This is a genomic window from Kitasatospora sp. SUK 42 (genome assembly GCF_015776785.2).
GTDB lineage: Bacteria > Actinomycetota > Actinomycetes > Streptomycetales > Streptomycetaceae > Kitasatospora.
In genome coordinates this window covers 920,516-978,186 of the sequence record NZ_LFMD02000003.1, presented here as the reverse complement: position 1 = coordinate 978,186, position 57,671 = coordinate 920,516, and the positions used below count along the sequence as shown (strand labels likewise).

Genomic DNA, 57,671 nt, shown 5'->3' with positions numbered 1-57,671 from the left:
GGCCGGGTGCCGGACCGGCAGTGGAAGCAGTCCTTCTACGACAACAACAAGGACGCCTGGTGCGCGCAGGCGCAGAAGGGCGGCAACAGCTTCTCCGACCAGATCGCCCGGGAGAACTGCGTCGACGGCTACCAGATGCGCGCCGGTGACGCCGTCAACTTCGCGATCGGGCAGGGCGACACCCTGGTCACCCCGGTCCAGATGGCCCGGATCTACTCGGCGCTGGCCAACGGCGGCACCTTCTACCGGCCGACCATCGCCAAGGCGGTGATAAGCCCGAGCGGGGACCTCGTCCGCGAGATCGCCCCGCACGAGGACGCCAAGTTCCCCGGCGACCAGAAGCTGCTCAGCTACATCGACCAGGCCACCGCGGGCGTCATCACCAGCGGTACCGCCGCCTGGAAGTTCGCCGGGGCCGGCTGGCCGCAGAACAAGATCGAGCTGCACGCCAAGACCGGCACCGCCGAGGTCGAGGGCAAGCAGACCACCTCCTGGCTGACGACGTACAGCAAGGACTACGCGGTCGTCATGACGATAAGCCAGGGTGGCACCGGCTCCGGCGGTTCCGGTGACGCCGTCCGCCGGATCTACCAGTCGCTGTACGGCGTGGACGACAAGGGCAACATCGACAACGGCAAGGCGCTGCTGCCGGCGCCGCAGGCCGAGCTGCCGAAGTTCAACCCGGACGGCACCGCGATCATCAAGCCGGCCTCCTACACCGTCGACCAGGCCACCGGCGCGGTGCTCCAGGCCCCGGTGCCGTTCGACGCCGCCTCGGCGCAGTCCGGTCCGGCCCTGGCCGCGACCTTCCTCGACCCGATGCCGCCGGCCGACGGCCAGGCCCCGTACACCGCGGCCGACGCCGCGCTCGAACCGAACCGAGGCCCGGGAAGGGGGCGGTCATGACCTCCTACGGCTCCTACCGGCAGCTGCGGCTGAGCCCGCAGCGCACCGGGGTCTCCAAGGCCCTGGCCAAGGACTCGCCGCTGTGGCGGCTGGACTGGATACTGCTGCTGGCCGCGCTGGCCCTGTCGCTCGGCAGCTCGCTGCTGGTCTGGTCGGCCACCCGGGGGCGCGACAACCTGACCCACGGGGACCCGCAGTACTTCCTGTACCGGCACCTGACCAACGTCGTGGTCGGGCTGGTGCTGTGCGCCGTGGTGATAGCGATAGGGAGTCGGCGCTTCCGCACCATCGTGCCGTTCTTCTACGCCGGCGTGATGCTGCTGCTGATGGCCACGCTCAGCCCGCTGGGCTCGACCATCAACGGCGCGCACTCGTGGATCCAGCTCGGCGGCGGCTTCTCGGTCCAGCCGGCCGAGTTCGCGAAGCTGGCGATCCTGCTGTCGATGGCGGTCGTGCTGGCGGACCAGGTGGACGCGGGGGAACGGGAGTTCCCCTCGCACCGGGCGGTGTTCCGTGGGCTGATCTGGGCCTGCGTGCCGATGGGCCTGGTGCTGCTGATGCCGGACGCCGGGTCGGTCATGGTGATGTCCGCGATAGTGCTGGGCATCCTGCTCGGCTCGGGCGCGGCCAACCGCTGGGTGGTCGGCCTGCTGGTGGTCGGCGTCGGCGGGAGCGTCGCGGTCTGGAAGCTCGGGCTGCTGAGCCAGTACCAGATCGACCGCTTCGCCGCCTTCGCCAACCCGCAGCTGGACCCGAACGGCGTCGGCTACAACACCGCGCAGGCCCGGATCGCGATCGGCTCGGGCGGGCTGACCGGCAAGGGGCTGTTCCACGGGACGCAGACCGTCGGGCAGTTCGTGCCGGAGCAGCAGACCGACTTCGTGTTCACCGTCGCCGGTGAGGAGCTGGGCTTCGTCGGCGCGCTGGCGATCATCGCGCTGGTCGGCGTGATCCTGTGGCGGGCCTGCCGGATCGCCCGCCAGGCGACCGACCTGTACGGGACGATCGTGTCGGCCGGGATCATCGCCTGGCTCTCCTTCCAGGCCTTCGAGAACATAGGGATGTGCCTGGGCATCATGCCGGTCGCGGGCATCCCGCTGCCCTTCGTCTCCTACGGGGGATCCTCGATGTTCGCGGTCTGGATCGGCATCGGGCTGCTCCAGGCGGTGCGCAGCCAGCGGCCGATAGCGGCCTGATCGCCCGTCCTCCGAAGGGGCCGGTCCGGGACTCCCGGGCCGGCCCCTTCGCGTGGGCCGTGCGTGCGGTGGGCTACCAGGTGTCCCAGTGGGCGATGTCGGCGGTGGCGACCCGGGGGCCGGGGCGGAAGTCGGTGCCCAGGGTGTGCGCGAGCGGGATCAGGGCGGCCTGCGCGACGGTCTCGTACGGGAGGCCGAGCACGGCGGCGGCCTCGCGCTCGTAGTGCAGGTGCGCGGTGGTCCAGGCGGTGCCGAGGCCGCGGGAGCGGGCGGCGAGCATGAACTGCCAGGTGGCCGGGAGGATCGAACCCCAGGTGTTGGCCTGGCCGACGTGGGTGTCCAGCTCGCGCCGGTCCTTGATCCGGATGCACGGCACCACCAGGACGGGCACCTCGTGCAGGTGGTCGAACAGGTGCTGGGCGCTCTCGGCGAGCCGGACGCGGCGGTGGTGGTCGCCGGTGGTGCGGTCCACGCCGGTGGCGGCGGTCCGCTGTCGGGGGCGGACCAGGCCGAGCCGGTAGAACTCGGCCAGGGCGGCGCGGCGCTGAGGGTCGGTGACGACCACGAAGTCCCAGCGCTGGCGGTTGCGGCCGGTGGGCGCCTGGGTCGCGAGGGCCAGGCACTCCTCGATCAGCGGGCGTTCCACCGGGCGGGTGAGGTCGAGGCGCTTGCGGACGGCGCGGGTGGTGGTGAGCAGCTCGTCGGGGGTCAGGGCGGGGTGCGGCACGGGGCGGCCTCCGGGGTCGGGTGCCCTGGGCAGCCGGGCCCGGTGGGCGTCAGTCGGCCGGCGGCAGGGCGAGGAGCTTGCGGGTGAGGCTGATCAGGGTCTGCCGCTCCTGCGGGGTGAGCGGCGCGAAGGTGCGCTCCAGGACCGGGGCCATGGCCAGTTCGGCCTCGGCGAGCGCGGTGCGGCCCTCGGCGGTGAGGGTGACGGCGTAGGCGCGGCGGTCGAGCGGGTGGCGCTCGCGGAGCACCAGGCCGGCGTCCTCCAGACCGTCCACGCAGCCGACCATCACGCTGCGGTCTATCCGCAGCTGCTCGCTCAGCTCCTGCTGGGAGCAGCTGCCGACCGCGTCCAGCATCTTCAGCACCAGGTGCTGGGCCACCGTCAACGGGCCGTCGGCGAGCTGCGCGTCGATGCTGCGGGCGACCAGGGTGGTGGCTCGGCAGAGTGCGACGTCGGGGCGCTCCCGGGTCAGGGCTGCGAAGTAGCGGCGGCGTTGGCCGGTGTCGTCCGCCCGGCTGGGCGAACTGGGGCGGGAGGTCCGGGGGGCGGTGGCCATCGGGGCTCCTTCGGTGGTGGACGGTCAGCAGCATAACGCTCCCCAGAGAATGTTTGACGGAAGATGATTTGCCGAGCTACGTTCGCAGTGTAGGTGATTGAACATCAGATTGTTTCGGGTGAGATGAACTTGGGGGGCGGGACATGGGGCAGGAGATGGGGCCGGACCTGACGGGGCGGGATCGGGCGGGCGTGACGGGCCCGGACGGTGCGGCCGAGAACCTGGCGCCGGACGATCCACGGCTCGGCTGGGACGGGATCTGCGGCTTCGAGGCCCGGGGCGGCCTCCTGCTGCCGCTGCGCCTGCCACAGGAGCGCGTCGCCACCACGCTCTCCGCCAACTTCGCCCGGCTCGCCCGACTCCCGGTCGGCGCCCGCTTCGCCGTCCGCACCGACGCCGACCGGCTGCTGCTGGAACTCGCGGCGGAGCCCGGCGACGGACCGCTGGACGTCCTGGTCGACGGCCGCCTCGCCCACCGCTGGCGCCCGGCGGGCGGTGGAACCGGCCGCCTCGCCGTGGCGCTGCCGGGAAAGCCCGCCGACGTCGAGGTGTGGCTGCCGCAGCTCTCCCGCACCTGGCTGGGGCCGGTCGGCTTCCACGGCCACCGACTGCTGGAACCGGCACGGCGGGACGGCGCGCGCTGGGTGGCGTACGGGAGTTCGCTGACCCACGCGATGTACCCGCACGGGCCGTCCGAGAGCTGGGCCTCGCTCGTCGCCCGGCGGCACGGCTGGCGGCTGCGCAACCTCGGCTTCGCCGGCGAGGCCTACCTGGACCCGCTGGTCGCCCGGGTCGTCCGGGACACCCCGGCCGAACTGGTCACCCTGGAGATCGGCACCAACGCCTACCTGCGCGGCGCGTTCACCGCGCGCAGCTGGGGGCCGGCGGTGTGCGGCTTCGTCGAGACGATCCGGGACGCGCAGCCCGACGCGGAGATCGCCGTGGTCGCCGCGCTGCCCTCGGTGGAACGCGAGCAGACCGTCAACGCCGCCGGACTCACCCTGGCGGGCATCCGCGAACTCACCGGCGACGCCGTCCGGGTGCTCCAGGGGCTCGGCGACACCCGGCTGCACCTGATCGACGGGCGGCAGGTGCTGCCGCTCGCCGAGGCCGAGGAGGTGTACGTGGACGGACTGCACCCGACGCCCGCGGGCGAGCACCGGCTGGCGGGCCAGATCGGGCCCATCCTCCGCTCACTGCTTGATGGTTGACTATGCGTCAGATCGGCTGGAGCAGGCAGTCGGCGGCGGTGAGCACCGCGCGGGTCTGGTGCGCCAACTGCTCCTGGACCGGCACCCAGCGGGCGCCGAAACGGTGGCGCAGCCGGTCCAGGCTCTCGGTGACCACGGCCCGGGCGCGCTCACGGGCGGCCTCCGCGGCCGGACCGCGGGCATCGGCGAGCAGCCGCAGCAGGATCGAGGCGACCCGCAGCGGCAGCCGGGCGGCCACCAGCCCGGCGGTGGTCGCCCGGGAGGCGCTCAACGGCCGGGGGCACCAGAGCTCCAGCCACTCGTCGGCCACCCGCGGCGCCACCGCCAGATTGAACTCGGCGGTGCGCACCAGCGGCCCGTGCTCCTTCCGGGCCTGCGCCGGGACGCGGGCGAGCAGCGCGGACAGCTCCTCGGCGCGCTCGGTGAGCCCGTGCGCGGCGTCCCGCACGGCCTGCGGCCCGGCCGGGTGCGGACGGCCGTCGCCGACCGCGTCCACCGCCCACATCGGAACCTCCAGGACGGCCGTGACCGCGCCGTACCGGGCGGCGTACGACCAGGTGGACAGCTCGGGTTCGTCCGGCAGCGCCCGGGAGGTGTCCGCGCTGCCGGGCGTCGGCATCAGGTAGGTGCCCGGCGCGGGGCTGGTCCAGCCGACCGCGTCGTAGGAGTCCACGTCCAGCGGCAGACCGGCCCGGTCCGCGGAACGGGCGAAGCGCTCGGCCAGGCCGCGTACCGGGTCGGTCAGCTGCACGAAGGCGCCGCCGAAGTCCACCCCGTGCAGCGAGCACTGGAGGAACGGGCGCAGCTCGTCGATCAGGCCGGTCAGCGCCACGCTCTCCGGCATCGGCGGGCGGCCGGAGCCGGGGGCGGGCAGCAGCTCGGGCTGCTCCTCGAAGGCGGGGCGGAAGAAGTGCTCGTAGTGGCGGCGCATGGTGAGCGGGCCGTCCAGCCAGCCGGCGTTGAGCGCGGCGCCGTCCGGATCCAGGCAGAGCAGCAGGTGCCAGGACAGGCCGGGGCGGGCGGGGCGCTCCAGCAGCACCTCGGCCAGGCGGACGGCGGAGGCCGTGCCGATCGGCTCGTTGGGGTGCGGGCCGCCGACCACCAGCGCGGCGCGCGGGCCGCGGTCGACGGAGAGCAGCAGCAGCGGGCGGCCGGCCCGGGAGCGGCCCACCTCGCGCAGTCGGCAGCGGTCCGGGTGGCGCAGGGCGAGCCGCCTGGCCGCGGACTCGGCCTGCGCCTGCGAGGGGTAGCGGGCCGGCCGGGCGTCGAGGGTCCGCAGGGGCCGGACCCGCCGACCGGTGTCGGTCATGGTTCTCCTTGCGACCGGTCGTACGGCCGCCGGGGCGCGGGCGTGCGCGCGCCGCCGGACGCGGCCTGCGGGCCGGGGACGGGCTCCGCGGGCCCGGGGGAGGGGTCGCGGAGGAACGGGGGACGGGCCGCCGGGGGAGTCGGCGTTGGCCGAGCGTACGACCCAACTCCCCTCTCCGGAAGGGGTACAGGGCCTTGGGCAGGGCCCTGTCAGTACCGCACGGGCCGTCCGGGCGTGTCAACGGCGGACGGCGCCGGGCGGCGGGCGCGCACTGCGCGTGCCGGGGCGGGCACGGGCGGGCACGGGCGGCCCGGATCGCGCGGGGGCGTACGGGGGGTCGCCATGGGTCGCTCGGGGGTCGGCCGAGGGTCGTTCGGGGGTCGGCCGAGGGTCGGTCGGGGGTTGTTCGGGGGGCGGTCGGGGGCCGGTCGGGAGCCGGGACCGCGGCCGACGGGCGGATCCCCGGATTGGGCTACCCTTGAGGGTCACCCCTCCCGTGCCGACTCGCGGCACCGAATCACGTCGTAAGGGTTCCTAGTACATGACTGTCGAATCGGTCTTCCCACGCCTGGAGGCCCTCCTCCCGCACGTCCAGAAGCCGATCCAGTACGTCGGCGGCGAGCTCAACTCGACCGTCAAGGACTGGGACGCCTGCGACGTCCGCTGGGCGCTGATGTACCCCGACGCCTACGAGGTCGGCCTGCCCAACCAGGGCGTCATGATCCTCTACGAGGTGCTCAACGAGCGCGAGGGCGTGCTCGCCGAGCGCACCTACAGCGTCTGGCCGGACCTTGAGGCGCTGATGCGCGAGCACGACGTCCCCCAGTTCACGGTGGACGCCCACCGGCCGGTGAAGGCCTTCGACGTCTTCGGCCTGTCCTTCTCCACCGAGCTCGGCTACACCAACATGCTGACCGCGCTCGACCTGGCCGGCATCCCGCTGGAGGCCAAGGACCGCACCGACGAGGACCCGATCGTCCTGGCCGGCGGCCACGCGGCCTTCAACCCGGAGCCGATCGCGGACTTCCTGGACTGCGCGGTGATCGGCGACGGCGAGCAGGCCGTCCTGGACATCACCGAGATCATCCGCGCCTGGAAGGCCGAGGGCCGCCCCGGCGGACGCGACGAACTGCTGCTGCGCCTGGCGCGCACCGGCGGGGTGTACGTGCCGCGGTTCTACGACGTGGAGTACCTGGCCGACGGCCGGATCGGCCGTGTCGTGCCGAACGCCCCGGGCGTGCCGTGGCGGGTGTCCAAGCACACCGTGATGGACCTGGACGAGTGGCCGTACCCGAAGCAGCCGCTGGTCCCGCTCGCGGAGACGGTGCACGAGCGGATGTCCGTGGAGATCTTCCGCGGCTGCACCCGCGGCTGCCGCTTCTGCCAGGCCGGCATGATCACGCGCCCCGTGCGGGAGCGAAGCATCACCGGCATCGGCGAGATGGTCGAGCGCGGGCTGAAGGCGACCGGCTTCGAGGAGGTCGGCCTGCTGTCGCTGTCCAGCGCCGACCACACCGAGATCGGCGACATCGCCAAGGGGCTGGCCGACCGCTACACCGAGGACAAGATCGGCCTGTCGCTGCCGTCCACCCGCGTCGACGCCTTCAACATCGACCTCGCCAACGAGCTCTCCCGCAACGGGCGCCGCTCGGGCCTCACCTTCGCCCCCGAGGGCGGCAGCGAGCGCATGCGCAAGGTGATCAACAAGATGGTGTCTGAGGAGGACCTCATCCGCACCGTCGCCACCGCCTACGGCAACGGCTGGCGCCAGGTGAAGCTGTACTTCATGTGCGGCCTGCCCACCGAGACCGACGAGGACGTGCTCCAGATCGGCGAGATGGCCAAGAACGTCATCCAGAAGGGCCGCGAGGTCACCGGCCAGAACGACATCCGCTGCACCGTCTCCATCGGCGGGTTCGTGCCCAAGCCGCACACCCCGTTCCAGTGGGCCCCGCAGCTGTCCGCCGAGGCCACCGACGCCCGCCTGGCCAAGCTGCGCGACTCGATCCGCGGCGACCGCAAGTACGGCAAGAACATCGGCTACCGCTACCACGACGGCAAGCCCGGCATCGTCGAGGGCCTGCTCTCCCGCGGCGACCGCCGGGTCGGCGCGATCATCCGCGCCGTCTACGAGGACGGCGGCCGCTTCGACGGCTGGCGCGAGTACTTCTCGTACGACCGCTGGATGGCCTGCGCCGAGAAGGGCCTGGCCGGCACCGGCGTCGACGTCGACTGGTACACCACCCGCGAGCGCTCCTACGAGGAGGTGCTGCCCTGGGACCACCTGGACAGCGGCCTCGACAAGGACTGGCTGTGGGAGGACTGGCAGGACGCCCTCGAAGAGGTCGAGGTCGACGACTGCCGCTGGACCCCGTGCTTCGACTGCGGCGTGTGCCCGCAGATGGACACCCACATCCAGATCGGCCCCACCGGCAAGAAGATGCTGCCGCTGACGGTGGTCAACAAGTAGTCCCCGTGCTCCTCGTGGGTTCCCCCGCGCCGGATCAGTCCGGCGCGGGGGAACCCACGTGTGGAGACCGGGTCCGCGGCTGGTGCGGCGGTTGAGGGGCCGCTCTGACCAGGGGCGGAGCGAGTGGGGTGGCGGGGCGCGTACCCTTTGAGGTGACAGAGTCCGGACAGTGGCGGGAATGTGCCACGCCGGACGGGGACAATTGACTAAAGGACTGAGCGACCCTGGCACGCCGTACGCCCGACGGTCCGCCGCCCGCGCCGACGGTGCAGCGGATTCGTCTCCGCTACACCAAGCGCGGCCGGCTCCGCTTCACCAGCCACCGCGACTTCCAGCGCGCCTTCGAGCGCGCCCTGCGCCGGTCCGCCGTTCCGATGGCCTACTCGGCCGGCTTCACCCCGCACCCGAAGGTGTCCTACGCCAACGCGGCCCCGACCGGGGTGGCGAGCGAGGCGGAGTACCTGGAGATCGGTCTGGCCGCCGTACGCGACCCCGAGCAGCTGCGGGCGCAGCTGGACGAGTCGCTGCCGGCGGGCCTTGACGTGATCGACGCGGTCGAGGTCCGGACGCCCAACTTCGTGGAGCGCCTGGAGGCCTCCGAGTGGCTGGTCCGGCTGGACGGCGTGGAGCCGGTTGAGGCCGCTTTGGCGGTCGCGCGGTTCCTCGCCGAGGAGAAGGTCGAGGTCGAGCGCCGGACCAAGAACGGCGTGCGGGTCTTCGACGCGCGCGGTGCGGTGGCGGCGCTCGAAGCCGTCGAATCGCAGGTCGACGGCGTGACGGACACGGCGGTCGGAACCGACCGCGATGTTCGGACCGGCCGTGCCTGTGCGATACTGCGCCTGGTAGTACGACACGCCACACCCGCCGTACGACCCGACGACGTATTGTCCGGTCTCCGTGCGACGGCCGACCTGGCGCCGCCGGTCCCCGCAGAGGTGACCAGGCTGGCGCAGGGGCCGCTCGACGAGGAGTCGGGCACGGTGACCGACCCGCTGGCGCTCGACCGCGCCGCGGCCCCGGCCGGCTGAGAAACGGCTGCCGGGCCGCGCGCTACCGCGTCCGCCTAGGGGGCGGAGGCCGGGTCCAGTGCCTCACTGGACCCGACGGTCCTCCAGGGTTTCCGCGGCTCCCCAGGGGAGCGAGCGTCGTCGCAGCACAGGCCGGCCACTCGGGGCCCGCCGACCAGGACGGTCGGTGGGCCCGGGACCCCGTCCGGGAGCCACCCGGGGTTGGGGGACGGCGCAGCTTGGGAAAACCTCAGAAGACTGGTCAGACCAGAAGACTTTCGACACCCCGCTGAGTGCGGGGCGCCGAGCGAGACTACGAGCCCCTGTGCGGCTTCGCGTCCGCGCGGCGGCACCGTGAAAGGGTCCGGCCCGAGCATCGTCGCGATGCCGGCCACCCACTGGTGCCGAGCCGTGCCCGGATGTGGAGCCCGGGGGCCTGACGGGAGATCCACCCGCATGCTCGATAACACCGATCCGCAGCAGTCTGCGGCAACGGAACAGAACGAAACCGCCGCGACCGGTGGCGAGGGCGCGTCCGCCGCGCCGCCGCGCCGTCGTCGCCGGGAGCCGGCGGCCGAGTCGGCCCCGGCCGAGAAGCCGGTCCGCGCCCGCCGGACCCGCAAGCGCGCCGAGGCTCCGGCCGGTGCGCCGGAGGCGACCGCGATCGTGGTCACCGCTCCGGGCGCCGCCGAGGCCGCGGTCGAGGCACCGGCTGAGAAGGCCGAGAAGAAGGAAGAGAAGGCGGAGAAGCCCGTTCGGGCCCGCCGGACCCGCAAGCGCGCCGAGGCTCCGGTCGTCGAGGAGCCCGCCGCCGAGGCCCCCGCGCCCGCCGCCCCCGTCGCCGCCGAGCCGGTGGCCGAGGAGGCCCCCGCCGCTCCGGCCCGCCGCCCCCGCCGCCGTCGCGTGGTCGAGGCCGCGCCGGTGGTCGAGGCCCCGGTCGAGGAGCCGGTGGCCGAGGAGCCCGCCGTCGAGGAGGAGCCCGCCGAGGAGGAGGCCGCCCCGGCCGCGCCCGTCGCCGCCGAGCCGGTCGCCCAGCCCGCCCCGGCCGCCGAGGCCGAGCCGCACCACCGGGTGCGCCGCCGCGCGGTCCGCCCGGCCACCGCGGTCTTCCAGGCCCCGGTCTTCCAGGAGCCCGCGCCCTTCGTCGCGCCGCAGGCGCCGCAGCAGCCCGCCGCCGCCCCGGCGCCGGTCGAGGCTCCGGCTGCCGCCGCTGCCGCCGCCCGCGAGGAGGAGGACGAGTTCGAGTACAGCGGTGTCGGCCGCCGCCGCCGGGTCCGCACCCGGGTCGAGCCGGCCCGCGCCAAGCGGGTCGTCGAGGCTCCGGTCAAGGCGCCCGTCGTGGAGGCGCCCGTTGCCGAGGCGCCGGTCGTCGAGGCCCCCGCCGCCGGTCCGGAGACCGAGGGCGAGTGGGAGGAGGACGGCCGTCCGTCGCGCCGTCGCCGCCGGGGCGGCCGCCGCCGTCGCCGTGGCGAGGCCGAGGAGGTCGAGGCCGCCGAGACCGAGCAGCCCGTCGCCGAGGAGCCGGTCGCGGCCGCCGAGGCGGAGGAGGACGAGGAGGACGACGAGCTGGCCGCGGGCCTGTCCTCGTCGCGCCGCCGTCGCCGCCGTCGCCGCCGCAGCGGTGAGGCCGGCGCCGTCGAGACCGCCGAGACCACCGAGGACGGCGTCCGCACGGTGGTGAAGGTGCGCGAGCCGCGCCGCCGCTCCACCGAGCCGTCGTTCGACCCGGACGAGGTGCAGTCCATCAAGGGCTCGACCCGTCTGGAGGCGAAGAAGCAGCGCCGCCGCGAGGGCCGTGAGCTGGGCCGCCGCCGGGTGCCGATCATCACCGAGGCCGAGTTCCTGGCCCGCCGCGAGTCGGTCGAGCGCGTCATGGTGGTGCGCCAGAACGGCCAGCGGACCCAGATCGGCGTCCTTGAGGACGGCGTGCTGGTCGAGCACTACGTCAACAAGGAGCAGGCCACCTCGTACGTCGGCAACGTCTACCTGGGCAAGGTCCAGAACGTCCTGCCGTCCATGGAGGCCGCCTTCGTCGACATCGGCAAGGGCCGCAACGCGGTGCTGTACGCCGGCGAGGTCAACTTCGGCGCGCTGGGCGGCCACGGCGGCCCGCGCCGGATCGAGTCGGTGCTCAAGTCCGGCCAGTCCGTCCTGGTGCAGGTCTCCAAGGACCCGATCGGCCACAAGGGCGCCCGCCTGACCAGCCAGATCTCGCTGCCCGGCCGCTACCTGGTCTACGTGCCCGAGGGCTCGATGACCGGCATCTCGCGCAAGCTGCCGGAGAACGAGCGCGCGCGCCTGAAGCAGATCCTCAAGAAGATCGTCCCGGACGACGCGGGCGTCATCGTGCGCACCGCCGCCGAGGGCGCCTCCGAGGAGGAGCTGACCCGCGACGTCCAGCGCCTGCAGCAGCAGTGGGAGGACATCCAGAAGAAGGCCGCGACCGGCAACGCCCCGGCGCTGCTGTACGGCGAGCCGGACATGACCGTCCGGGTCGTCCGCGACATCTTCAACGAGGACTTCAGCAAGGTCATCGTCTCCGGCGACGAGGCGTGGAAGACCATCCACGAGTACGTCTCCAACGTGGCCCCGGACCTCGCCGAGCGGCTCCAGCGGTGGACCTCCGAGGTGGACGTGTTCGCCACCTACCGGATCGACGAGCAGCTGATGAAGGCGCTGGACCGCAAGGTCTGGCTGCCCAGCGGCGGTTCGCTGGTGATCGACCGCACCGAGGCGATGGTCGTCATCGACGTCAACACCGGGAAGTTCGTCGGCCAGGGCGGCAACCTGGAGGAGACGGTCACCCGGAACAACATCGAGGCGGCCGAGGAGATCGTGCGCCAGCTGCGGCTGCGCGACCTCGGCGGCATCATCGTGATCGACTTCATCGACATGGTCCTGGAGTCCAACCGCGACCTGGTGCTGCGCCGCCTGCTGGAGTGCCTGGGCCGGGACCGGACCAAGCACCAGGTGGCCGAGGTCACCTCGCTGGGCCTGGTCCAGATGACCCGCAAGCGCGTCGGCCAGGGCCTGCTGGAGTCCTTCTCCGAGCCCTGCGTCCACTGCAACGGCCGCGGTGTGATCGTGCACATGGAGCAGCCGAGCATCCACGTCCACGCCCCGGCCGCGGCCGAGGCGCCCGCGGGCGGCGGCAAGCGCCGTCGCCGGGGCAAGGGCGGGGCGGGCCACGAGGAGCCGCAGGCCGTCGAGGCCGTGCCGGTGGTCGAGGCCGCCGAGCCGGTGCTCGTCGAGGCCGTGGTGGAGGCCGCCGAGCCGGTGCGCGAGGAGATCGAGGGCCAGCTGGCCCTGGAGGTCCCGGGCGTCGAGGCTCCGGCCGCCGAGGCCCCGGTGGTCGAGGAGCAGCCGGTGGCCGAGGTCCCCGCCGCCGCTCCGGCCGGCCGCCCCCGCCGCCGTGCGGTGCGCAAGGCGACGGCCCCGGCCGGTTCGCCGTCCGGTGCCGAGATCGTGGTGCTGCAGGCGAAGGCCGACGCGGCGCTGGAGGCGGCCCTGGAGGCCGCCGCCCCGGCGGCCGAGGCCGAGCCGGTCGTCGTCGCGGAGGCCGTGGTCGTCGAGACCCCGGCCGCGGAGGCTGCTGCGGAGGTCGCCGTGGAGGCCGCCGCCGAAGCCGCCACCGAGGCCCCCGCCGAGGCGCCGGCCGAGGAGGCCCCGGCGCCGAAGAAGCGGGCCGCCCGCAAGACCGCCGCGAAGAAGACCGCCGCCAAGAAGACCGTGGCCAAGAAGACGGCCACGGCGGCCAAGAAGACCACCGCCCGCAAGACCGCGACCAAGCGGACCAGCGCGGCGGCCAAGAAGGCGGCGGCCGCCGAAGGTGATACGGCGGCCGAGTAGTGCCCACGCCCGGGGCGGGAGCTCTCCCGCCCCGGGCCGTACGGGCCGGTTTGCCCCTTGGGCTGCCGGTCCGTATTCTTGACCATCGGCGTGTCTACGCCATTGCTCCCGAGCACATCACCTTCCCGAGGTCGCCGCGTTCGCGCGGAGGGCCGGGGAGAGGCTCCTGTGTCCGTACCCAGGTGGCTGGCGTCGGGGGTTCCGACCGAGCAAGGAAAGCAGGTACCGCATGTACGCGATCGTTCGCGCAGGCGGCCGCCAGCACAAGGTCGCCGTGGGCGACGTGCTGGAGATCGACCGTATCGAGGCCAAGCCGGGTGACTCGGTCGAGCTCTCGACCATCCTGGTCGTCGACGGCGAGGCCGTCACCTCGGACCCGTGGGTCCTGGCCGGCGTGAAGGCTCACGCCGAGGTGGTCGACCAGACCAAGGGTGACAAGATCGTCATCCTGCGTTACAAGAACAAGACCGGCTACCGCCGCCGTCAGGGCCACCGCCAGCAGCACACCGCGGTGCGCATCACCAGCATCGACTCGGTCAGCAAGTAAGGGGTTAGCGAGATATGGCACACAAGAAGGGCGCAAGCTCTACCCGTAACGGCCGTGACTCGAACGCCCAGCGCCTCGGCGTGAAGCGCTTCGGCGGCCAGGTCGTCTCGGCCGGCGAGATCCTCGTCCGCCAGCGTGGCACCCACTTCCACCCGGGTGCCGGTGTCGGCCGTGGTGGCGACGACACCCTGTTCGCGCTGACCGCCGGTGCGGTGCAGTTCGGCAACCGTCGCGGCCGCAAGGTCGTCAACATCGTGGCCGTCGAGGCCTGAGTCCCCGCGGACTCCCGGGTCTGAGAAGACTCACAGTGAAGGGTGGGCCGGAATTATCCGGTCCACCCTTCGCGCTTTACGCAGACAGCAAGCAGACTTCGCGCACTGGAGGCACACCCCATGACCACCTTCGTGGACCGCGTCGAACTTCACGTCGCCGCGGGTAACGGAGGCCACGGCTGCGCCTCCGTGCACCGGGAGAAGTTCAAGCCGCTCGGCGGGCCGGACGGCGGCAACGGCGGCGAGGGCGGCAGCGTCGTCCTCACCGTGGACTCGCAGGTCACCACCCTGCTTGAGTACCACCACTCGCCCAAGCGCAAGGCCACCAACGGCAAGCCCGGCGCGGGCGGCAACCGCACCGGCGCGGACGGCGAGGACCTCATCCTGCTGGTGCCGGACGGCACCGTGGTGCTGGACCGCCAGGGCAACGTGCTGGCCGACCTGGTCGGTCACGGCACGACCTTCATCGCCGCCCAGGGCGGCCGCGGCGGCCTCGGCAACGCCGCGCTCGCCTCGGCCCGCCGCAAGGCCCCGGGCTTCGCGCTGCTCGGCGAGCCCGGCGAGGCCCGCGACATCGTGATGGAGCTCAAGTCCGTCGCCGACGTGGCCCTGGTCGGCTACCCGAGCGCCGGCAAGTCCTCGCTGATCTCGGTGCTCTCCGCCGCCAAGCCGAAGATCGCGGACTACCCGTTCACCACCCTGATCCCCAACCTCGGCGTGGTCACCGCGGGCGAGACCGTCTACACCATCGCCGACGTGCCGGGCCTGATTCCGGGCGCCAGCCAGGGCCGGGGCCTGGGCCTGGAGTTCCTGCGGCACGTCGAGCGCTGCTCGGTGCTGGTACACGTGCTGGACTGCGCCACCCTGGAGCCCGGCCGCGACCCGCTGACCGACCTGGAGACCATCGAGGCCGAGCTCGCCGAGTACGGCGGCCTGGACGACCGGCCGCGCCTGGTCGCGCTCAACAAGGTGGACGTGCCGGACGGCCAGGACATCGCCGACCTCACCCGGGCCTCGCTGGAGGAGCGCGGCTACCGGGTGTTCGAGGTCTCCGCCGCCTCCCGCAAGGGCCTGCGCGAGCTGAGCTTCGCGATGGCGGGGATCGTCGCCGAGGCGCGCGCCGCCAAGCCGGTCGAGGAGTCCACCCGGATCGTGCTGCGGCCCAAGGCCGTGGACGACGCCGGCTTCACCATCACCGAGGAGGACGGCGCGTACCACATCCGCGGCGTCAAGCCGGAGCGCTGGGTCCGCCAGACCGACTTCAACAACGACGAGGCCGTCGGCTACCTCGCCGACCGGCTGGCCCGCCTCGGTGTCGAGGACCAGCTGTGGAAGATCGGGGCGCACGAGGGCGACACCGTCGTCATCGGCCCCGAGGAGAACGCCGTCGTCTTCGACTGGGAGCCGACCATGGCCGCCGGCGCCGAGATGCTCGGCCGCCGCGGTGAGGACCACCGCTTCGAGAACCCGCGCCCGGCGGTCGACCGCCGTCGCGAGAAGCAGAAGGGCCGGGACGCGGCCGAGGCCGAGTTCCTCGCCTTCGAGGCGCTCTCCAGCGGCCGCCAGGCCGCCATCGAGGGCGACGACGACGAGGACCAGTGAGCCGGTAGCCCGCCGACGGCCCCGCCACCCGCTTCCCGGGCGGCGGGGCCGTCGGCCTGCCCGGGGTGACGGGGCGTCGCTTCGCCCCGGCTCTCCGTCAGGGGCCGTACCAGCCGTCCGGATCGGCGTTCGGACCTGCGGCGGGGCCGCCGCCGGGGCGGGTCCAGCCGGTGAAACACCCCGGGGGAGAGCCGCGCGGATCGCGTAGATTTCGGGGGTGACGGCCGGGCCCGGCCCCGTCGTACCCGCACCACACCGGAAGGGCGAACAGCGAGATGAGCGAGGACTCTCTTCGGGAGGAGGTGCTGACCGCACGGCGGATCGTGGTCAAGGTCGGCTCCTCCTCACTCACCACGGCGGCCGGCGGCCTGGACGCCGACCGGGTCGACGCCCTGGTCGACGCGCTCGCCAAGGTGCGCCGCCGCCCGGACGCGCCCGAGGTCGTCCTGGTCTCCTCCGGCGCCATCGCCGCCGGGCTCGCCCCGCTCGGCCTGGACCGGCGCCCCAAGGACCTGGCCCGCCAGCAGGCCGCCGCCAGCGTCGGCCAGGGGCTGCTGGTCGCCCGGTACACCGCGTCCTTCGCCCGGTACGGCGTCCGGGTCGGCCAGGTGCTGCTCACCGCCGAGGACGCCAGCCGGCGCACCCACTACCGCAACGCCTACCGCACCCTGGACCAGCTGCTGGCGATGGGCGCGATGCCGATCGTCAACGAGAACGACACCGTCGCCACCGCCGAAATCAAGTTCGGGGACAACGACCGGCTGGCCGCCCTCGTCGCCCACCTCGTCCGGGCCGACCTGCTGGTGCTGCTCTCCGACGTGGACGGCCTGTACGACGGCGACCCGTCCAAGCCGGGCGCCAGCCGGATCGCCGAGGTGCGCGGCTCGCACGACCTCGACGGCATCGAGATCGGCAGCGCGGGCAAGGCCGGGGTCGGCACCGGCGGCATGGTCACCAAGGTCGAGGCGGCCCGGATCGCCACCGGCGCGGGCATCCCGGTGGTGCTCACCGCGGCCAGCCAGGCCGCCGACGCGCTGGCCGGGCGCAACACCGGCACGCTCTTCCTGCGAACCGGAGCCCGCACCTCCGACCGGCTGCTCTGGCTGGCCCACGCGAGCAGCCCGCGCGGCGCCCTGCACCTGGACGCGGGTGCGGTCGAGGCGGTGGTCTCCGGCGGGGCCTCGCTGCTGCCGGCCGGGGTCGTCAGGGTCGACGGGGAGTTCGCCGCGGGTGATCCGGTGGACCTTCTTGCCGAAAACGGCCACATCGTGGCCCGCGGACTGGTCAACTTTGATGCGAGGGAGTTGCCCCGCCTGCTCGGCCGGTCCACCCGAGACCTGGCCCAGGAGCTCGGTGCCGCGTACGAGCGTGAGGTCGTCCACCGCGACGACCTGGTCGTTCTGCGCGGCTGACCGGCCGATCGGTCGGCACCGGCCGTTCGGCGGAGTGCGGCCGGCGGGCCGCTCCGAACAGGGAGCGGTCCGGCCGCGGGCGAGGAGGGGCGCAGCCGTACCGGTCGGCCGAGGCCGACGGGGCCGGTGGGGACGACACGACATCGCCGAACAGGAGGCCGCCGGTGGAACGCAGGCGCGAGGCAGCGCTGACCGGAGGGACGGCGGGCCGGCGGCTGACCAGCATCGACGGCGGACGCGGGGACGGCCCCGCCGAGCCGGCCGGTCCGCCGCAGAGGCCCGGCGCGGTGCGCAGGCTGCGGCCGCAGCGCGCGGACGCGGCGGAGCCGCCCAGCGTGCCGGAGCAGGCGCGGCTGTGGCACGTGGTGCTGAGCGTGGCCGGGCAGGTCACCCCGCTGTCCTCGCTGCGCGCCTCGCTGGAGCAGCTGGCGCACGACCACTCGTTCTTCCTCACCGCCCGCTACGCGGCCGACCACGCCGAGATCCGCTACTGGGAGCAGGCCCGGGACCTGCACGACGCTGCGGCGATCGCGCTGCGGCTGTGGGGCGAGCACAAGGTGACCGCCAACCTGCCGCCGTGGGAGATCGTCGGCCTGGAGGTGGTCGACCGGGCGACGTACCACAAGCGGGTGGCGGAGGGCTTCGGCGATCCGCCGCCGCACCTGGGCGGCGTGCACCCGTACTGAGCGGCGCGCGCCCGCGCCGGCCCGTCTCACCGGGCGAAATGGCGGCCCGGTGGCGAGGTCGCAGTCGCTACCCTTGGCGGCATGACCAGCGATCTCGCCACCGCCGACAGCCCCGTCATCGCCGTAGCGCGCCGAGCGAGGGAGGCCGCCGCCGCGCTGGCCCCGCTGCCGCGCAAGGCCAAGGACGCCGCGCTGCTGGCGGTCGCGGACGCGCTGGTCGCCCGCGCCGCCGAGGTCGTCGCGGCCAACGCCGAGGACGTGGCCCGGGCCCGCGAGGCGGGGACGGCCGAGTCGGTGATCGACCGGTTGACCCTGACCGAGGAGCGGATCGCCGCGATCGCCTCCGACGTGCGCGACGTGGCGGGCCTGCCCGACCCGGTCGGCGAGGTGGTGCGCGGCTACACCCTGCCGAACGGCCTGGACGTGCGCCAGGTGCGGGTGCCGCTCGGCGTGGTCGGCATCATCTACGAGGCCCGGCCGAACGTCACGGTGGACGCCGCCGCGCTCTGCCTCAAGTCCGGCAACGCGGTGCTGCTGCGCGGCTCCGCCTCCGCCTACCGCTCCAACACCGCGCTGGTCGCCGTGCTGCGCGACGCCGTCGCCGCGGCCGGGCTGCCCGCCGACGCGATCCAGCTGGTGCCGGGGGAGAGCCGGGACTCCGTCCAGGAGCTGATGCGCGCCCGGGGCTTCGTCGACGTGCTGATCCCGCGCGGCGGGGCCTCGCTGATCCGTACGGTCGTCGAGGGTTCGACCGTGCCGGTGATCGAGACCGGCACCGGCAACTGCCACGTGTACGTGGACGCGCAGACCGACCTGGCGATGGCCGTCGGCATCCTGCTGAACTCCAAGGCGCAGCGGGTCAGCGTCTGCAACGCGGCCGAGACGCTGCTGGTCCACCAGGACGTCGCGGAGGCCTTCCTGCCGCTCGCGCTGGCCGCCCTGGCCGAGGCCGGGGTGACGGTGCACGGCGACGAGGCGGTGCTCAAGGCCGCCGAGGGCGGTGCGGCGACCGTGGTGCCGGCCACTGACGAGGACTGGGGCGCCGAGTACCTCTCGCTGGACCTGGCCGCGGCCGTGGTGCCCTCGCTGGACGCCGCCGTCGAGCACATCCGCCGCTGGTCCTCGGGCCACACCGAGGCGATCGTCACCACCTCGCAGGCCGCGGCCCGCCGCTTCACCCGACTGGTCGACTCGACCACGGTGGCCGTCAACGCCTCCACCCGGTTCACCGACGGCGGTGAGTTCGGCTTCGGCGCGGAGATCGGCATCTCCACGCAGAAGCTGCACGCCCGCGGCCCGATGGGTCTGCCGGAGCTGACCAGCACCAAGTACATCGTCACCGGTGACGGGCACGTCCGCGGCGAGGCGGCGCAGACCGTCGGCGGGGACGCGGGGGCCCGCTGAGCGGAGCGCGTGGGGTGGTCCGTCACACGTGTGACGGACCAACTGCCGGGAGCCACAGACAAATCGCCCGCCCGGTAATACGCTGAATCCGTGGCTGAGGATGTGGGGGGCTTGCCGTACCCCGACGGCGCCGACCACGGTGGTGCGGACGACGAGTTCGCCACCGTGGTCTTCGATGAGGCCTTCGTCCGGTCCGCGGCCGTGCACGAGCCGACGGCCAAGGAGCGGCAGCTCGCCGCCGCCGAGGCACGGTTCGAGCCGGACACCGCGGGGCCGGGGTGGGGCTATGACGTCCAGGCCGGTGACGGGCTGCCGCTGGAGCTGCGCCCGTACCCGAGCGGACTCGACGAGGACCACCTCTACCCCGACCCCTGGTCGGGCCCGGGCCGGGCGGCCGGCCGCCAGGGCCGGCGCCTCGGGCGGCGCTACGGTCCGGTGCGCGCCCGGGGGCGGTACGTCGCCCAGCAGCGCTGGCACCGGCCGGTGGCCTGGGTGCTCGCCGTGATCATGGGAGTGAGCCTGGTGGCGGTCGCGGTCGCGGCGATCTACCAGGGCGTGGGCGGCCCCTCGGGCGCGCCCCGGCGCCCGGAGTCCGGCAGCAGCAGCCCGGGCACGGAATCGAGGCCCGCGCCGGCCGAGCCGTCGCCGGTGGTCACCGCGCCCGCGGGGTAGGGCCTGTCTCCCGGATCCCTGCCGGACGCCGGGGCGTACGCCCGGGGCGGGCGGTCACGGAGTGCTCCCGGCAATCTGCGCCGGGGCCCTCGTGGCGGGGCGGGCGGGCGCCTACCCTGGTCTCATGGGTGACCCGCGCGAGCCTCCTGAGGGTACGCCCGAGGGCGGTTCCGGCAATGAGGACGAGTTCCGGTCCGTCGTGTTCGACGAGTCGTTCGTGCGGGCTGCCCGGATCCAGGAGCTGTCCGCCCGGGAGCGGCTCGCGGGCCCGTTCGGCAGGGCCACCAGGCCGCGGATGGGGCTCGGGCTGCTGGGCACCATCCCGCGCCAGGCGGCGGCCCTGCTGCTGCTCATCCTGCTGGCCTTCGGGGCCGCGGTGTACTTCGGGGTCACCTCGCCGAGGGGAGGCGTCTCGGCGCGGCCCGAGGGGAGTCAACTGACCGTGAGCCTGGTCGCGTTGAGCCCGGCCTCGGCCGTCCACCCGGTCGCCGACCCGGCGGATCCGTTCGCCGCGCTGCCGCTCGGGTACGGGGACGGTTCGGCCGGGCTGAACACCCCGGACGGGGCCGCCACCGAGCACTTCACCCGGGCCGAGGTGACCAAGGCGCTGGACACCACGCAGCGCTACCTGACCGCCTCCTCGCTGTCCCCGGCGGCACTGGTCCGGGGCGTCACCGCGGAGGTGCGGGCCTTCGTCACGCCCGGTGAGCAGGCCCAGTTCGACGCGAGCGCCGCCCAGCCGGTCGACGACCGGCACCACGCGCTGACCGGCTGGGTGGTCCGCTTCGACCCGGCGCAGGTCGCGCTGGCGACGGACACCGTGAAGGTGGTCGGCGCGATGCGGGTCGACGAGGCGGACAGCGGCACGCTGCAGATCACCACCGACCACACCTTCGTCTACGCGTTGAAGCCGGCCGGCGCCCCGGCCGGCTCGCCGGTCACCCTGGAGACCGTGCGGCGCGAGCTGACCTTCCAGTTCGACCGGGTGGACCTCGCCTCGGCGCAGCTGCGGCTGGTGGACTCGGTGGTGCAGGCCGGGCCGGAGCCCTGCACCAGCTCGATGGCGGGCTACCTGCAGCCGGTGCTGGCCGCCGCCCAGGGCGCCGCGGTGGCGCCGCCGACCGCGATCGACCCGGGCAACCACGCGCGGCCGGCCTGGCAGGTGTGCGGGGTGCTGGCGGGGAGCTGACGGAACGGATTGCGTGGACGGATACGCGGACGGCCGGCGCCCCGGGAGGGGCGCCGGCCGTCGTCCGTGCGGGGCCGGCCGTCGCGCTCAGCCGTCGTGGTGCCCGGCCGCCGTCGCGCTCAGCTGTCGTCCCGCTCCGAGGAGGAGCCGCCGCGGTTGGTGCCGGTGAAGGTGTCGCGCAGCTTGCCGCCGACGGTCGCGGCGCCGCCGGCCACGTCCCGCAGCAGGCCCATCAGCGGGTCCTTGCTCTCCTTGACCGAGGTCGAGTAGTGCTCCGCGGCCGCCTTCCACTGCTCGCCGACCGAGGCGTCCCGGTCGTCCGTGCGGCGCGGGTAGGCGCCGGCCAGGATCGAGCGGTACTCGTCGCTCTCCGCCCACTTCTTCAGCTGGGCGACCCGGACCACCGCGAAGGGGTGGGTCTGCGGCAGCAGCTGGAGCAGCTTCAGCACGCCGTCGCGCAGGTCGCCGGCCTTCTCGTACTCCTCGGCCTGCTCCAGGAAGGCGTCGACGTTCATCTCGCCCAGGTTGTGCCCGCCGGCCAGCTTCATCAGGGCCCGCATGGAGGCTTGGAGGTCCTGCCCGGCGAGCAGGCCGGCCCGGTCGCTGGACAGCTCGGCCTTGCGGAACCACTCCTTGAGCGCGGTGACGAGGGCCGTGATCGCCAGGTTGCCCAGCGGTATCCAGGCGATCCGGGTGGCGATGTTGGTGAGGATCATCAGCATCGTCCGGTAGACGGCGTGGCCGGACATCGCGTGGCCGACCTCGTGGCCGACGACCGAGCGCAGCTCCTCCTCGTCCAGCAGCTCGACCAGGCCGCTGGTGACCACGATGATCGGGGTGTCGATGCCGATGGTGAAGGCGTTGACCGCCGGGTCCTGGGTCACGTACAGGTCCGGGACCTGCTCCAGGTCGAGCGCGTAGGCGGCGTCGCGCACCATGTCGTACAGCTCGGGGAACTGGCGCTCGGAGGTCTTCACGGCGGTGGCCAGGAACATCAGCCGGATGGCGCGCTCGGAGACCAGCCCGGCGAGCTTCTTCAGGATGTCGTCGAAGCCGGACAGCTTGCGCAGGGCGACCAGGGCCGAGCGGTCGGCGGGATGCTCCCACGCCCGGGTGGAGATCTCGGGGAACCGCTGGCGCCGTCGGCTGGGGGTCTTCGCGGTCGGGTCGGTCATGGTCTGAGTACCTCCTGGTCGACGGCGGCCCCGGCCGCAGTGGCCGGCCCCCGCTGGTCTTCGCCTGCAACGACTGTCTGTGCAACGTCCGCGGTTGCGTACTCGTCCCCGCGGCCAGCCTACGCGCGGGGCGGAGCGTGGCGCAGGGGCCGGTGGGTGGCGCCGGTGTGAGGCGGGTTTACCCTGAATGCCCTGGAGAACCGAGACCGGACCCGGCCGCGGTACCGAGCAGTTCGAGGAGCCCTCAGATGTCCACCGACACGCTGGTCAGCCTGGCCGCCCCCATCTCCAACGAGTCCGGCCCGGGCCTGTTCCTGCGGATCATCGTGATCGCGTCCTTCGTGGGGATCGGCCTGCTGGTCTGGATCATGGCCCGCGCCTTCCGCGGCAACTAGGACCCGTCCGGGAGGCGCCGTCACGCGGTGGAGGCTCACGCCCGGTCAGCGGCGGTGGGCCGCCGAGCGGTTGCCGTGTAACCACCCGTACGATGACGGGTGGGCCCTCACCGGCCCGGAACAACCCCCAGGTCCGTTCACCGAGCCGAGAAGGTCCCGCCGACCATGAGCACTGCTGCCGCACTCCCCGTTCTGAACCTGCTCGCCGAGGGCGAGGGGGGCAACCACGACAGCCTGAACCCGCTCCTGACGGGTGGCGCCGCACTGGTCATCCTGCTGCTCCTGCTCTTCGTGACCACCCGCTTCAACCGGGACCGCTGAACCGCGTCGCGGGACCGCTCGGGGAGCGTCCGGCCACCGGGCCGGCCGCTCCCTCACGCATCTGCGAACAACCCCCACCAGGGCGTTCCCGCCCCGTAACAGGCGTCGCGTAAGGTGTGGCGGCATGGGAGAGCAGGCCGGGATTCCCGGCGGACCGGAACCGGTGAAGAAGCGCCTCGGCGTGATGGGCGGCACCTTCGACCCCATTCACCACGGCCACCTGGTCGCCGCCAGTGAGGTGGCGAGCGCGTTCCACCTGGACGAGGTGATCTTCGTCCCGACCGGGCAGCCCTGGCAGAAGAGCGACCGCCAGGTCACCCCGGCCGAGGACCGCTACCTGATGACGGTCATCGCCACCGCGGAGAACCCGCAGTTCTCGGTCAGCCGGATCGACATCGACCGCCAGGGCCCGACCTACACCGTCGACACCCTGCGCGACCTGCACGCCCTGAACCCGGACGCCGACCTCTTCTTCATCACCGGTGCCGACGCGCTCGCCCAGATCCTCTCCTGGCACGACTCCGACGAGCTGTTCTCGCTGGCCCACTTCATCGGGTGCACCCGCCCGGGGCACACTCTGTCGGACGCCGGACTTCCGGTGGGCGGGGTCTCCCTGGTGGAGGTCCCGGCGCTGGCCATCTCCTCCACGGACTGCCGCAACCGGGTCGCCAAGGGCGAGCCGGTCTGGTACCTCGTCCCGGACGGCGTGGTCCGCTACATCGACAAGCGGGCGCTGTACGCGCCGCACGGGACCTGAGCCAGGAGCGGGCGTGACGGAACGCAGCGGCCAGCAGCCGGAGGAGTGGTCCACCGGGCAGTACCAGCAGCCGTACCAGGGGTACCAGCAGGAGTACCCGCAGCAGCAGGGCCAGTACGAGCAGCAGCAGTACGACCAGTACGGGCAGCCGGTGTACGGGCAGGGCACGTACGGGGGCGGCTACCAGGAGCAGGCGTACCAGCAGGGGTACCAGGGGTACCCGCAGCAGCAGGGCCAGTACGAGCAGCAGCAGTACGACCAGTACGGGCAGCCGGTGTACGGGCAGGACCCGTACGGCGGCTACCAGCAGCAGGCGTACCAGCAGCAGCCGTACCAGGCCGCCCCGGTCGTCGCCGAGCCGGAGCCTGAGCCCGCGACCGCCGAGCCCGCGACCGCTCCGGCTCCCGCCGCGACCGCCGCGACCGCCGCGACCGCCATCGTGCCGCCGCCGCGCGCCCGCACGGCCCGGCCCGCCGCCGAGGCGGCCCCGGCCCAGCCCGCGCCGCCCTCCGAGCAGGTCGCCGGGGCCCGGGCCGGGAAGGCCGGCGGCCGGGCGCCCAAGGACTCCTACACCACGGGCGAGTTCACCTTCGTCGACGAGGAGGCGGAGCAGTCCGAGGACGTCATCGACTGGCTGAAGTTCGCCGAGTCCCGCAGCGAGGTGCGCGCCGAGCGGCGCCGCAAGCTGCGCAACCGGCTGATCGGCCTCGGTGTCGTGGTGGCGCTCGCGGCGGGCGGCGTGGGCGGCTACCTGTGGTTCACCGGCGGCAAGCCGACCGTGGCCGCCGCGGTCGGCGGGCGCCAGGTCAACGTCGTCCACCTGCGCGACCTGCAGGGCAAGATGTCCAGCGCGCTGCTGGTCAACGACGCCTCCGGCAAGAAGGGCACGGTGCTGCTGCTGCCCGACACCCTGCGGCTGCCCGGCCCCGGCGACCCGCCGGTGACCACCGTCGGCCAGGCCATGGACGCGATCGGCGCCTCGGCGACCCGCGACGGCCTGGCCACCGTGCTCGGCGCCCCGGTGGCCGGCACCTGGCGGCTGGACACCCCGTACCTGGAGATGCTCGTCTCCCAGCTCGGCGGCATCCGGGTGGACACCAACGCCGAGACCCACGAGGGCGGCAAGCCGGACGGCAAGCTGCTCTCCCCGGCGGGCAAGAACATCCTGCTGAGCGGGAAGGCTGCGGTCGCGTACGCCACGCTCCAGGCGCCGGGCGAGAACCGGGACGCCCAGCTGGCCCGGTTCGGGCAGGTCATGGACGCGGTGGTGCGCACCATGCCGACCGACTTCAAGGACGCCAAGGACGACGTGCACCGGATGAACGCGGTGCTCGACCCCTCGCTGCCCGAGGACGCCCTCGCGGGGGTGCTCGCCCAGCTCGCCCAGCAGGCGAAGGACGGCCACTTCGGCACCAGCGCGCTGACCGTCAAGCCGGACGGCGGCCTGGACGAGGCGACCGCGGGCAAGCAGGTCAAGGACGTGCTCGGCGGCACCGTGAAGTCCGCGGCCTCGGCCGACGCCCCGGCCCGGGTCGCGCTGCAGGACGCCTCCGGCAGCGACACGGCGGCGGCCGCCGCACAGGTCCAGATCGTCAACTCCGGCCTGACCTTCGTGCCGGGCGGCGCCAAGACCGCCCCGCAGGCCGCCAGTGAGATCCGCTACACCGACGACGCCCGGCAGGCCGCGGCGAAGTCGCTGGCGACCAGCCTGGGTCTGCCGGACACGGTGGTGAAGAAGACGGGCGACGCCCAGACCGCGGACCTGGTGGTCGTGCTCGGCAAGGACTACCAGCCGCCGAAGAACCAGTAGGCGGGCGCGGGGCCGTGTCCGTCGGCGGTCCGGGCGGCCTCCGGTGCCCTCCGGGGCCTCGGGTGGCCGCCGACGGCTTTCGCGGCCCCGGCGGTTTCGGCCGCCCCGGCGGCTCCGTGGCGGCCCCGGGGGTCCTGGAAAACGGTTCCGGGGCCGCCGGGACGGCGTGAGATCCTGGAAGGCGACCCCGGCCGTGCGCCGGGGCGCCCCAAGCCGCCGAGCCGGAAGAACACCGTGACCGTCACCGACCACAGCCAGCAGCTCATCACCGTCGCCGCGCAGGCGGCGGCCGACAAGCTCGCGCACAACATCATCGCCTTCGACGTCAGCGAGGTGCTGTCGATCACCGACGCCTTCCTGATCGCCTCCGCGAACAACGACCGCCAGGTCCGCTCGATCGCCGAGGAGATCGAGGACCAGCTGCGCGAGCAGCTGGACATCAAGCCGGTGCGCCGCGAGGGCGAGCGCGAGGGCCGCTGGATCCTGCTCGACTACCTGGACATCGTGGTGCACGTCCAGCACTCCGAGGAGCGCTCCTTCTACTCGCTGGACCGGCTCTGGAAGGACTGCCCGGAGCTGCCGCTGCCCGAGGACGCCCTGGCCTCGCGCAACCGCCCCGACGCCATCACCGACCAGGCCGGCAACGCCGTCGCCCCGGCCGACGACTTCGGCAAGCCCGAGGACCTGCACTGAGCCGGGACGCGCGCGGCCCGCGCATCGTCTTCTGGCGGCACGGTCAGACCTCCTGGAACCTGGAGTCGCGCTTCCAGGGCACCACCGACATCGAACTGACCGGCCAGGGCGTCGTGCAGGCCCAGCGGGCGGCCCGGCTGCTCTCCGGCCTGCGCCCGGACCTGCTGATCTCCTCGGACCTCAAGCGCGCCCGGCGCACCGCCGAGGAGCTGGCCGCGGTCACCGGCCTCGACGTGCAGCACCACGAGGGCCTGCGGGAGACCTACGCGGGCTCCTGGCAGGGCCTGACCAACGCCGAGATCCGCGAGCGCTACCCGGAGGAGTACGCGGCCTGGGCGGCCGGCGATCCGGTGCGCCGCGGCGGTGGCGGCGAGCTGGCCACCGAGGTCGCCGACCGCTCGGTGCCGGTGGTGCTGGAGGCCGTCGCCAAGCTGCCGGAGAACGGCACGCTGGTCGTGGTCAGCCACGGCGGCACCATCCGCACCATGCTCGGGCGGCTGCTGGCGCTGGAGCCCCCCCTGTGGGAGTGCTTCGGCGGGCTGTCCAACTGCTGCTGGTCGGTGCTCGGCCGGGGGGCGCGCGGCTGGCGGCTCCTGGAGCACAACGCGGGCACGCTCCCGCAGCCGGTCATCGGCGACGACACCTGACGGCTCCGGCACGGGCCCCCGCGGGGGCCCGGCGGGGGCCCTGGAGAGGGCGGATTTCGCAGTTCCGGCCCTGACCAGCTAGAGTCTTCCTCGTTCGCAGGGAAGGAACGCGGCCCGGAAGGGAAGCGGGAGATCCGGTGAGTGCGGGGCTATAGCTCAGTTGGTAGAGCGCTTGCATGGCATGCAAGAGGTCTGGGGTTCAATTCCCCATAGCTCCACAGTGGTTCGGGAGGCCGTCACCCAACGGGTGGCGGCCTCCCGGCGTTTCCGGGTGCTCTCGGGCGGCGCCCCCTCCGGGCGGCCCTCAGCGCAGGCAGGTGTGCGTCCAGCCGCCCGGCGGCAGGGAGTTGAGCAGCTCGACCCGCTCCTGGTCCTCCGGCGTCGCCGGGACGTACACCACGATGTAGCACTCCGGCACGCCCGGCATCGTCAGGTAGGTGGCGTTCAGTCGCAGCACGCCGACCGACGGGTGGCGGAAGATCCGCGGCCAGGTCTCGGTCGGTGCCACCTCCTGGCGCTCCCACAGCTCCCGGAACAGCTCGCTGCGCGCCGACAGCCGCTGCACGTGCGCCTCCCAGGCCGGCTCGCCGACGTGCTTGCCGTACGCCGAGCGCAGCACCGCCACCATGCGCGGCAGGGCCTCGTCGCGGTTCTCGCACGGGTTGCAGCAGGGCGGGGCGAGGAGCATGCACACGAGGCTGTTGAAGCCCTTCGAGCTGCCCGTCCGCTCGGTGCCGAACAGCGAACGGTACGGCTGGTTGTAGCTCAGCACGTCGAAGCGGGTGTTGGAGACCGCGGCCGGCAGCGGGGCGAGCGAGTCCAGGATCACCTGGATCGACGGGCTCAACTCCGGCGGGCCCGGCTGCGCGAGCCCCGAGGGGGCCACCCCGGCCAGTCGGAACAGGTGCTCGCGCTCGGTGCCGTCCAGCCGCAGCGCCCGGGCCACCGCCAGCAGCACCTGCTCGCTCGCGTTGATCGGACGCCCCTGCTCCAGCCACGTGTACCAGGTGACCCCGACCCCGGCGAGCTGCGCGACCTCCTCGCGCCGTAGCCCCGGCGTGCGGCGGCGCAGCCCGGGCGGCAGGCCGACCTCCTCGGGGGTGACCCGCGCCCGGCAGGCCTTCAGGAAGCGGGCCAGTTCGGTTCGGCGGCGGTCGCGGCCGTTCGCCGCGGCGGGGAGCTCCTCCAGCACGGTCATGCCGTCCATCGTGCCGCAGCGGGCCCGGGCGATACAGGTGCTGTCGGTACCAGGATCAGCAGGCTCTAACCACCAGTACCGCCACGGCCGCAGGCTGGTTGGCATGACGGACCTTCAGATCCGGCCCGGCGCGGCCGGAGGCACCACCCGGACCGCGGCCGTACGGCCCGGGCCGCTCCTCGCTCTCGTCCTGTGCGGGCAGTTCATGGCCGTGCTCGACGTCTCCATCGTCAACGTCGCGGTGCCCACCATCCGCACCGACCTGGGCGCCTCCGGCGCCGCCCTGCAACTGGTGATCGCCGGTTACACCATCGCCTACGCGGTCCTGCTCATCACCGGCGCCCGCCTCGGCGCCCGCTACGGCTACAGCCGGCTGTTCCAGCTCGGCCTGGCCGCCTTCACCACCACCTCGCTGGCCTGCGGCCTCGCCCCGACCACCGGCTGGCTGATCGCCTTCCGGCTGTTCCAGGGCGCGGGATCGGCGCTGATGGTGCCGCAGGTGATGAGCCTGCTGCAGCGCACCTTCACCGGCGCCGCCCGCACCCGGGCGCTCGGCTTCTACTCGGCGGTGCTGGCCGGCGGCATGGCGCTCGGGCAGGTGCTCGGCGGGGTGCTGGTCAGCGCCGACCTGTTCGGCACCGGATGGCGCCCGGTGTTCCTGGTCAACGTGCCGATCGGGCTGGTGCTGCTGGCGACCGGCGCCCGGCTGCTGCCGCGGCTGCCCGGCGACGCCTCGCGCGGCTTCGACCTCCCCGGCCTGGTGGTGCTGGGCTCGGCGCTCGGCCTGCTGGTGGTGCCGCTGGTGCTCGGCCACGAACTCGGCTGGCCCGCCTGGGGCTGGGCGATGATCGCGGGCAGCGGGCTGCTGTTCGCCCTGTTCGTCGTCGTGGAGCGCGCGGTCGCCCGGCGCGGCGGGCAGCCGCTGATCTCCGGGCGGGTGCTGGGCGCCCCCGGTCTGCGCCCGGCCGCCGCCGGACTGTTCTCGATCATGGCGGCCTTCTCGGGCTTCATGTTCGCCTTCGCCCTGCACCAGCAGGCCGGGCTCGGCCACACCGCGCTGCGCGCCGGGCTCTGCTCGGCGCCCGTCGCGGTCGGCTTCGGCCTGTCCAGCCTGCACTGGCACCGGCTGCCGGGCCAGCTGCACGGACTGCTGCCGGTCCTCGCCGGGCTGCTGCTCGGCGGGGGCTACCTGCTGCTGGGGGTGCTGCTCGGCGGCGGTGCGGAGATCGGGGCGCTGCCGCTGGCCGAGATGGCCGGGCTCGGCCTGATCGCCGGCTGCGCGTACTCGCCGCTGTTCGCCCGGGCACTCGCGGGGGTGGCGCCCGAGGACGCGGCAGACGCCAGCGGGGTGATGGTGACGGTCATCCAGCTCGGGCAGGTGACCGGCGTCGCGGTGCTCGGCTCGGTCTTCCTCGGACAGGTGGACCTGCCGGCGCCGGCCGCCGAATCCGGGCACGCACTGCAGGTCACCCTGGCCGTCAACGCCGCCTCCGTGCTCGTGGCCGCGGCCTTCGCGGCCCGCAGCCGACGGGTGGTGACGCGCTGAGCCGGGACCGGCGGAGCGGCCCGCACCGGCACCGCGGGGGAACGGATTTCTGAGCATGCCCAGGACCGTGTAAAGTAGTCGATGTCGCCGAGGGAAACGGACGGAAACGATCGGAAACCTTCGGTGACATCGCAGGTCGAGGGGCTATAGCTCAGTTGGTAGAGCGCTTGCATGGCATGCAAGAGGTCTGGGGTTCAATTCCCCATAGCTCCACAGCAGTCGAGAGCCGCCACCCGGAAACGGGGGGCGGCTCTTCGCCGTTCTGCCCCGCCACCCGCGAACCGGCCGGAAAGACCGCTAACGTCGTGCCATGGCCGATCTGCAGCGAAGGCGGAACGAGGAGCTGGCCCGGATACTGCACCAGCTCGGCTGGAGCCCGGAACGGCTCGCCCGCGAGGTGAGCCTCGCCCTGCCGCCGGGCCTGGCCATCAGCTCCACCGCCCCGTACAAGTGGCGCGACCGCGGCATGGTGCCGCGCAGCCCGCACGACCAGACCGTCTGCGAGGTGCTCAGCCGCACCCTGGGCATCGCCGTCACCTACGAACAGCTCTGGGGCCGGATGGGCGGCCACCGCGGCGCCAAGATCCTCTCGCCCCGGCTGCTCACCGACCCCTGGACCGCCGACACCGCCCAGACCGCGCTGCGCGAGGCCGCCACCGACGCCGGGCCCGTCCGCCTCACCGACCTGTTCCGCAGCGCCGACCTCGACCACGCCGCCGAACGGCTCGGCTCCACGCCCCCGCCGGTCGGGGGCGGCGAGGGCGCGCTGCGCGTCGACCCCGGGCTGGCCGGCGAACTCGGCCTGTCCTACCGCAGCAAACAGCGGCTCGAACGCTCCTGCGGCGGCGGTCTCGTCCTCGGCCCTGCCAGGGCCGAACTCGCCATGCTGGCAAAGCTGTTGGAACTGGGAGCGTACGACGAGCGGCTCGGCCGCGAACTGTACGGCACGGCCAGCAGACTCGCCCGGCTGGCCGGCTGGGCCGCGTACGACCTCGGCCACGACGCGGCCGCCCAGCGCGCCTTCGTCGCCGCACTGCGCGCCGCCCACGTCAGCGGCGACGCCCGGCTCGGAGTCGCCGGACTCGGCGCGCTGGTCGTGCTCGCCACCCAGGGCGGCGGCGGGCGCGGCCTGGACGCCGTCTCCGCGCTGCGCACCGCCCTGGAGGCCCACGGTCCCGCGCTGAGCCCCACCGCCCGGGCCCGCCAGCTCGGCCGGATCGCCCGCGCGCACGGCCGCCGCGGCGAGGCCGAGCAGGCCGAGGCCACCGCCGCCCGGGCCTTCGCCGAACTGGACGGCGTGCCCGGCACCGAGGAGACCCGGGCCGAACTCGCCGGGATGGTGGGGGAGGGGCGGCTGGCGCTCGGCCGGCACCGGATGGCCAAGGCGCTGCTCGCCGAGGCGGTCGCCGGGCTCGGGCCAGGGCGGGCCCGGACCAAGGCGCTGCTGATGGTCCGCCTGGCCGAGACCCACCGGCACCTCGGCGACCAGCGGGAGGCCGCCCGTACGGCGGCGCTGGCGCGCTCGCTCGCGGCGGGGATGCAGTCCGAGCGGCTGGCGAAGGCGCTGCGGGACTTCGACGCGGCGGGGCGGGCGGCGGCGCGGTGAGGTTTCCCGGGCGGGGGCGGGGCGCTTCCGGGGGTTCCCGGGGCGTTGGGCTGTTCTCGGGAGGTCCGCCGGGTGCGTTGGGCCGGTTTCGGGAGGCGCGCCGGGCCGCCGGGGTCGCGCCGGTATCCCCGGGAACGCGCTGACCTGCTTGCGGTACCCTGAGCCCATGCGAACCGTGCGCCTGCTCCTTAGCCGGCCGCGCTGACCAGGACCGGCCGCGCCCTCGGGCGGTGCCGGAGTCGGCGTGGCGTCCCCTCCTGCGAGGGGATTTTTTGTTTTCCGCCCCCGCCCCCGTCATGGGACGGGTCCACGGGCCGGCCGCGTCGCGCGGTTCGCCAACTGACATCGATGGAGCTTGAAGGACGATGAGCGAGACGACCCCTGCGTCCGGCGCGGCCGAGACCGCGACCGAGCCGTTCCGGTACAGCGCCGCGCTGGCGGCGGAGATCGAGTCCCGCTGGCAGGACATCTGGGAGAAGGAGGGCACCTTCCACGCCCCCAACCCCACCGGTGCGCTGGCCGACCCGTCCGCCGGTGACGTCGCCGCGAAGCCGCACAGCTTCATCATGGACATGTTCCCGTACCCCTCGGGCGCGGGCCTGCACGTCGGCCACCCGCTGGGCTACATCGCCACCGACGTCTTCGCCCGCTACCAGCGGATGACCGGCCACAACGTGCTGCACACGCTGGGCTACGACGCGTTCGGCCTGCCCGCCGAGCAGTACGCGGTGCAGACCGGCACCCACCCGCGGGTCTCCACCGAGGCCAACATCGCCAACATGCGCCAGCAGCTGCGCCGGCTGGGCCTGGGCCACGACCCGCGCCGCTCGATCTCCACGATCGACCCGGAGTACTACCGCTGGACCCAGTGGATCTTCCTGCAGATCTTCAACTCCTGGTACGACGAGGCCGCCCGCAAGGCCCGCCCGATCGCCGAACTGGTCGCCGAGTTCGAGTCCGGTTCGCGTGAGGTGCCGGGCGGGCGCGCGTGGGCGTCGCTGTCCGCCGCCGAGCGCGACGAGGTGCTGGGCGAGTACCGGCTGGCCTACGCCAAGGAGGTGCCGGTCAACTGGTGCCCGGGCCTGGGCACCGTGCTGGCCAACGAGGAGGTCACCGCGGACGGCCGCTCCGAGCGCGGCAACTTCCCGGTGTTCAAGTCCAACCTGCGCCAGTGGATGATGCGCATCACCGCGTACTCCGACCGCCTGATCGCCGACCTGGACCTGCTGGACTGGCCCGAGGCCATCAAGCTGCAGCAGCGCAACTGGATCGGGCGCTCCGAGGGCGCCCGGGTGGACTTCGCCGTCGACGGCGGGAAGATCACCGTCTTCACCACCCGGCCCGACACCCTGTTCGGCGCCACCTACATGGTGCTGGCGCCCGAGCACGGCCTGGTCGACACGATCGTCCCCGCCGCCTGGCCGGAGGGCGTGCCCGCCGAGTGGACCGGCGGCGCCGCCACCCCCGCCGAGGCCGTCGCGGCCTACCGCGCCGCGGCCGCCGCCAAGTCGGACGTCGAGCGGCAGGTCGAGGCCAAGGTCAAGACCGGCGTCTTCACCGGCGCCTACGCCGTCAACCCGGTCAGCGGCGAGCCCGTCCCGGTGTTCATCGCCGACTACGTGCTGATGGGCTACGGCACCGGCGCCATCATGGCCGTCCCCGCCCACGACCACCGCGACTTCGCCTTCGCCCGCGCCTTCGGCCTGCCGATGCGCTGCGTCGTCCAGCCCACCGACGGGCGCGGCGAGTCCCCGGAGACCTGGGACGACGCCTTCGACACCTACGACTCGGTCATCGTCAACTCCGCCCAGGGCGGGGCCTCCGAGGGCGGGACGCCGCAGGACGGGCTGACCCTGAACGGGCTGAGCGTCGTCGACGCCAAGGCCGCCGTCACCGCCTGGCTGGCCGAGCGCGGCATCGGCGAGGGCACCGTCAACTACCGTCTGCGCGACTGGCTGTTCAGCCGTCAGCGGTACTGGGGCGAGCCCTTCCCGGTCGTCTACGACGAGGACGGCGTCATGCACGCGCTGCCCGAGTCGATGCTGCCGGTCGAGGTCCCCGAGGTCGACGACTACTCGCCGCGCACCTACGACCCGTACGACTCCGACTCCTCGCCCGAGACCCCGCTGTCCCGCAACGAGGACTGGGTCAACGTCGAGCTGGACCTGGGCGACGGGCCGAAGAAGTACCGTCGCGAGACCAACACCATGCCCAACTGGGCGGGTTCGTGCTGGTACGAGCTGCGCTACGTCGACCCGGCGAACACCGCGGCCGTCGTCGACCCGGCCAACGAGCGCTACTGGCTGGGCCCGACGGACACCAAGCCGGCCGGCGGCGCCGACCTGTACGTCGGCGGTGCCGAGCACGCCGTGCTGCACCTGCTGTACGCGCGCTTCTGGCACAAGGTGCTGCACGACCTGGGCCACGTGTCCTCCGTCGAGCCGTTCCACAAGCTGTTCAACCAGGGCATGATCACCGCGGACGTCTACCGCGACGAGCGCGGCTTCCCGGTGCCCGCCGCCGAGGTCGAGGAGCGCGACGGCAAGTACTTCTGGCAGGGCGAGCCGGTCAAGCGCGAGGCCGGGAAGATGGGCAAGTCCCTGAAGAACGCCGTCGCCCCGGACGACATCGCCGACGAGTACGGCGCGGACACGCTGCGCCTGTACGAGATGTCCATGGGCCCGCTGGACGTCTCCCGCCCCTGGGACACCCGGGCCGTGGTCGGCTCGTACCGCTTCCTGCAGCGGCTGTGGCGCAACGTCGTCTCGGAGGCCAACGGCGAACTGGTCGTCACCGAGGAGGAGCCGGACGAGGCGACCCTGCGGGCCCTGCACAAGGCCATCGACGGCATCCGCGGCGACATGGCCGGGCTGCGCTTCAACACGGCCGTCGCCAAGGCGATCGAGCTGAACAACTTCCTGGTCAAGCGCGGCTCCACGCCGCGGGCGGTGGCCGAGCAGCTGGTGCTGATGGTCGCGCCGCTGGCCCCGCACATCGCCGAGGAGCTGTGGCGCCGACTGGGCCACACCGAGTCGCTGGCGCACACCGACTACCCGGTCGCGAACCCGGCGTACGTGGTGGACGAGACGGTGACCTGCGTCGTCCAGATCAAGGGCAAGGTGAAGGCCCGGCTGGAGGTCGCGCCGAGCATCACCGACGCCGAGCTGGAGGCGCTGGCGCTGGCGGACCCGGCCGTCGTCGCGGCGATCGGGGACGCCGCGGTGCGCAAGGTGATCGCGCGGGCGCCGAAGCTGGTGAACATCGTCACCGGGTGAGGCTCCGGGTTTGACCGGATGTGATCGGGCGGGTGTCCTTCGGGGCGCCCGCCCGGTTTGTTTCCGCGGTTTCTGTGGCGTCCTCTGCCTGCTGTTGCGGCTTCGCGTGTCTTTCGGCGGGCTCTTTCGGTGCTCCTTCGGTCCGGCTTGCGGGCTTTCCGGTCTGGGTTCCGGGTCCTTCCGGTTCGGCTGCCGGGCCCTACCGATTCGGCTTCCGGCCCGTCGTGGGCCCTCCGGGAGATCCCGGATCTGTCCCTGATCTCCGACCGCCCGGCCCGTTCCGACCGCCCCGGGGCCGGGTGCGGCGGCTACTGTGGAAATCGCGGCAAGTGGAACTCACGGCGATACGGCCCGCGTTGGGCCCGGTGGGGGCCGAAACGGCGGCGGAAGGTGGCTCGCGATGGACGTGTTCGGCGTGGTGGTCGGCCTGATCCTGCTCTTCGGGATCGCGGTACTCACACTGGCCGTGGTCGGCACGGTCAAGGCCGCCAAGGCCGTCGCCGCGAAGGTCGAGAAGCACGAGGCCAACGCCCGGCGCGCCGTCGAGACCGCCACCCTCAAGGCGAAGACGTACACCAAGGTCGGCCCGCCCGCGCAGATCGCCGCCGTCCGGCTCAAGCTCCGGACCTCGCTGGACGGCACCCGGCAGGTGCTGGAAGGCGGCCTGTCGCAGGACGGCCAGCTCGGCGAGGCCCTCGCGCTGCTCACCCGGCTGGACGCCCACGCGGCGGAGCTGGACGGCGAACTGCGGATGCTCGAACGCGAGCCGGACACCGCGCGGATCGCGGCCAAGCTGCCGGAGCTGCGGGAACGGTCGGAGCGGATCGTCCACTCGGCGGAGACCATGCGGTGGGCGGCGCAGGACCGGATGCACCGGTTCGCGGAGGACGAGCTGAGCCGGCTGAGCCAGGAGTGCGAGAGCGAGGCGGGGGCGCTGCGGCACTGGGACTCTTCGGACGCCTCTGCCACTGCTCCGGGTGCCCCGGGTGCGGGTGCCGCCTCTTCGGGTGCGTCCTCCGGCGCGGGCAAGGCGCCGGGCGCGGCCCGGGCGGGACTGACGGATGGCAAGGGGCGGCCGAGCGCGGAGGAACTGCTCGGGCTGGCCGATCCGCTGGTGGCGAAGCTGACGCAGCGGCTGCGGAAGCCGGCCGCGGGGCCTTCGACGGCACCCTCCGCAGGGCCCTCGGTGGGGCCTTCGGCAGGCTGAGTCCCACTCCGGCTCGGGTGTCCCGCGGGTGCCCGGGGACGGACGCTGTCCTCCCGGACGAACGGGGAGTAACCTCCGGCTCATGCCCTCCGACCTCGCACTTGTCACCGATTCCACGGCCTATCTGCCGCAGGAGGCCCTCGACCGGCACGGGATCACGGTGGTCCCGCTGAGCGTCGCGGTCGGTGACTCGGTCCTGAGCGAGGGCGTCGAGATCTCCCCGAAGGACGTCGCCGAGGCGCTGCACGGCAAACAGCGGGTGACCACCTCCCGGCCCAATCCGGAGACCTTCGCCGCCGCCTACCGGGCGGCCGCCGAGGCCGGGGCGGAGGGGATCGTCTCGGTGCACATCTCCGGCGAGCTGTCCGGCACCGTCGAGGCCGCCCGGCTGGCGGCCGCGGAGGCTCCCGTACCGGTGCGGGTGGTGGACAGCCGGCTGGTCGGGATGGCCCTCGGCTACGGGGTGCTGGCGGCGGCCGAGGCGATCGCGGCCGGGCGGGGACTGGGGGAGGCGGCCGAGGCGGCGAGCCGGCGTGCGGCCGTGACCAGCGGATTCTTCTACGTGGACACTCTGGAGCACCTGCGCCGGGGCGGGCGGATCGGGGCGGCGCAGGCACTGCTCGGGTCGGCACTGGCGGTCAAGCCGCTGCTGCACCTGGACGGGGGGCGGATCGAACCGCTGGAGAAGGTGCGGACGGCCTCGCGGGCCATCGCGCGTCTGGAGGAGATCGCGGTCGAGCGGTCGGGGGAGGGCGAGGTGGACATCACCGTCCACCACCTGGCGGCCGGGGAACGGGCCGAGCCGCTCGCGGAGCGGCTGCGGGCGCGGGTGCCGGGGCTGCGGGAGCTGTACGTGGGGGAGGTGGGGGCGGTGATCGGCGCGCACGTCGGGCCGGGGCTGCTCGCGGTGGTGGTCGCTCCGGTCGTGCCGGGGTGAGGCGGTTCGTACGGGGGCTGGGGCGGGTCGGGGCGGGTCGCGGGTTTGCGGGGTGCAGGGGGACGGGTGGGTCAACTGTGGTGATGGCTACTCACTCGTGTGAGTGACACTTTTTGTCCACAGCCCCCGGGTTATCCACAGGGCTCGGGTAGTTTCTGCGCGCTCGCCGGAGGACTCCTAGCGTCCTCGCCATGACGACCTTGAGCCTGGGCGCGGCGAAGCGCCAAGCGATCAACGAGACGGTTCGGCTGCGGATGGCGGCGCTGCTGCCGACGGACGAGGCGCCGGTGGGCGACGGTCTCCCGTCGCCGTCGCCGTCGCCGTCGCCGTCGCGACCTCCGTCCCCGCCTCCAGCGGATGAGGGGAGGCGGGCCGCTGCCGGGCCGCCGCTGCCCGCGTCGGTGGATCCGCTCGACCTCCCGGATCCGCCGGGCGGTGGATCGCGCCTGCGGTTCACCTCGGCACTGGCACTCGACCGGCGGGCGGTGGCCGGGCTGGCGATCCTGCTGATCTTCGCGGTCGGCTACGCCGTGCAGCACTTCTGGCTGGCCAGACCGGAGGCGGTGGCGGTTCCGGCCTTGGCGGTCGCCTCGACGTCGTCGGCATCGTCGGCGTCCTCAGCCGCCTCGGTGCCGGGCGGCTCGTCCGCAGCCGGGGGCACGTCCGGAGCCGGTCCACCCGAGGGTTCCACCGGCCCGGGTGCCGAGGCCGCCGTCGTGGTCGACATCGGCGGACGGGTCCGCGCTCCCGGCCTGCACACCCTGCCCGGCGGCTCGCGGGTGGCCGACGCCCTGCGGGTGGCAGGCGGTCCGCTGCCGGAGACGGACACCAGGAACCTCAACCTGGCCCGGATCCTGACGGACGGTGAACAGATCCTGGTCGGCGAGCAGGCCCCGCCTGCCGCCCTGGCCGGCGGGACCGGCGGGACCGGCGGGACCGGCGGGGCCGCAGTCGGGCCTCCAGGGGCCGGCGCCCCGCGACCACCCGTCAGCCTCAACCGCGCCACCGCCGAACAGCTCGACACCCTCCCCGGCGTGGGCCCGACCCTCGCGCAGCGCATCCTCGCCTACCGCACCTCGCACGGGTCGTTCCGCTCGGTCGACCAGCTCCGGCAGGTCAGCGGCATCGGCGCCCGTACGTTCGCGGAACTCCGCCCACTGCTGACCCTCTGACATTCCTTCCCCCCTCCTACCGCTCCTGAAGGGAGGTGACGCCATGTCCGCCACCACCGCACCGCTCCCGCGCACCGGTTCGCCGAGCGCCGACTTCCGACTGCTGCTGCCCGCCGCCTCGGCCTGGGTGGTCACGGCGGTGCTCCTGCCCCTGGAACCGGGATCCGAGGCCCTCGTCCTCCCGCTCGCGGGGGTGGCCGTGCTCGCGGCCGTCCTCCTGCTCATCAGGCCCGGGTTCCCGCCCCGACCCGGCCTGCTGCTCCGGCGTGGCGTCCCTCACCGACGAGGGGCCGCAGTGGCGCTGGCCGCCGTGCTGCTCACCGGAGCGGCGGCCGCGATCGCGACCCCGCTGCACACCGCCGACCTGCACCGGGGGCCGCTGCGGGAGCTCGCCCGGGCGGCCGAGCACGCCCCGCCGCGGGCCCCGGGCACGCCCGCCCCGGTGGTGGAGGTCGAACTGACCGTCGCCGGAGATCCGAAGGTGCACGCCTCCCGGGGCGGTACCACCGGCGGGCAGACCCTCCTCACCGTGAAGGCGGTGGCCGACCGGGTCACCCTCCTCCCGGACGGGCACGCCACCAGGACGCACACTCCCGTGACCGTCATGGTCCGCGGGCCGGAGAGCGAGCCCTGGCTGCGGCGGCTCCCGTCCGAACGGCTGGCCGTGGAGGCCGAGGTGCGACCGGCGGGAGAGGGGTACGACACCGAGTCCGCGGCACTGCTGGCCGTCCACGGCCCGCCCCGGCAGGTCGAGCCGCCGAGCCTGCCGCAGCGGATCGCGGGGCGGCTGCGCGAGGGCCTGCGCACGGCCAGCGAGGGGCTCCCGTCGGACGCCCGCGGGCTGCTCCCCGGGCTGGTCGTCGGAGACACCTCGCGGCTGTCCGACGACCTGGTGGACGACTTCCGGGCCACCGACCTGGTGCACCTGGTGGCGGTCAGCGGGGCCAACCTGGCGATCGTCCTCGGCGTGCTGCTGGGCGCGCCCGGGCAGGCAGGTACCCCGGAACGGCGCGGTCTGGCCGCGTTGCTGGGGCTGTCACTGCGCACCAGCGCCCTGCTCGGCACGGCGCTGACGCTGGCCTTCGTCACCGTCTGCCGGCCCGAGCCCAGCGTGCTGCGGGCCGCGGGGACGGGGTTGATCGGAATGCTGGCCCTGGCCACCGGCCGTCCCCGCCAGGCCGTGCCCGCCCTCGCCGGAGCCGTGCTGGTCCTCGTCCTGCTGGACCCCTTTCTTGCTCAGTCCTTCGGCTTCCTGCTCTCGGTGCTCGCCACGGCCGGGCTGCTGATCCTCGGACCGCACTGGGCGGAGTCCCTGAGGGCCCGGCGCTGGCCGCACCACCTGGCGGGCGCGCTCGCGGCTGCGGCTGCGGCGCAGGCGCTGTGCTCGCCGGTGACGGTGGTGCTGTCCGGGCACATCAGCCTGGTTGCGATCCCGTGCAACCTGCTGGCCGAGCTGGCGGTGGCCCCGGCGACGCTGCTCGGCTTCGGGGTGCTGATCCTGCAGCCGTTCCTCCCGGGCCCGGCCCGCCTGCTGGCGGAGCCCGCCGGGGTGCCGGCCAGCTGGCTCGCCTTCGTTGCGCGACGCGGAGCGGAGCTGCCGGGCGGCCAACTGTCCTGGCCGGGAGGCTGGTTCGGGACGGCGACGGTCGCGCTGGTCGTTCTGGCCGCCTGCTGGACCGCACCCCTCCTGCTGCCCCGGCGACCGGAGCCCGGAGGGCGGGTGCCGGTCCGCCGGCGCTGGGCCCGGATGGCGGTGACGGGTGCGCTGCTGGTGGTGCTGCTCGCCGTACTGCTGCGCCCGCCGCAGCTCACCCGGATCGCCACCGGCTGGCCACCGCCGGGGTGGCGGCTGGTGATGTGCGACGTCGGGCAGGGGGACATGCTGGCCCTCGCGGCGGGTGCGCCGGACAGCGCGGTGGTGATCGATGCCGGGCCGGATCCGAACGCTGCCGACCGGTGCCTGCGCGAGCTCGGCATCACGACGGTGCCGCTCCTCGTGCTGACGCACTTCCACGCCGACCATGTCGAGGGCGTGCCAGGGGTGTTGCGGGGCCGCCGGGTGGGTGCGGTCGAGGGCACGACCCTGGACGACCCACCGGGCGAGGCGGCCCGGGTGGCCGCCTGGACGGCGGGGGCGGGTGCGCCGCTGCTGCGGGCGGGCCGTGGTGAACGGCGCTCGGCCGGACCGGGGTTGACCTGGGAGGTGCTGTGGCCGGCCTCTGGGACATCCGTCGAGGCGCCCGGCGCGAACAACGCGAGCGTTGCACTGCTGGTTTCACTGACAGGAGGAATGAAGATGGCACTGCTGGGAGACCTTGAACCGCCCGCACAGTCGGCCCTGTTGGGCCACCTGGGCCGGGTCGACGTCCTGAAGGTGGCGCACCACGGATCGGCTCACCAGGACTGGGACCTGACCGGCGCCCTGCGGCCCCGGCTCGCGCTGATCTCCTGCGGTGAGGACAACCCGTACGGGCATCCGTCCATGAAGACGGTCGACCGTCTGCGCGGCCTCGGTGCCACCGTCCTGCGTACCGACCGTGCGGGCGACATCGCCGTGACCGGCGACTCTCCTGCCACCCTGGGCGTGGCCGTCAACCCGCACCCCACCCACGGCACTCACCGCTCGCGTGCCCACAGCCCCAAGCACTCGACGCCCCACGCCAGCCCTGGCCGGACCCCCGGCACACCGCGGGCCCCACCCGCGTGATGCCCGCTCTCCTCCTCCCAACCACGAAGTGGGGAAGGGTAAGGGGTAGGGGTGGTGGGAGGAGGAGAGGTGCGGGCGCAAGCCCAGAAGAAACGTTTTTGCGGCGTGCTCCGGGCCTGCCCGGAGCACGCCGCAGAAGAAGAGAGCCGCAGAAGAAGAGAGCCGCAGAAGAAGAGAGCCGCAGAAGAAGCGAAGCGCAGGGGAGAAGGGGAGAGCGACGGCCCCGTGCGGCAGACCACCTGAGCGCGATCCCCGGTGCCGAGCCCGTGGCCTCGGCGCCGGACGAGCCCCGGGAGCCCAGTCGGCGTTCTCCGCGCGATGAGCCGCGCAGCGGCGCCGGACGGGTGGGCCCGCCGCGCCCCGCAGAACGCACTCCGGCAGGTCAGGCCTCCTCGCGCCAGCCCTCGTGGGTGGTGGCGAGGGCGTCGAGGGCGTGGAGGAGGGCCGGGGTCCAGCCGGTGGGCGGCGGGTCGAGGACGACGAGCCACTGGGCGTCCTCGGCGTCGTCCTCGCCGGCCAGGGCGTCGCGGACGATCTCGGGCTCGCCGAGGTCGGGGTGGCTCGCGCCGAGCTCCTCGGCGGCTTCTTCGGCGGCGTCGCGGTCGGGCAGGACCAGCAGCTGCCGGGCGAACGGGTCGTCGACGTCCGGGAGCTCGGGGGAGTGGTTCTCGGTCACCGGACCATTCTCCAGGTGGGGCCGGGTGCCTGGTCGGCCCGGGTGTCCGGCGGGTGGGGCGGGAGTGTCTGCGGCCCGTGGGATGCTGGTAGGCGATGGCCAGGAAGAGTGCACCCGACGACCTGCTCGCCCCGCTGACCCTCGCGGTCGGCCAGGAGGAGCTGCTGCTGGACCGTGCGGTCGCCCAGGTGGTGGCCGCCGCGAAGGCGGCGGACCCGGACACCGACGTGCGGGACCTGCCGCCCGGCGGGCTGCAGCCCGGCAGTCTGGCCGAGTTGACCACGCCCTCGCTGTTCGCCGAGCGCAAGGTGATCGTGGTCCGGGCCGCCCAGGACCTCTCCGCCGATTCGGTGAAGGAGGTCAAGGCGTACATCGAGGCACCGGCCGAAGAAGTGATCATGGTGCTGGTGCACGCCGGCGGCGCCAAGGGCAAGGGCCTGCTGGACGCCGGGCGCAAGGCCGGCGGGCGCGAGGTGGCCTGCGCCAAGCTGACCAAGGCGAGTGAGCGACTGGCCTTCGTCAAGGGCGAGTTCCGTACGCTGGGCCGCTCCGCGACCCCCGAGGCCTGCCAGGCGCTGCTGGACGCGCTCGGCAGCGACCTGCGCGAGCTGGCGGCCGCGTGCAGTCAGCTGACCTCGGACGTCGAGGGCGCGATCGACGACACGGTGGTGGCCCGCTACTACAGCGGCCGGGCCGAGGCCACCGGCTTCGAGGTGGCCGACCTGGCGGTCACCGGCAGGGCCGCCGAGGCGCTGGAGCGGCTGCGCTGGGCGCTGGCCGTCGGCCAGCCGCCGACCGGCATCACCTACGCGCTGGCCTCCGGCGTGCGCAGCATCGGGCGGCTGGCGACCACCGGGCGCAACATGCGTCCGGCCGATCTGGCCCGCGAACTGGGCATGCCGCCGTGGAAGGTCGACCGGGTCCGCCAGCAGATGCGCGGCTGGACGGGGGACGCGGTGGCCACCGCGCTGACCGCGATCGCGCAGGCCGACGCCGCCGTGAAGGGTGGCTCGGACGATCCGGCCTTCGCCCTGGAGCGCGCGGTGGTCGCCGTCGCCCGGGCCGCCCGGGCCGGCTCCCGGCCCGCGTACTGAGGCGGGTCCGGGGCCCCGACGCGCAGCCTATTTGCGCATGGCCCGTACGGTGTTGTTGGCGTCGGTCTGCAGGTCGTTGCGCAGGGAGTCCTTGGACGGCGGATCGGCCTTCCCCGTGGTGTAGTTGGCCGAGTACGTGATGTAGTACGTCATCCCGCCGTCGCGGATGTCCACCTCGGCGTAGATGGTGTGGTACTGACCCGAGCCGTCGTCCTTGTACAGGAAGTACGCCTCGTCGCCGATCCCCGGGATGTCCGTGATCTGGTAGCCGCGCGCCCGGTAGAGCTCCTTGTTGGCGGAGAGTTCGGGCGCGGGGTTGACCGCCTTGTGGAGGTCGGCCCGCATGTAGACGGAGGCGTACTCGCTGTCGGTGCCGCCGCCGGTCCGCTTGAGCGACATCGAACAGTTCGCGCTGTCCAGGGCCGGGTGCCGGTCGGTGTGGTGGGTCGGCGAGGGGCTGTCCGAGACGGAGTACGTCTCCAGCAGCCGGGTCGGCTTCCCGGTGGCGCAGAAGTCGTCCGGCAGGTGGTAGCTGCCGAGGCTTCGCGGGGACGAGTCGCCGGCGCCGGCGACCAGGCCCGGGATGACCATCACCGCGGTGGTCCAGCCGGCCGAGGCGAGCACCGCGCCGACGAAGGCCCAGACGGCGTTGCGACGGAGGTTGCCTCCGGAGCGGGCTCCGGACGCCCCGCCCGCCGGAGCACCCGGAGGCGCGGCCCCGAAAACGCCCGCAGGAGCAGCCGCCCCCGGTGAGGCGGGCAGTCCGGGTGGGGGGCCGAAGCCGCCGGCGGCCGGTGGGGCCGCCCCCGGTGCGGGCGCCCCCGGCGTCTGCTGCGGGAACCCGTACCCCGGCCCGTTCGGGTTCGGCGGCGGCGGCGGCGGCGGTGGCGGCGGTGGTGTCGTCATGGATGTTCCCCCTCGGTACCGGCGTCGGGAGTGCTCCCCGCATCCTCGATCGCGCGGGACCGACCATAGCGGCCGGACCGTGGAACGCGACAGGCGCCCGGTGGCCTCCGGGAAGGAGGCCGCTGGGCGCCTGTCGTACTGCTGTTGTGCACCGCACCCGCGTGGCGAACGCAGGCCGCGTACGGTGCGAGGTCTCGCAACGCCTCGGGGGTCCGGGTAGAGGGCCGGGTCGTCCCGAAGCGGTGGGGCCGGGGCCCCGGGGCGTCAGGCCTGGGCGGCCGCGTTGACGCGCTTGGTGATGGCCGACTTCTTGTTGGCGGCCTGGTTGGCGTGGATGACGCCCTTGCTCACGGCCTTGTCCAGCGCCTTGGAGGCGGCGCGGGCCAGCACGACGGCCTTCTCGGTCTCGCCGGCGGCAGCGGCCTCACGGGCCTTGCGCAGAGCGGTCTTCAGCGAGGACTTGACGGCCTTGTTGCGCAGGCGCGCCTTCTCGTTGGTCTTGTTGCGCTTGATCTGGGACTTGATGTTCGCCACGAAGGAGCCTCAGTCTGTCTAAAAGGTCTGAACGGGGTCGCACCGGCGGCCGTCGGTCCAGCTGAGAGGGCATGCCGAGGCCAGGTGCAGCAGCCCACGCTACCAGGGGCCCGCCGCCGCCCCCAAACCGGCCGGTCTCAGGCGCTCAGCACCGGCTCCCCGTAGTGCTCGACCTCCGGGAACGGCCGGTAGAACCGGTGCAGCAGTTCCCGCCACCGCTGGTACTCGGCCGAGCCGCGGAAGCCCTCGGTGTGGTCGGCGAGGGTCTCCCACTCCACCTGGAGGAGGAAGCGCGAGCCGCGCCCCTCGTCCAGGCAGCGGTGCAGTCGCAGGGAGCGGAAGCCGTGCTGGACGGCGATCAGCGGGCGGGCCTCGGCGAAGGCGGCGAGGAACTCGTCCTCATGGCCGGGCAGGACGTCGAGCAGTGCGCTTTCCAGGATCACGGGGCCATCCTGCTGCCGCGCGGGCCGGGCGCGGAAGGCTCCATGGTGCTCGAACCGCTGCCCGAACCGCTGTCCGGGCCGAGGTCGTGGGAAGATGGGAGGAACTATTTCGATCGGACGAGACCGTCCGGTCCCCGGGATAGCCGGTCAGCGATGATCCGGACACCCCCGGCCCCGGACCAACGGAGAATCGGACCAAGGTGCCCGCGACCCCCATCAATGTGCCAGAGCCCAGCCGTACCGACCCGGCGCTGATCCGCAACTTCTGCATCATCGCCCACATCGACCACGGCAAGTCGACGCTCGCAGACCGGATGCTGCAGATCACCGGTGTCGTCGACCCCCGGCAGATGCGTGCCCAGTACCTCGACCGCATGGACATCGAGCGCGAGCGCGGCATCACCATCAAGTCGCAGGCGGTCCGCCTCCCGTGGGCGCCGAAGACCGGGCCGGACGCCGGGACGACGCACATCCTCAACATGATCGACACCCCGGGCCACGTGGACTTCACGTACGAGGTGTCCCGCTCCCTGGCGGCCTGCGAGGGCACCATCCTGGTGGTCGACGCGGCCCAGGGCATCGAGGCGCAGACCCTCGCCAACCTGTACCTGGCGCTGGAGAACGACCTCACGATCATCCCGGTGCTGAACAAGATCGACCTGCCGGCCGCCCAGCCGGAGAAGTACGCCGCCGAGATCGCCCACATCATCGGCTGCGACCCCTCCGACGTGCTCCAGGTCAGCGCCAAGACCGGCCTCGGCGTCGAGGACCTGCTGGACCACATCGTCAACACCATCCCGGCCCCGGTCGGCGTCGCGGACGCCCCGGCCCGCGCGATGATCTTCGACTCGGTGTACGACGCCTACCGCGGCGTGGTCACCTACGTCCGTGTCGTGGACGGCCAGCTCACCAAGCGCGAGCGCATCCAGATGATGTCCACCGGCGCCACCCACGAGCTGCTGGAGATCGGCGTCATCTCGCCGGAGCCGAAGGTCGCCGACGGCCTCGGCGTCGGCGAGGTGGGCTACATCATCACCGGTGTGAAGGACGTCCGGCAGTCCAAGGTCGGTGACACGATCACCTCGCAGCACAAGGGCGCCACTGAGCCGCTCGGCGGCTACAAGGACCCGCGCCCGATGGTGTTCTCCGGCCTCTACCCGCTGGACGGCTCGGACTACCCGCTGCTGCGCGACGCCCTGGACAAGCTGCGTCTGAACGACGCCGCCCTGGTGTACGAGCCGGAGACCTCGGTCGCGCTGGGCTTCGGCTACCGCTGCGGTTTCCTCGGCCTGCTGCACCTGGAGATCATCCGGGAGCGCCTGGAGCGCGAGTTCAACCTCGACCTGATCTCCACCGCCCCGAACGTGATCTACCGGGTGGTGATGGAGGACGGCAGCGAGCACACCGTCACCAACCCGAGCGAGTTCCCGTCGGGCAAGATCTCCGAGGTCTTCGAGCCGGTCGTGCGCGGCACCATCCTGGCGCCGAACGAGTTCGTCGGCGCGATCATGGAGCTCTGCCAGTCCCGTCGCGGCAGCCTGCAGGGCATGGACTACCTGTCCGAGGACCGCGTCGAGCTGCGCTACACCCTGCCGCTCGCGGAGATCGTCTTCGACTTCTTCGACCAGCTGAAGTCCAAGACCCGCGGCTACGCCTCGCTCGACTACGAGCCCATCGGCGAGCAGAGCGCCAGCCTGGTCAAGGTCGACATCCTGCTGCACGGCGACGCGGTGGACGCCTTCTCCGCGATCGTGCACAAGGACAAGGCCTACGGCTACGGCGTGATGATGGCGGGCAAGCTGCAGAAGCTCATCCCCCGCCAGCAGTTCGAGGTGCCGATCCAGGCCGCCATCGGCTCCCGGGTGATCGCCCGCGAGACGGTCCGCGCGATCCGCAAGGACGTTCTCGCCAAGTGCTACGGCGGTGACATCTCCCGTAAGCGGAAGCTGCTGGAGAAGCAGAAGGAAGGCAAGAAGCGGATGAAGATGGTCGGCAGCGTGGAGGTCCCGCAGGAGGCCTTCATCGCCGCGCTGTCCACCGACGCCGAGTCGCCGAAGGACAAGAAGTAGCAGCGAGCGGTACCAGGAGGGCCCGGGCATCCGCCCGGGCCCTTCCGCGTTCCCCGGCCCTTTCCGCGTTTCGCGGGCCCTTCCCCCGGGACGCGCCGTTCGCGCAGGACGCCCCGCCGGCTACTTGAGCGCTCCGAGGACGGCGGTGACGATCCCGGCCTTGGCCAGCCGCCCCGCGGTGCCGGTGAGGACGGTGGGCTTCATCGAGTCGTCCGGGTGGACCAGCTGCAGCAGCCCGTCCCGCCGGCCGAGGCTCAGGCACTGCACGACGTACCGGAACGAGAACGGCTTCGAGGTGCGCCCGTCGAGCAGCCTGCCGACGTACTGGCCCTGCGGCAGGGCGGTGGCGCAGCCCATCCGCAGGGTGCCGACGCCGGGGACGGTGACGGCGGCGGCGTCGCCGACCACGTGGACGTCCGGGTGCGAGACCGACCGCAGGTGGTCGTCGACCAGGGCCCGGCCGTGCTCGTCCACGGCCAGTCCGGACTCGGCGGCCAGCGGGTGCGGCTCCATCGAGGCGGCCCACACGGTGAGGTCGGCCTCGATCGGGCCGGCGGTGGTGCGCAGCCCGTCCGGGGTGACCTCGGTGACGGTGGCGTTCTCGTGGACGGCGACGCCAAGCCGGTCGAGGACGCGGCGGATGTGGGCGCGGCCCTTGGGCGAGTAGGTGCCGCCGACCTGCCCGGCCGCGACGATCCGCACCCGCAGGTCGGGGTGGGCCTCGGCGAGTTCGGTGGCCAGTTCGATGCCGGTGGCGCCGCCGCCGACGACGGCCAGGGTGCCGGGGCGGTCGGCCTCGCGGATGAGGCGCCGCACTTCGGCGGCGCGCTCCACGGGGTGGGCGTGCTCGACGGCGCCGGGGACGCCGTGCCAGGCGGTGCGGCTGCCGAGGGCGTGGACGAGGGTGTCGTAGCCGAGGGTGGTGCCGTCGTCCAGGACGACCTTGTGCCCGGCCGGGTCGAGTTCGACGGCCCGGGCCCGGCGGTGTTCGATCCGGCGGCCGCGGGCCAGTTCGCCGATGGCGGGCCAGTCGCGGCTGCGGCCGGCCGCGGTCTCGTGCTGGCGGATGCGGTGCAGGAGCCGCTCCTCGGGGGCGACCAGGGTGACGGCGTGGTGCCGTCCGGCGCCCTTGGCCGCGGTGAGTCCGGCGTATCCGGCGCCCAGTACGACGATCCGCTTGCCGGTGCTGGTGGTGCTGCTCATCTCGTCCGCCTCCTCGCGAGGTCGCTCCGGTGGAGCGCTGTTCGGGAGGGGGACGGTGCGGCCGGTCGGGATGTGACGGTGAGCTGTGTCACACGCCCCCGGGGGCCCGTGTCACGGTGTCGTGACGGGGCTGATCCGGGTGAGCTTCTCGGGGTTGACCACGATGTACGCCTCGGTGATCCGCCCGCCGGCGAGGGTGAAGGCCATCACGCCGCCGACGGCGCCGGTGGCCTTCTCGTACCAGAGCAGGCCCGGTTCGCCGTTGACCGTCGCGTGGCCGAGTCCGAGCTCGGGGGTGAACCACCTGTCCACCAGGCCGGCCACCAGCCGGGCCACCCTGTCGGCGCCGTGGACCGGGCGGGCGGCGGCGCGGACGATGCCGCCGCCGTCGGCGTGCCAGACCACGTCCGGGTCGAGGATCTCCATCAGGCCCAGGATGTCGCCCTTGGTGCTGGCGGCGGCGAAGGCCTCCACGGCCCGGCGGTGCTCGGCCGGGTCGGCGCCGGGGTGCGGGCCGCCGTCCCTGACCCGGCGGCGGGCCCGGGAGGCGAGTTGGCGGGTGGCGTCGGGGGTGCGGTCCAGGGAGGCCGCGATGTCCTCGAAGCCGACGGCGAAGACGTCGTGCAGCACGAAGGCGGCCCGCTCGGCGGGGGTGAGCTGCTCCAGTACGGCGAGCAGGGCGAGTGAGACGGACTCGCCGCGTTCGGCCAGTTCGGCGGGGGAGTCGGGGGCGCTCGCGTAGGAGACGGACGGCTCCGGCAGCCACTCGCCGTAGTAGGCCTCGCGGCGGGCCCGGGCGGAGCCGAGCTGGTCGTAGCAGAGCCGGGTGACCACGGTGGTGAGGAAGGCGCGCGGGTCGGTGACGGCGGCCCGGTCGGCGGCCTGCCAGCGCAGCCAGGCGTCCTGGAGGACGTCTTCGGCGTCGGTGAAGGAGCCGAGCAGCCGGTAGGCGACGGAGCCCAGGTAGCGGCGGTTCGTCTCGAACGCGTCCGGGGTCTGTTCGGAGCCGGCGGGCTGGGCGGTCACGGGGGCCACGGTAGCGAAGGCCGAGGTCCTCCGGGAGGGCCGGGGTACGTGCAGGGCCGGGGTACGTGCAGGGCCGGGGTACGCGAGGGGCCGTGACCCGCGAAGGGCCGGGGTACGCGAGGGGCCGGGACGGGCACCCACCCGTCCCGGCCCCTCGCATGAGCCGGTGTCAGTCCACCTCGGCCACGGCCTCGGCGAACTGCGCCTGGTAGAGCCGGGCGTAGGCGCCGCCGGCGGCGATCAGCTCGTCGTGCGAGCCCTGCTCGACGATCGACCCGTTCTCCATCACCAGGATCACGTCGGCGTCCCGGATGGTGGAGAGCCGGTGGGCGATCACGAAGCTGGTGCGGCCGGTGCGCAGCCGGGCCATGGCCCGCTGGATCAGCACCTCGGTGCGGGTGTCGACCGAGCTGGTCGCCTCGTCCAGGACCAGGATGGACGGCTGGGCGAGGAACGCCCGGGCGATGGTGATCAGCTGCTTCTCGCCGGTGCTGACGCCGGTGCCCTCGTCGTCGATGACGGTGTCGTAGCCGTCCGGCAGGGTGCGCACGAAGCGGTCGACGTGGGCGGCCTTGGCGGCCTCGACGACCTGTTCGCGGGTGGCGCCCTGGGCGCCGTAGGCGATGTTGTCGGCGATGCTGCCGCCGAACAGCCAGGTGTCCTGGAGGACCATGCCGATGCCCGAGCGCAGTTCCTCGCGGGACATCGCGGCGATGTCCACCCCGTCCAGGGTGATCCGCCCGGAGCTGACCTCGTAGAACCGCATCAGCAGGTTGACCATGGTGGTCTTGCCGGCGCCGGTGGGGCCGACGATGGCCACGGTCTGGCCGGGTTCGACCTTGAGCGAGAGGTCCTCGATGAGCGGCTTGTCCGGGTCGTAGCGGAAGGACACGTCCTGGAAGGCGACCCGGCCGTGGACGGTGTCGGGCTTCTCGGGCACGGCCGGTTCGGAGCTCTGCTCGGGGGCGTCCAGCAGTTCGAAGACGCGCTCGGCGGAGGCGACTCCGGACTGCACCAGGTTGGCCATGCTGGCGACCTGGGTGAGCGGCTGGCTGAACTGCCGGGAGTACTGGATGAAGGCCTGCACGTCGCCGATGGACAGGGAGCCGCTGGCGACCCGCAGGCCGCCGACGACGGCGACCAGCACGTACTGCAGGTTGCCGATCAGCATCATCGCGGGCTGGATGATCCCGGAGATGAACTGGGCCCGGAAGCTGGCGTGGAACAGCGCCTCGTTGTGCTCGCGGAAGGTCTCGGCGGCCTCGTGCTGCCGGCCGAACACCTTGACGAGGGTGTGGCCGGTGTACATCTCCTCGATGTGGGCGTTGAGCTGGCCGGTGGACTTCCACTGCTGGACGAACTGCGGCTGGGCCCGCTTGCCGACCTTGGCGGCGACGACCACCGACAGCGGCACGGAGACGAGCGCGATCGCGGCGAGCAGCGGGGAGATCCAGAACATCATCGCCAGCACGCCGACCACGGTGAGCAGCGAGTTGACGATCTGTCCCATGGTCTGCTGCATGGACTGGCCGATGTTGTCGATGTCGTTGGTGACCCGGCTGAGCACCTCGCCGCGGGGCTGCTTGTCGAAGTAGCTCAGCGGCAGTCGGGCCAGTTTGGCCTCGACGTCCTGGCGCAGCCGGTAGGCGGCCGACTGGATGGCCTTGGTGGCCAGGCGGCCCTGGAAGATGCCGAAGACGGCGGAGGCGACGTAGATGCCGAGGACCCAGAGCAGGATGGAGCCGATGGCGTTGAAGTCCATGCCGTGGCCGGGGGTGAAGTCGACGGCGGAGAGCAGGTCGGCGACGCCGCCGTCGCCGTGGGCGCGGAGCCCGTCGATGACCTGTTCCTTGGAGACGCCGGTCTGGAAGCGGGCGCCGATGACGCCGGCGAAGATCAGGTCGGTGGCGTCGCCGAGGATCTTGGGGCCGATGACGGCGCAGCCGATGCCGATCACGCCGAACAGCAGGACGCCGATCAGCAGGTTGCGTTCGGGGCGCAGCAGGCCGAGGACGCGTTTGCCGGAGCCCTTGAAGTCCATGGACTTCTCGGTGCCCTGGCCGCCCATGAAGCGGCCGGGGCCGGCCGGGCCGCGGCGGGCGGCGGCGGCCTGGGAGTCGCTGGGGAGGTCGGCCTTCGTCTTGGCGGCGGTCTTGCGGGGGCTCATGCGCCCACCTCGCTGCGCTCGGCAGGGGCATGCGCCCGTGCGCACCTCTTGATGTTTCGCTCGCTTCGCTCGCTCATGCCGCGGCCTCCTGCTCGGTGAGCTGGGAGAGCACGATCTCCCGATAGGTCGGGTTGTCGGCCATCAGTTCGTGGTGGGTGCCGCTGCCGACGACGGCGCCTTCGTCGAGGACGATGATCCGGTCGGCGTCGCGGATGGTGGACACGCGCTGGGCGACGATCAGGACGGTGGCGTCGGAGGTCTCGTGGGAGAGGGCCTTGCGCAGCTTGGCGTCGGTGGCGTAGTCGAGCGCGGAGAAGGAGTCGTCGAAGAGGTAGACGTCGGGTTCGCGGACGAGGGCCCGGGCGATGGCCAGGCGTTGGCGCTGGCCGCCGGAGACGTTGCCGCCGCCCTGGGCGATGGGGGCGTCCAGGCCTTCGGGCAGTTTCTCGACGAAGTCCTTGGCCTGGGCGATTTCGAGGGCGTGCCAGAGTTCCTCGTCGGTGGCGTCGGGCCGGCCGTAGCGGAGGTTGCTGGCGACGGTGCCGGAGAACAGGTAGGGCTTCTGCGGGACGATGCCGACGCTCTCGGCGAGCAGCGCGGGGGCGATTTCGCGCACGTCGACGCCGTCGAGCAGGACCTGGCCGCCGGTGGCGTCGAAGAGCCGGGGGATGAGGCCGAGCAGGGTGGACTTGCCGCTGCCGGTGGAGCCGATGATGGCGGTGGTCTCGCCGGGGCGGGCGGTGAGGTCGATGCCGCGCAGTACGGAGGCCTCGGCGCCGGGGTAGCGGAAGTCGACGTCGCGCAGTTCCAGGTTGCCGCGGCGGGGCACCTCGGTGATCGGGGTGGCGGGCGGTGCGACGCTGGAGTCGGTGTTGAGGACCGCCTGGATGCGTTCGGCGCAGACCTCGGCGCGGGGCACCATCATGAACATGAAGGTGGCCATCATGACGCTCATCAGGATCTGCATCAGGTAGGAGAGGAAGGCGGTGAGTGCGCCGATCTCCATGGAGCCGCCGTCGATGCGGTGGGCGCCGAACCAGAGCACCGCGACGCTGGAGACGTTCACGACCAGCATGACGGCCGGGAACATTATCGACATCAGTCGGCCGACGTGCCGGGCGACCTGGGTGAGGTCCTCGTTGGCGGCGGCGAAGCGGGCCTGCTCGTGGTCGTCCTTGACGAAGGCGCGGATGACCCGGATGCCGGTGATCTGCTCGCGCAGTACCCGGTTCACGGTGTCGATCTTCTCCTGCATGCTGCGGAACTTGGGCCGCAGTGCGCGGACCAGCAGGACGACGACGACGCCGAGCGCGGGGATGACGGCGAGCAGCAGGCCGGACAGCGGGACGTCCTGGTTGAGCGCCATGATGATGCCGCCGACGCACATGATCGGTGCGGCGACCATCAGGGTGAAGCTCATCAGGGCCAGCATCTGGACCTGTTGGACGTCGTTGGTGGTGCGGGTGATGAGGGAGGGAGCGCCGAACTGGCCGACCTCCCGGGAGGAGAAGCTCTGCACCCGGTCGAAGACGGCGGCGCGGGCGTCCCGGCCGAAGGCCATGGCGGTGTGGGCGCCGTAGTAGACGGCGCCGATCGAGCAGAGGGCCTGGACGATGGTGACTCCGATCATCATCGCGCCCAGGCGGAGGATGTAGCCGGTGTCGCCCTTGACCACGCCGTTGTCGATGATGTCGGCGTTGAGTGTCGGCAGGTAGAGCGCGGCGAGGGTGGACACCAGCTGGAGTACCACCAGCAAGGTGATCGGTCGGGAGTACGGGCGTAGGTATGTCCGGAGCAATCTGATCAGCACTGGCCCACTCTTGTCGTCGCCGGTCGGGTTCGCACCCTGATTCTCGTTGTTCTGTAGCGTCGCACAGGCGATTCGGGGGTTGCCCGGCGGAGGTTTGCCTGGCTTTTGCCGATTGTGCGTACGAACGCGGGTGCGGCGGGGGCGTCCGGGTGTCGTCGTCGGGCACCGGCGCCGGGGCGGTGTGCCAGCTGGGCCCTCCCCCTTACGGAATGACCCGTTTCCCCCTAGGCTGCTGACAGCGCCCTTGTTACTGGCCGGTACCACTCCGGTGAACCGGGGCCCGGCGACCGCCCCCACGGGCGCCGCGACAATCCCTCAGACGGCCACCCGCCCCCGGAGGTCCTCGTTGAGTTCCGCGCAGTCCCTGATCGACTCCGGCAGTGCCGACATCGTCGCCGGGCGTCCGGCCTCCGTCGCCCACCTCTTCCTCGACCGCGTCGCGGCCACCCCGAACGCCGAGGCCTACCGCTACCCCGCCACGGTCGACGAGCACGCGGCGGACGGCGCGCCGGGCGCCGAGCAGTGGCGCTCGCTCACCTGGGCGCAGACCGCGGCCCGGGTCAAGGCGGTGGCGGCCGGCCTGATGGCGCTCGGCATCCAGCCGGAGGACCGGGTCGCGCTGGCCTCCTCGACCCGGATCGAGTGGATCCTCACCGACCTCGGGGCCATGTGCGCGGGCGCCGCCATCACCACCGTCTACCCGAGCACCAACGGGGACGAGACGGCCTTCATCCTCTCCAACTCCGGCTCCCGGGCGATGTTCGCCGAGAACGCCGCCCAGCTGGCCAAGGCCGTCGAGCACATCGACCAGCTGCCCGAGCTGCGCACCGTGATCCTCTTCGACGCCCCCGCCCAGGCGCCCGAGACGGCAGGCCTGGACCTGATCACCCTGGCCGAGCTGGAGCGGCGCGGCACCGAGTACCTGGAGCAGCACCCGGACGCGGTCGAGAAGGCCGTGGCCGCGCTCGACAAGGAGCAGCTGGCCACCCTCATCTACACCTCCGGCACCACCGGCCGCCCCAAGGGCGTGCGCCTGGTGCACGACTGCTGGGCGTACGAGGGCAAGGCCCAGGAGGCCAGCGGCCTGCTGGGCCCCGACGACGTCCAGTTCATGTGGCTGCCGCTGTCGCACGTCTTCGGCAAGACGCTGATCTCCGGCCAGATCGCCACCGGCCACGTGATGGCGGTGGACGGCCGGGTCGACCGGATCATCCACAACCTGCCGGCCATCCGGCCGACCGTCATGGCCTCGGCGCCGCGCATCTTCGAGAAGGTCTACAACGGCATCGCCGGCCGGGCCCGGGCCGAGGGCGGCGCCAAGTACAAGATCTTCATGTGGGCCGCCCAGGTCGCCCGCGAGTACGCCCGGGTGGCGCAGGAGAGCCGGATCGCCACCGGCGTCGAGAGCGCCCCGCTGGGCCTGCGGCTCCAGCACGCGCTGGCCGACAAGCTGGTGTACGCCAAGATCCGGGCGGCCTTCGGCGGCCGGATGCGCGGCGCCGTCTCCGGCAGCGCCGCGCTCGCCCCCGAGATCGGCTACTTCTTCCTCGGCGCCGGGGTGCCGATCCTGGAGGGCTACGGGCTGAGCGAGACCAGCGCGGGCTCCTGCGTCAACCGCAAGGAGGACGTGCGGATCGGGACGGTGGGCCGCCCGCTGCCCGGCACCGAGGTGCGGATCGCCGAGGACGGCGAGATCCTGCTGCGCGGCCCCGGCGTCATGCGCGGCTACCACAACCTGCCGGACAAGACCGCCGAGGTGCTGGAGCCGGACGGCTGGTTCCACACCGAGGACATCGGCGAGCTGAGCGCCGACGGCTTCCTGCGGATCACCGACCGCAAGAAGGACCTGTTCAAGACCTCCGGCGGCAAGTACGTGGCGCCCAGCGAGGTCGAGGGCAAGTTCAAGGCGGTCTGCCCGTTCGTCAGCAACATCCTGGTGATCGGCAACGGCCGCAACTACTGCACCGCGCTGATCGGCCTGGACGAGGCGGTGCTCATACCCTGGGCCGCCGAGCACGGCCTGGCCGGGAGGAGCTACGCCGAGCTGGCCGCCGAGCCGGCCGTGCACCAGCTGATCGAGGGCTTCGTCAAGCGGGTCAACGCCGACCTCCAGCGCTGGCAGACGATCAAGAAGTTCCACCTGCTGCCGCGCGACCTCGACATCGAGCACGGCGAGCTCACCCCGAGCCTGAAGATCAAGCGCCCGGTGGTCGAGCGGACCTACGCGGACGCCGTCACCGCGATGTACGCGGGCGCCAACGAGGCCTGAGACAGGCCCGTCCCGTACGGCTCACCGGTTCGGGTGGGTCGTACGGGACAATGGGGTCATGCCCTCCGCACTCCCTGACGGCGAACCGGTGCCGTCCGACGGTTCCCTGCCCGCGCACGCCCTCACCGGGCTGGGGCGGCGGCCGTTCGGTTTCTACCTGCACGTGCCGTACTGCGCCAGCCGCTGCGGCTACTGCGACTTCAACACCTACACGGCCACCGAGCTGCGTTCCTCCGGGGCCGTCGCCTCGCAGGAGACGTACGCGGACAACGTGGTCGCCGAGATCCGGCTGGCCCGCAGGGTGCTGGGGGAGGCGGACCTGCCGGTGCGGACCGTCTTCCTCGGCGGCGGCACCCCCACCCTGCTGCCGGCCCGCGACCTGGTGAAGATGCTCGCCGCGCTGCGCGAGGAGTTCGGGCTCGCGCCGGACGCCGAGGTCACCACCGAGGCGAACCCGGAGTCCGTCGACCCGGCGTACCTGGCCGAGCTGCGCGAGGGCGGCTACAACCGGATCTCCTTCGGCATGCAGAGCGCCCGCCCGCACGTCCTCCAGCTCCTCGACCGCCACCACACCCCGGGGCGCCCCGAGGCCTGCGTGGCCGAGGCCCGCGCGGCCGGTTTCGAGCACGTCAACCTCGACCTGATCTACGGCACCCCCGGCGAGTCCGACGACGACTGGCGGGCCTCCCTGGACGCCGCGATCGGCGCCGGGCCGGACCACGTCTCCGCGTACTCCCTGATCGTCGAGGACGGCACCCGGCTCGCCGCCCGGGTCAAGCGCGGCGAACTGCCGATGATCGACGACGACGTGCACGCCGACCGCTACCTGATCGCCGAGCAGGCGCTGAGCGGGGCCGGCTACTCCTGGTACGAGGTCTCCAACTGGGCCACCACCCCCGAGGGCCGCTGCCGCCACAACGAGCTCTACTGGACCGGCGCCGACTGGTGGGGCGCCGGCCCCGGCGCCCACAGCCACATCGGCGGTGTCCGCTGGTGGAACGCCAAGCACCCCGCCGCCTACGCCCAGGCCCTCGCCGAGGGCCGCACCCCCGCCCAGGGCCGCGAGGTCCTGTCGGACGAGGACCGCCGGGTCGAGCGCATCCTGCTGGAGCTGCGCCTGGAGCAGGGCGTCCCCCTCGACCTCCTCGCCCCCGCCGGCCGCAAGGCCGCCGACCGGGCCCTGGCCGACGGCCTCCTCGCCGCGGAGCCCTACGAGCAGGGCCGCGCCGCCCTCACCCTCCAGGGCCGGCTGCTGGCGGATGCAGTAGTACGTGACCTCGTGGACTGACATTCGTTAACGTGGGTGTCAGCCGTCGGAGGGAGCGCGCCATGACCGCCATCGATGATCGGATGACCGGGATCTTCGAGAACCTGGAGGTCCCGGAGGGTTACAAGGCTGAGCTCCTCAGGGGGGAAATCGTGATGATGGCCGGGCCGGACCTGGTCCACAACATCATTGTCGAAGCCATTCGGGACCAACTCCCTCGGGCGCGATGGCACCGTCTGACCACGCAGGACATCGGTCTTCCCGAATTGACGAGCGAGCCGCAGCCGGACCTGGTCGTGTTCGAGCGGGATGCTTTCGAGGGCCCGGGTCGCTTGGTTCCCGCGCCCGTTCTCACATTGGTGGTCGAGGTGGTCTCGAAGACCAGCGTGTTGCGTGACTATCGGACCAAGCGAGAGCTCTATGCAGAGGGCACCATCCCCGTGTACCTGATCGTCGATCCGATCAAGGCTGTATGCGTGCTGCTGACGGAACCGACCAGGTCGAGCGCCTCGGGGCTGCCGGACTACGTGTCCGAGCGGACCACCAAGTTCGGAGAGTCGATCCCGGTGGACCTGCTCGGCGTCACGCTCGACACCTCGGAGTTCCAGACCTACTCCTGACCCGGCAGGGCCGTGAAGTCGATCAACTCCTCGACCTTCGCCAGCAGTTCGGGCTCCAGGTCCTTGTAGCTGTCGACCTTCGACAGGATGTGCTTCCAGGCCGCCGGGGTGTCCACCGGCCAGCCGAGGCGGCGGCAGGTGCCCTCCTTCCAGTCCTCGCCGCGGGGGACGGCGGGCCAGGCGGGGATGCCGACGCTGGAGGGCTTCACGGCCTGCCAGATGTCGATGTAGGGGTGGCCGACGACCAGCACCGAATCGCCGGTGACCTGGGCGGCGATGCGGTGTTCCTTGGTGCCGGGGAGCAGGTGGTCGACCAGGACGCCGAGGCGGCGGCCGGGGCCGGGGGCGAAGTCGGCGACGATCGCGGGAAGGTCGTCGATGCCCTGGAGGTACTCGACGACCACGCCCTCGATCCGCAGGTCGTCGCCCCAGACCCGCTCGACCAGCTCGGCGTCGTGCCGGCCCTCGACGTAGATGCGGGACTCGCGGGCGACCCGGGCGCGGGCGCCCGGGACGGCGATGGAGCCGGAGGCGGTGCGGGCGGGGGTGCGGGGCGCGGCCGGGCCGGTGGGGCGGACCAGGGTGACGACCCGGCCCTCCAGCAGGAAGCCGCGCGGGACCAGCGGGAACACCCGGTGCTTGCCGAAGCGGTCCTCCAGGGTGACGGTGAACCCCTCGGCGGTCTTCTCGCACCGCACCACCGCCCCGCAGAAGCCGCTGGCGGCCTCCTCGACGACGAGGTCCCGCTCGGCGGGGACCTCGGGGGCGGGGGCCTGCTTCTTCCACGGCGGGGTCAGGTCCGGTCCGTACTGGCGGCTGCGCATACGGGTGATCATAGGGAGGGCGGACCGGCCGTCAGAGCCCCGGCGCGCCCCAGAGGGGGAACCAGCGGCTCAGCTCCTTCTCCAGCCGCAGGTCGTTCCCCAGCATCGCGTTGACCTGGAGCTCCAGCGGGCTGTTGCGCTTCTCCCCGCCGCCGGGCATCGGGGCGAAGGGGTAGAAGGTGCCGCGCTTGTAGAGGTAGACCAGCGCCAGCGACTGCCCCTCCCCGTTGCGGAAGCCCACCAGCGAACAGAGCAGCTGGGGCCCGAAGCCGTTCGCCTCCAGCTCGCTGTTGACCGCGTGC

General features: G+C 73.1%; 47 protein-coding genes and 2 tRNA genes (2 of these 49 running past the window's edge). 34 read left to right on the top strand and 15 right to left on the bottom strand.

Annotated elements, in window-relative coordinates; all coding sequences use genetic code 11:
- Positions 1-906 carry the end of a penicillin-binding protein 2 gene (gene mrdA / locus RZ50_RS14090; protein ID WP_196950244.1) on the top strand. 1,395 nt of this gene lie to the left of the window's left edge, so only the last 906 of its 2,301 coding nucleotides appear in the window; its start codon lies off the left edge, out of view; its stop codon occupies positions 904-906.
- Entirely contained in the window at positions 903-2,102 is a 1,200-nt protein-coding gene (gene rodA / locus RZ50_RS14085) for a rod shape-determining protein RodA (protein ID WP_196950243.1), read from the top strand. The genes mrdA and rodA overlap by 4 nt, the downstream gene beginning before the upstream one ends.
- Positions 2,103-2,175: 73 nt before the next feature.
- On the opposite strand, the gene RZ50_RS14080 is transcribed toward rodA, so the two are convergent.
- Positions 2,176-2,829 (bottom strand): nitroreductase family protein, encoded by a 654-nt coding sequence (locus tag RZ50_RS14080; protein WP_196950242.1) that lies wholly within the window; start codon positions 2,827-2,829, stop codon positions 2,176-2,178.
- A gap of 49 nt (positions 2,830-2,878) precedes the next feature.
- On the bottom strand, positions 2,879-3,385 hold the full coding sequence (locus RZ50_RS14075) for a MarR family winged helix-turn-helix transcriptional regulator (RefSeq protein WP_196950241.1): 507 nt from the start codon (positions 3,383-3,385) through the stop codon (positions 2,879-2,881).
- 191 nt (positions 3,386-3,576) lie between these two features.
- On the opposite strand from RZ50_RS14075, the gene RZ50_RS14070 reads away from it, so the two are divergent.
- Complete coding sequence (locus RZ50_RS14070) at positions 3,577-4,596, top strand: GDSL-type esterase/lipase family protein (protein ID WP_308271626.1); 1,020 nt, start codon at positions 3,577-3,579, stop codon at positions 4,594-4,596.
- Positions 4,597-4,603: 7 nt separating this feature from the next.
- Here the strand turns inward: RZ50_RS14070 and RZ50_RS14065 are convergent, their stop codons facing one another.
- Positions 4,604-5,905, bottom strand: coding sequence for a M14 family zinc carboxypeptidase (locus RZ50_RS14065; protein ID WP_196950240.1), 1,302 nt, complete (start codon positions 5,903-5,905; stop codon positions 4,604-4,606).
- Between the two features lie 541 nt (positions 5,906-6,446).
- Between RZ50_RS14065 and RZ50_RS14060 the strand changes: the two genes are divergently transcribed.
- From RZ50_RS14060 to RZ50_RS14010, 11 genes are all read left to right on the top strand, one after another.
- Positions 6,447-8,375 (top strand): TIGR03960 family B12-binding radical SAM protein, encoded by a 1,929-nt coding sequence (locus RZ50_RS14060; RefSeq protein ID WP_196950239.1) that lies wholly within the window; start codon positions 6,447-6,449, stop codon positions 8,373-8,375.
- A gap of 266 nt (positions 8,376-8,641) precedes the next feature.
- Positions 8,642-9,403 (top strand): TIGR03936 family radical SAM-associated protein, encoded by a 762-nt coding sequence (locus tag RZ50_RS14055; protein WP_196950238.1) that lies wholly within the window; start codon positions 8,642-8,644, stop codon positions 9,401-9,403.
- Positions 9,404-9,838: 435 nt separating this feature from the next.
- Positions 9,839-13,231 (top strand): Rne/Rng family ribonuclease, encoded by a 3,393-nt coding sequence (locus RZ50_RS14050; protein WP_217680536.1) that lies wholly within the window; start codon positions 9,839-9,841, stop codon positions 13,229-13,231.
- A 229-nt stretch (positions 13,232-13,460) separates the two neighbouring features.
- Positions 13,461-13,778 carry a 50S ribosomal protein L21 gene (gene rplU / locus RZ50_RS14045; protein ID WP_030397424.1) on the top strand — a complete coding sequence of 106 codons (318 nt, stop codon included), beginning with the start codon at positions 13,461-13,463 and terminating at the stop codon, positions 13,776-13,778.
- Positions 13,779-13,792: 14 nt separating this feature from the next.
- Positions 13,793-14,050: a 50S ribosomal protein L27 gene (rpmA, locus tag RZ50_RS14040; protein ID WP_030058248.1), complete on the top strand. Its 258-nt coding sequence runs from the start codon at positions 13,793-13,795 to the stop codon at positions 14,048-14,050.
- Between the two features lie 120 nt (positions 14,051-14,170).
- Positions 14,171-15,652, top strand: a complete 1,482-nt coding sequence (gene obgE, locus RZ50_RS14035; RefSeq protein WP_196948767.1) for a GTPase ObgE — start codon at positions 14,171-14,173, stop codon at positions 15,650-15,652.
- Positions 15,653-15,927: 275 nt separating this feature from the next.
- On the top strand, positions 15,928-17,064 hold the full coding sequence (gene proB / locus RZ50_RS14030) for a glutamate 5-kinase (RefSeq protein ID WP_196948768.1): 1,137 nt from the start codon (positions 15,928-15,930) through the stop codon (positions 17,062-17,064).
- A gap of 164 nt (positions 17,065-17,228) precedes the next feature.
- A complete protein-coding gene (locus tag RZ50_RS14025; protein WP_196948769.1) occupies positions 17,229-17,750 on the top strand; it encodes a hypothetical protein in 522 nt (173 codons plus the stop codon).
- An 81-nt stretch (positions 17,751-17,831) separates the two neighbouring features.
- Complete coding sequence (locus tag RZ50_RS14020) at positions 17,832-19,154, top strand: glutamate-5-semialdehyde dehydrogenase (protein ID WP_196948770.1); 1,323 nt, start codon at positions 17,832-17,834, stop codon at positions 19,152-19,154.
- A gap of 102 nt (positions 19,155-19,256) precedes the next feature.
- Positions 19,257-19,826 (top strand): hypothetical protein, encoded by a 570-nt coding sequence (locus RZ50_RS14015; protein ID WP_308271793.1) that lies wholly within the window; start codon positions 19,257-19,259, stop codon positions 19,824-19,826.
- Between the two features lie 124 nt (positions 19,827-19,950).
- Positions 19,951-21,015 (top strand): hypothetical protein, encoded by a 1,065-nt coding sequence (locus RZ50_RS14010; RefSeq protein ID WP_196948772.1) that lies wholly within the window; start codon positions 19,951-19,953, stop codon positions 21,013-21,015.
- Positions 21,016-21,134: 119 nt separating this feature from the next.
- On the opposite strand, the gene RZ50_RS14005 is transcribed toward RZ50_RS14010, so the two are convergent.
- Positions 21,135-22,190 carry a M48 family metallopeptidase gene (locus RZ50_RS14005; RefSeq protein WP_196948773.1) on the bottom strand — a complete coding sequence of 352 codons (1,056 nt, stop codon included), beginning with the start codon at positions 22,188-22,190 and terminating at the stop codon, positions 21,135-21,137.
- A 248-nt stretch (positions 22,191-22,438) separates the two neighbouring features.
- On the opposite strand from RZ50_RS14005, the gene RZ50_RS14000 reads away from it, so the two are divergent.
- From RZ50_RS14000 to RZ50_RS13970, 7 genes are all read left to right on the top strand, one after another.
- A complete protein-coding gene (locus tag RZ50_RS14000) occupies positions 22,439-22,585 on the top strand; it encodes a hypothetical protein (protein ID WP_196948774.1) in 147 nt (48 codons plus the stop codon).
- A gap of 165 nt (positions 22,586-22,750) precedes the next feature.
- Positions 22,751-22,906 (top strand): hypothetical protein, encoded by a 156-nt coding sequence (locus tag RZ50_RS13995; protein WP_167344219.1) that lies wholly within the window; start codon positions 22,751-22,753, stop codon positions 22,904-22,906.
- 124 nt (positions 22,907-23,030) lie between these two features.
- The gene (nadD, locus tag RZ50_RS13990) at positions 23,031-23,663 is read left to right on the top strand and encodes a nicotinate-nucleotide adenylyltransferase (protein ID WP_254802479.1); all 633 of its coding nucleotides are present in this window, start codon (positions 23,031-23,033) and stop codon (positions 23,661-23,663) included.
- A gap of 13 nt (positions 23,664-23,676) precedes the next feature.
- Entirely contained in the window at positions 23,677-25,473 is a 1,797-nt protein-coding gene (locus RZ50_RS30120) for a LytR C-terminal domain-containing protein (RefSeq protein ID WP_217680534.1), read from the top strand.
- A gap of 234 nt (positions 25,474-25,707) precedes the next feature.
- Complete coding sequence (rsfS, locus tag RZ50_RS13980; RefSeq protein WP_196951687.1) at positions 25,708-26,166, top strand: ribosome silencing factor; 459 nt, start codon at positions 25,708-25,710, stop codon at positions 26,164-26,166.
- Positions 26,163-26,813 (top strand): histidine phosphatase family protein, encoded by a 651-nt coding sequence (locus tag RZ50_RS13975; protein ID WP_196951741.1) that lies wholly within the window; start codon positions 26,163-26,165, stop codon positions 26,811-26,813. The genes rsfS and RZ50_RS13975 overlap by 4 nt, the downstream gene beginning before the upstream one ends.
- A gap of 145 nt (positions 26,814-26,958) precedes the next feature.
- Positions 26,959-27,031 (top strand) — tRNA-Ala (locus tag RZ50_RS13970).
- Positions 27,032-27,117: 86 nt separating this feature from the next.
- Here the strand turns inward: RZ50_RS13970 and RZ50_RS13965 are convergent.
- The gene (locus RZ50_RS13965; protein ID WP_196951688.1) at positions 27,118-28,011 is read right to left on the bottom strand and encodes a helix-turn-helix transcriptional regulator; all 894 of its coding nucleotides are present in this window, start codon (positions 28,009-28,011) and stop codon (positions 27,118-27,120) included.
- 103 nt (positions 28,012-28,114) lie between these two features.
- On the opposite strand from RZ50_RS13965, the gene RZ50_RS13960 reads away from it, so the two are divergent.
- The 8 genes from RZ50_RS13960 to RZ50_RS13925 all read left to right on the top strand — a co-directional run bounded on the left by RZ50_RS13960 (position 28,115) and on the right by RZ50_RS13925 (position 40,461).
- Complete coding sequence (locus tag RZ50_RS13960; RefSeq protein WP_196951689.1) at positions 28,115-29,557, top strand: MFS transporter; 1,443 nt, start codon at positions 28,115-28,117, stop codon at positions 29,555-29,557.
- 140 nt (positions 29,558-29,697) lie between these two features.
- Positions 29,698-29,770, top strand: a tRNA-Ala gene (locus RZ50_RS13955).
- Positions 29,771-29,867: 97 nt separating this feature from the next.
- Positions 29,868-31,163, top strand: a complete 1,296-nt coding sequence (locus RZ50_RS29885) for a hypothetical protein (protein ID WP_196951690.1) — start codon at positions 29,868-29,870, stop codon at positions 31,161-31,163.
- Positions 31,164-31,528: 365 nt separating this feature from the next.
- Positions 31,529-34,438: a leucine--tRNA ligase gene (gene leuS / locus RZ50_RS13945; protein ID WP_196951691.1), complete on the top strand. Its 2,910-nt coding sequence runs from the start codon at positions 31,529-31,531 to the stop codon at positions 34,436-34,438.
- A 400-nt stretch (positions 34,439-34,838) separates the two neighbouring features.
- On the top strand, positions 34,839-35,645 hold the full coding sequence (locus RZ50_RS13940; protein WP_196951692.1) for a hypothetical protein: 807 nt from the start codon (positions 34,839-34,841) through the stop codon (positions 35,643-35,645).
- An 82-nt stretch (positions 35,646-35,727) separates the two neighbouring features.
- Positions 35,728-36,582: a DegV family protein gene (locus RZ50_RS13935; protein ID WP_196951693.1), complete on the top strand. Its 855-nt coding sequence runs from the start codon at positions 35,728-35,730 to the stop codon at positions 36,580-36,582.
- A gap of 191 nt (positions 36,583-36,773) precedes the next feature.
- Positions 36,774-37,754, top strand: coding sequence for a ComEA family DNA-binding protein (locus tag RZ50_RS13930; RefSeq protein ID WP_196951694.1), 981 nt, complete (start codon positions 36,774-36,776; stop codon positions 37,752-37,754).
- 43 nt (positions 37,755-37,797) lie between these two features.
- The gene (locus RZ50_RS13925) at positions 37,798-40,461 is read left to right on the top strand and encodes a ComEC/Rec2 family competence protein (RefSeq protein WP_196951695.1); all 2,664 of its coding nucleotides are present in this window, start codon (positions 37,798-37,800) and stop codon (positions 40,459-40,461) included.
- 382 nt (positions 40,462-40,843) lie between these two features.
- On the opposite strand, the gene RZ50_RS13920 is transcribed toward RZ50_RS13925, so the two are convergent.
- On the bottom strand, positions 40,844-41,137 hold the full coding sequence (locus RZ50_RS13920) for a hypothetical protein (RefSeq protein WP_196951696.1): 294 nt from the start codon (positions 41,135-41,137) through the stop codon (positions 40,844-40,846).
- A 95-nt stretch (positions 41,138-41,232) separates the two neighbouring features.
- On the opposite strand from RZ50_RS13920, the gene holA reads away from it, so the two are divergent.
- A complete protein-coding gene (holA, locus tag RZ50_RS13915; protein WP_196951697.1) occupies positions 41,233-42,231 on the top strand; it encodes a DNA polymerase III subunit delta in 999 nt (332 codons plus the stop codon).
- 27 nt (positions 42,232-42,258) lie between these two features.
- Here holA and RZ50_RS13910 read toward each other — a convergent pair whose 3' ends face one another.
- The 3 genes from RZ50_RS13910 to RZ50_RS13900 form a co-directional block, all read right to left on the bottom strand.
- Positions 42,259-42,855, bottom strand: a complete 597-nt coding sequence (locus RZ50_RS13910) for a hypothetical protein (RefSeq protein ID WP_196951698.1) — start codon at positions 42,853-42,855, stop codon at positions 42,259-42,261.
- Positions 42,856-43,401: 546 nt separating this feature from the next.
- Entirely contained in the window at positions 43,402-43,671 is a 270-nt protein-coding gene (gene rpsT / locus RZ50_RS13905) for a 30S ribosomal protein S20 (RefSeq protein ID WP_196951699.1), read from the bottom strand.
- Between the two features lie 137 nt (positions 43,672-43,808).
- Positions 43,809-44,114 (bottom strand): antibiotic biosynthesis monooxygenase, encoded by a 306-nt coding sequence (locus tag RZ50_RS13900; protein WP_196951700.1) that lies wholly within the window; start codon positions 44,112-44,114, stop codon positions 43,809-43,811.
- 200 nt (positions 44,115-44,314) lie between these two features.
- Here RZ50_RS13900 and lepA point away from each other — a divergent pair, with 200 nt between their 5' ends.
- Positions 44,315-46,183, top strand: a complete 1,869-nt coding sequence (gene lepA / locus RZ50_RS13895; protein WP_196951701.1) for a translation elongation factor 4 — start codon at positions 44,315-44,317, stop codon at positions 46,181-46,183.
- A gap of 120 nt (positions 46,184-46,303) precedes the next feature.
- Here the strand turns inward: lepA and RZ50_RS13890 are convergent, their stop codons facing one another.
- The 4 genes from RZ50_RS13890 to RZ50_RS13875 form a co-directional block, all read right to left on the bottom strand.
- On the bottom strand, positions 46,304-47,386 hold the full coding sequence (locus RZ50_RS13890; protein WP_196951702.1) for an NAD(P)/FAD-dependent oxidoreductase: 1,083 nt from the start codon (positions 47,384-47,386) through the stop codon (positions 46,304-46,306).
- 111 nt (positions 47,387-47,497) lie between these two features.
- Positions 47,498-48,412 carry an RNA polymerase sigma factor SigJ gene (gene sigJ / locus RZ50_RS13885; RefSeq protein WP_196951703.1) on the bottom strand — a complete coding sequence of 305 codons (915 nt, stop codon included), beginning with the start codon at positions 48,410-48,412 and terminating at the stop codon, positions 47,498-47,500.
- Positions 48,413-48,581: 169 nt separating this feature from the next.
- The gene (locus RZ50_RS13880) at positions 48,582-50,579 is read right to left on the bottom strand and encodes an ABC transporter ATP-binding protein (protein WP_305853034.1); all 1,998 of its coding nucleotides are present in this window, start codon (positions 50,577-50,579) and stop codon (positions 48,582-48,584) included.
- 73 nt (positions 50,580-50,652) lie between these two features.
- Positions 50,653-52,389, bottom strand: a complete 1,737-nt coding sequence (locus RZ50_RS13875) for an ABC transporter ATP-binding protein (protein WP_196951704.1) — start codon at positions 52,387-52,389, stop codon at positions 50,653-50,655.
- Between the two features lie 346 nt (positions 52,390-52,735).
- Between RZ50_RS13875 and RZ50_RS13870 the strand changes: the two genes are divergently transcribed.
- From RZ50_RS13870 to RZ50_RS13860, 3 genes are read left to right on the top strand one after another with little or no spacing between them, the layout of a single operon-like run.
- On the top strand, positions 52,736-54,658 hold the full coding sequence (locus tag RZ50_RS13870) for a long-chain fatty acid--CoA ligase (RefSeq protein WP_196951705.1): 1,923 nt from the start codon (positions 52,736-52,738) through the stop codon (positions 54,656-54,658).
- 58 nt (positions 54,659-54,716) lie between these two features.
- On the top strand, positions 54,717-55,946 hold the full coding sequence (gene hemW / locus RZ50_RS13865; RefSeq protein WP_196951706.1) for a radical SAM family heme chaperone HemW: 1,230 nt from the start codon (positions 54,717-54,719) through the stop codon (positions 55,944-55,946).
- A 41-nt stretch (positions 55,947-55,987) separates the two neighbouring features.
- Positions 55,988-56,545, top strand: coding sequence for a Uma2 family endonuclease (locus RZ50_RS13860; protein ID WP_196951707.1), 558 nt, complete (start codon positions 55,988-55,990; stop codon positions 56,543-56,545).
- On the opposite strand, the gene RZ50_RS13855 is transcribed toward RZ50_RS13860, so the two are convergent.
- Positions 56,536-57,369 (bottom strand): DUF3097 domain-containing protein, encoded by an 834-nt coding sequence (locus RZ50_RS13855; protein ID WP_196951708.1) that lies wholly within the window; start codon positions 57,367-57,369, stop codon positions 56,536-56,538. The two genes, RZ50_RS13860 and RZ50_RS13855, sit on opposite strands and share 10 nt — an antisense overlap.
- Positions 57,370-57,400: 31 nt before the next feature.
- On the bottom strand, positions 57,401-57,671 hold the 3' portion of the coding sequence (locus tag RZ50_RS13850) for a hypothetical protein (protein WP_196951709.1). It continues 314 nt past the right edge of the window; the window shows 271 of its 585 coding nt (coding positions 315-585); its start codon lies beyond the right edge, outside the window; its stop codon occupies positions 57,401-57,403.

Excerpts from the sequence above, each read along its gene's own strand:
- rodA (WP_196950243.1), top strand. The coding sequence starts at position 903 with ATGACCTCCTACGGCTCCTACCGGCAGCTGCGGCTGAGCCCGCAGCGC.
- RZ50_RS14075 (WP_196950241.1), bottom strand. The coding sequence starts at position 3,385 with ATGGCCACCGCCCCCCGGACCTCCCGCCCCAGTTCGCCCAGCCGGGCG.
- RZ50_RS14065 (WP_196950240.1), bottom strand. The coding sequence starts at position 5,905 with ATGACCGACACCGGTCGGCGGGTCCGGCCCCTGCGGACCCTCGACGCC.
- RZ50_RS14060 (WP_196950239.1), top strand. The coding sequence starts at position 6,447 with ATGACTGTCGAATCGGTCTTCCCACGCCTGGAGGCCCTCCTCCCGCAC.
- RZ50_RS14050 (WP_217680536.1), top strand. The coding sequence starts at position 9,839 with ATGCTCGATAACACCGATCCGCAGCAGTCTGCGGCAACGGAACAGAAC.
- rplU (WP_030397424.1), top strand. The coding sequence starts at position 13,461 with ATGTACGCGATCGTTCGCGCAGGCGGCCGCCAGCACAAGGTCGCCGTG.
- rpmA (WP_030058248.1), top strand. The coding sequence starts at position 13,793 with ATGGCACACAAGAAGGGCGCAAGCTCTACCCGTAACGGCCGTGACTCG.
- obgE (WP_196948767.1), top strand. The coding sequence starts at position 14,171 with ATGACCACCTTCGTGGACCGCGTCGAACTTCACGTCGCCGCGGGTAAC.
- proB (WP_196948768.1), top strand. The coding sequence starts at position 15,928 with ATGAGCGAGGACTCTCTTCGGGAGGAGGTGCTGACCGCACGGCGGATC.
- RZ50_RS14020 (WP_196948770.1), top strand. The coding sequence starts at position 17,832 with ATGACCAGCGATCTCGCCACCGCCGACAGCCCCGTCATCGCCGTAGCG.
- RZ50_RS14010 (WP_196948772.1), top strand. The coding sequence starts at position 19,951 with ATGGGTGACCCGCGCGAGCCTCCTGAGGGTACGCCCGAGGGCGGTTCC.
- RZ50_RS14005 (WP_196948773.1), bottom strand. The coding sequence starts at position 22,190 with ATGACCGACCCGACCGCGAAGACCCCCAGCCGACGGCGCCAGCGGTTC.
- RZ50_RS14000 (WP_196948774.1), top strand. The coding sequence starts at position 22,439 with ATGTCCACCGACACGCTGGTCAGCCTGGCCGCCCCCATCTCCAACGAG.
- RZ50_RS13995 (WP_167344219.1), top strand. The coding sequence starts at position 22,751 with ATGAGCACTGCTGCCGCACTCCCCGTTCTGAACCTGCTCGCCGAGGGC.
- nadD (WP_254802479.1), top strand. The coding sequence starts at position 23,031 with ATGGGAGAGCAGGCCGGGATTCCCGGCGGACCGGAACCGGTGAAGAAG.
- RZ50_RS13965 (WP_196951688.1), bottom strand. The coding sequence starts at position 28,011 with ATGACCGTGCTGGAGGAGCTCCCCGCCGCGGCGAACGGCCGCGACCGC.
- RZ50_RS13960 (WP_196951689.1), top strand. The coding sequence starts at position 28,115 with ATGACGGACCTTCAGATCCGGCCCGGCGCGGCCGGAGGCACCACCCGG.
- RZ50_RS29885 (WP_196951690.1), top strand. The coding sequence starts at position 29,868 with ATGGCCGATCTGCAGCGAAGGCGGAACGAGGAGCTGGCCCGGATACTG.
- leuS (WP_196951691.1), top strand. The coding sequence starts at position 31,529 with ATGAGCGAGACGACCCCTGCGTCCGGCGCGGCCGAGACCGCGACCGAG.
- RZ50_RS13940 (WP_196951692.1), top strand. The coding sequence starts at position 34,839 with ATGGACGTGTTCGGCGTGGTGGTCGGCCTGATCCTGCTCTTCGGGATC.
- RZ50_RS13935 (WP_196951693.1), top strand. The coding sequence starts at position 35,728 with ATGCCCTCCGACCTCGCACTTGTCACCGATTCCACGGCCTATCTGCCG.
- RZ50_RS13930 (WP_196951694.1), top strand. The coding sequence starts at position 36,774 with ATGACGACCTTGAGCCTGGGCGCGGCGAAGCGCCAAGCGATCAACGAG.
- RZ50_RS13925 (WP_196951695.1), top strand. The coding sequence starts at position 37,798 with ATGTCCGCCACCACCGCACCGCTCCCGCGCACCGGTTCGCCGAGCGCC.
- holA (WP_196951697.1), top strand. The coding sequence starts at position 41,233 with ATGGCCAGGAAGAGTGCACCCGACGACCTGCTCGCCCCGCTGACCCTC.
- RZ50_RS13890 (WP_196951702.1), bottom strand. The coding sequence starts at position 47,386 with ATGAGCAGCACCACCAGCACCGGCAAGCGGATCGTCGTACTGGGCGCC.
- RZ50_RS13880 (WP_305853034.1), bottom strand. The coding sequence starts at position 50,579 with ATGAGCCCCCGCAAGACCGCCGCCAAGACGAAGGCCGACCTCCCCAGC.
- hemW (WP_196951706.1), top strand. The coding sequence starts at position 54,717 with ATGCCCTCCGCACTCCCTGACGGCGAACCGGTGCCGTCCGACGGTTCC.
- RZ50_RS13860 (WP_196951707.1), top strand. The coding sequence starts at position 55,988 with ATGACCGCCATCGATGATCGGATGACCGGGATCTTCGAGAACCTGGAG.
- RZ50_RS13855 (WP_196951708.1), bottom strand. The coding sequence starts at position 57,369 with ATGCGCAGCCGCCAGTACGGACCGGACCTGACCCCGCCGTGGAAGAAG.